Origin of the sequence: Uniformispora flossi (genome assembly GCF_049534875.1) — a bacterium.
GTDB classification, from domain to species: domain Bacteria; phylum Actinomycetota; class Actinomycetes; order Streptomycetales; family Streptomycetaceae; genus Yinghuangia; species Yinghuangia aomiensis.
Map to the genome: position 1 here is coordinate 352,497 of NZ_JBMULZ010000007.1, position 47,013 is coordinate 399,509.

Here is a 47,013-nt window from a genome sequence, read left to right on the forward strand (position 1 = left end):
CGGTTCATTCCTCCGTTTCTGTGGAGGCCGGGTCGAGGAGTGGCTGTGGATTACCCCCTGCTCAATGCGTTCTGGACCATGATGATCTTCTTCCTCTGGATCATGTGGTTCTTCCTGCTGTTCAAGATCCTCACGGACGTGTTCCGCAGCGACGACCTCGGCGGCTGGGGCAAAGCCGGATGGACGGTGCTGGTCATCCTGCTGCCGTTCCTGGGTGTGCTGGTCTACGTCATCGCCCGCGGCCGCGGCATGCACGAGCGCGACGCCGCCTACGCACAGCGGGCCGACGACGCGATGAAGGACTACATCCGCGACGCGGCGGGCAGCGACAACCGCCAGACCGTCACCTGGTCGGCCGACGAACTCTCCAAGCTCGCCGACCTCCGCGCGAACGGCACCCTCAGTGAAGAGGAATTCCAGCAGGCGAAGACCAAGCTGCTCGCCTGATCCGGGGGCCGTTCCGGCGAACCGGGGGTTCACCCCCTCAGCATGTCCGGGAGATCCGCCACGGAGTCGATGACGTGGTCGGGTCTCCCGGATGCGTTCCGGTGCGTCTCCGGCAGGTACTTGCCGGTGCGCACCAGGACACCGGTGAGGCCCACCGCCTGCGCGGCGAGCACATCGGTCTCGATGTCGTCGCCCACCATCACCGCCTCCGCGGGCTGTACCCCGACCGCGTCCAGCGCCGCCGCGAAGAACTCCGGCGCGGGCTTGCCCACCACCTCGGCCCGCACCCCCGACGCCGCCTCCAGCCCGGGCAGGAACGCGCCGACGTCGAGCTGCAGGCCCTCACTGGTCCGCCAGTAGAGGCCCCGCTGCATCGCGACCAGCCGCGCGCCGCCGCGCAGCCAGCCGAAGATCCGGTCCAGCATGGCGTAGTCGAACACCGGGCCCGCGCCGCCGAGCACAACCACCTCGGGGTCGTCGTCCACCAGCGTGACACCGTCCAGGTCCTCCCGGACGTCGCCTTCGCTGACCAGCACGCACCGCGCGCCGGGATACGTGTCGCGCAGGTAGCGGGCGGTGGCGGTGGGCGCGGTGAGGATCTCGTCCGGAGCGACCTCGAAGCCCGCGGCGCGGAGCCGCTCGGCGATCTCGGCGCGGGTGCCGACGGTGGTGTTGGTGACCAGGCGCAGCGCGAACCCGGCCGCGCGCACGCGTTCCAGCGCTTCGGGCGCGCCGGGCACGGGGTGCCAGGAGACCGTCAGGACTCCGTCGATGTCGAAGAGGACCGCGCGGAGGGAGGGCATGGGAGCGACGGTACGGGGCCGGGACGGCGCAACGGCGGGGACGCGCGGGAGCCGTGCTCCGGGAGCGGCGGCAGCCCCCGGGGAGCCGACTCCCCGGGGGCTGCCGCCCTCCCTCCGAACCGCGTGCGGTCAGCTGTGCGCCGCCGCCACCAAGTCGGGGATAAGTTTGGCCGCGTCGGGCGTGCCGAGGCCGGTGACCGGGTCCCAGCCGGTCGTCGCCGGGTAGCCGGGGACGGCCGGGTCGGCGGTGTTGTTGCCCGTGGTGACGTCGTGGAAGTCCGCCGCGTACTTCGCCGGGTCGGCGGCGAGCTTGTACAGCGCCGGGTTGATCGGGCCGAGACCGCCGCCGTTGAGCTGCGCGGCCACGGCGACCAGGCCGGCCCACTCCGGGCAGGCGAGCGAGGTGCCGCCGATGTCGTACCAGCCGGTACTGCACGGCGCGGTGCCGCACATGAGGCCGCTCTGCCCGTCCGGCGGCAGCGACAGGTACACCAGCGCACCCGTCCCGGCACTGGCCTGGAGGCCGATGTCCGGAACGCCGCGCCGCGCGCCGATCGGGGTGCTGCCGGCGGGCAGGCCCGCCTGGTAGTCGGGCCGGTCGAACCACTGGCTGAAGCCGCCGCCGGAGAACGTCCAGCCGACCTCGGCCCGACCGGGGTTCGCCTTGCAGACGGCGGGCGCGTCGGTGCTGTCCACCACGCGGTCGGCGGTGGCATTCGGGTCGGTGCACAGGTACGTGCCGCCGACGCCCGTCACCAGCGGGTCGGACGCCGGCCACCCCACGGACGGGTCCGGCAGCGTCGTGCCGCCCTTCTTCACCGGGGTCTTCTTGCTCCCCGAACTGCCGTCGTCACCCGAAGAGGCGAGCACGGTGACACCGTTCTGTGCGGCCGACTCGAAAGCCTTCCGCAGCGACTTCACCGAATTCGCGCTCCCGAACGCGCCCTCGGCGGTGCCGAACGACTGCGAGATCACCGTGGCGAGGTGATTGTCCACGACGTACTGCTCGGCCGCCATCATCTGCGGCAGCCCCTGCACGCCGAGCGTCTCCGCGGTGGGCGTGGCGACCAGCAGGATGTTCGCGGCGGGTGCCATCGCGTGTGCCATCTCGACGTCGAGGGCGACTTCGAGCGCCCACGCGCTCTTGTCCTCCTGCTTCGTGCCCTTGCTGTTCGGCGGCGGCGCCTTCGTCGCGGGCGAGCCCTGCAGGTGCAGCTCGCCGAAGGTGGGCATGCCCGGCTGACACGCCACGCCTTCCTCGCCGCACATCGGCTGCAGCCCGAAGGCCTGGTCGAAGATGTGCAGGTCGTGCGCCATCGTGTCACTGCCGTACGAATCGATCACGGCGATCGTCTGACCGCGGCCGTCATAGCCGCTGTCGTACAGCGGATCGACGTGGTACGCCGCCCGGATCGCCTGCGGACCGAAACACCGCCGCCCGGCCGCCGCGCACTGCGCCTGCGTGGGCGGGGTATCCCCGGCCGACACCTGCGCGTACTCGGCAACCGCCGGACGCACCACGGGAAACGCGGCAGCACCCGCACCACCGACCGGAGCGAACACGGCACCGGACGCCGCCAGCGCGAGACTTCCCGCACTCGCCACCAGCCATCGGCGCACAGTGAGAGCCATCGACAGTCCTCCCGAACACGTAGGGGACTTACGCGGATCACGAACGGCGGCGAGTGTATTGACGCGCGTATAACGACCTCAACGCACCTGACGAAATCCTGACCGAACCATGAGCGGGGCGGGATCCACGGCGCGTCGCCCTCTGTGCCGCACCGCCCGACCGGCCGGACTCCGGCCTGCGCGACCCAAACGGTCTGTCGTGACGGGGGTCCGCTCAGCCGAGTTGCTCGGCCAAGCCGACGACGATGTTCTCCGGGCCGCGGATGTGGCAGAGGCGGTAGACGTTCTCGTACTGGACGATCTCGCCGACGAGTTCGGCTCCGTCGGCCTGGAGGCGGGTGACCACGTCGTCGATGTCGTCGACGGCGAACATCACGCGGCGGATGCCGAGGGTGTTGGCGGGGGCGTTGTGGGGCTCGGGGGTGATGGCCTTCGGGCGGTGGAACTTCGCCAGTTCGATGCGCCCGGGGGCATCCGGGATGCGCAGCATGGCGACGTCCTGCCGGACGTCCTCGACACCGATCACCCGCTCGGCACCCTGCCAGTCGAGCGGGCCCCTGCCTTCCAGTTCCATCCCGATTCCGACGAAGAACGCGATGACAGCGTCCATGTCGTCGACCACGATGAGCACGTTGTCCATCCGCTGAATCGCCATACCGGTCCTCCCTCGTGCGGCACGGCCACGGTAGCCGGTCGGGGTGACCGCGTGCCGGCGGCGTACCGGGACCAAGGGGTGAAGTCATGGCACAGCAGCAGCGAGCCGACCACGTGGATGTGCTCGTCGTGGGGGCCGGATTCGCGGGGATGTACCAATTGCGGAAGGCGCGTGAACTGGGGCTGCGGGTACGGGTGGTCGAGCGGGGGGACGGCGTCGGGGGGACCTGGTACTGGAACCGGTATCCGGGCGCGCGGTGCGACGCGCCCAGTCTCTTCTACTCGGTGTCGTATCGGCCGGACCTGGATCAGGAGTGGCACTGGTCGGAGCGGTTCGCCGGGCAGGCGGAGATCCTGGCGTACATGCGGGAGGTGGCGCGGCGGGAGGAGATGGCGAGCGACATCTCGTTCGGGACAAGTGTCGTCGGGGCCGAGTGGAGCCCCGAGAACGGGACTTGGACGGTGACCACCGATGCCGGCGAGCGGATTGCCGCCCGGTATGTGGTTCTCGCGACCGGATGTCTGAGCCAGTCGCGGGTGCCCGGGATACCCGGTCTCGAACGCTTCCGCGGCCAGTGGTTCCACACCGGGCGCTGGCCGCACGAGCCCGTGGAACTGGCCGGGCGGCGGGTTGCCGTGGTCGGGACGGGGTCGACCGGGGCGCAGGTCATACCGGCCGTGGCCGAGGTGGCCGCGCAGGTCACGGTGTTCCAGCGGACACCCAAGTTCGTGCTTCCGGCGCGGAATCGGCCGATGAGCGAGGCCGATGCCCGGCCGGTCAAGGACGCGTATCCGGCGCTCCGGGCCGCGGCGCGGCAGCGGGACTACGGGATGCCGACCGTGCCGATCGAGCACCGGTTGGCCGAGATGCCGCCCGTCGAGCGCGAGGCGCTGATGGAGCGGATGTACGAGGACGGCGCCTTGGCGTCGTTCGTGTACTCGTATGCCGACCATCTCGGACTCAAGAACCAGGCCGTCAACGACCTGGTCGCCGACTTCGTGCGGCGGAAGATCCGCGAAGTGGTGCGCGACCCGGGCACGGCCGAGGCGCTGACTCCGTACGGCTACCCCATCGGCATCAACCGGATCATCCTCAGCACCGGCTATTACGAGAGTTTCAACCGGGACAACGTCGTCCTGCACGACGCCCGGACCGATCCGATCGCGGAGCTGACCGAGACCGGGCTGCGGACCGCCGGCGACGCCGAGTACTCCTTCGACGATCTGATCTTCGCCACCGGATACGACGGCATCACCGGGAGTTTCACCGCGATCGACGTCCGCGACGGATCCGGCGGGACGCTGAAGGAGGCCTGGGCGGAAGGGCCGCGCGCCTACCTCGGGCTGCAAGTCGCGGGATTCCCCAACCTGTTCACGATCACCGGTCCGGGCAGCCCGTCGGTGCTCGCCAACGTCATCACGACGATCGAGCAGCACGTGGAGTTCGTGACGGACCTGATCGCACACGCGCACGAGCACGGGGCCGAGGTCGTCGAGGCGGATGCGGCAGCGGAAGAGAAATGGATGGAACACGTCGCGGACGTCGCACAGAACACCCTCTTCCGGCACGCCGCCAAAGCCAACTCCTGGTACGCGGGCGCGAATGTGCCGGGGAAACGCGTCGTCTTCATGCCGTACGCCGGGGGCGTCGGCACCTTCGACGCGATCCTGACCGAGGTGGCCGCCGACGGATACCGGGGATTCCGCCTGTCGGGCGGCGACGGAGGGCGCTCGGCGTCCTAGAGTCGACGCCATGCCGTCCCCGCACCCCGATCCCACGGCCCGCGACATCGCCGCCGCCTACGGTCTCGAACCCCTGCCCGCCGAAGGCGGGCTGTTCCGCCGGATGTGGGCCGGTCCGGCGGATCGGACCGGCCGTCCGGCGGGCAGCGCGATTCTGGTGCTGCTGACCGCCGAGGAGGACGGCTTCTCGGCGATGCACCGGCTGCCCGTCGACGAGGTCTGGCACTTCTACCGAGGTGATCCGGTCGAACTCCTGCTGCTCGCGCCGGACGGCACCGGCCGGATCGAGACGCTCGGCGGCTCCGACCGCCACCCGGTCGTGCAGACCGTCGTCCCGGCCGGGACGTGGATGGGCGCGCGCCCGGCCGCCGCGGGCGCCTGGTCGTTGTGCGGCACCACGATGGCACCCGGCTTCGTCAACGCCGATTACGAGGGCGGCGAGGCCGAAGAACTTGCCGCCCGATACCCGGAGTTCGCCGCCACCATCCGCGCGCTCTGCCGTGCGGGCGCGCCGACGGCCATGCCGGACACCGCGCCCGACACCCGCAAGACGCAGCCGATGGCCGTACCGGATCCCCGGCTGCCCTCTCTCGCCGGCACCGTCGCCCTCGTGACCGGTTCCTCCGGCGGGATCGGCGCGGGCGTCGCGGCCGCGTTCGCCCGGGCGGGTGCGGCCGTGGTCGTGCACGGCCATCGCGACGAGCAGGCCGCCGAGGCGACCGCGCGGCGCATCCGCGACGCGGGCGGCGAGGCGCTCGTCGTCATCGGCGACCTGACCCACGAGCCCACGTGCGTACGGCTGATCGACGAGGCGGCGGCGTGGCGCGGCCGACTCGACGCGGTGGTCAACAGCGCCGGAATCCAGCCCGTCCAGCCGCTGGACGGGATGACGACCGCGGACTGGGACGCCGTCCTGCGCGCCAACGCCACCGCCGCGTTCACCTGCACGCAAGCCGCCGCCCGGGTCATGGCGGCCCAGGACGCCGGCGGGAGCATCACCCACATCGCCTCGATCGAGGGCTCCCACCCCGCCGCCGGACATGCGCACTACAGCTCGGCGAAAGCCGCCCTGATCATGTTCGCCCGCGCCGCGGCCTTGGAGTACGGGCGGCGCGGCATCCGCGTCAACACCGTCTCACCCGGGCTCGTCGACCGTCCCGGCCTCGCCGAGCAGTGGCCCGAGGGCGTCGGCCGCTGGCTCCGCGCCGCCCCGTCGGGACGCCTGGGTACGCCGGAAGACATCGGCGCCGCCTGCGTGTTCCTCGCCTCTGCGGGCGCCTCGTGGCTGACCGGGCACGACTTGGTGGTGGACGGGGGAGTGGGCGCACACCCGACGTGGTGACGCCGGGCCGCTACCCGAACTCGGCCGCGCATTCCCGGCGGAGCGCGTCTTCGGCGGTCTCCCCGTCGTCGGCCTTCGCGGCCCTGGCGGTCTCGTAGACGTCCAGGGTGATGCGGCCGTACGCGGTGTCGGCCCACCCATCGCCCATCATCTGCCGGTAGCGCGCCTCGGCTTGCTCGTGCCTCGTCCCGGTTTCGAACGTGCGTGCACGCAGCATCTCCAGCCCGTCCGCGACCGCGTCGATGCAGCGCAAGACCTGCGTGCCCGCCGACGCGCCCGACGACGCCCGCGGTGCACCGTCCCCCTGAGTGCAGCCCTTGACCCCGACGAACGCCACCGCTGAGACCACCGCACCGATGACGACCACCACACGCGCTCTTCCCGTCGGGACAGCGTCGTGCCTCGCGCCAACGCGAAGTTGCCTACAAGACCGAACCGTTGCCGAACGGTTGTGGTCGCCGCGCCTGCCGTGCCCCCAAGCGCCTACGGGGCCGGGTCCGCCGCCCCGCACGCGAGTCGATCCAGCCGCCAGCCCGGCGCGGAGATCGTGACCACCGCGCGCGGCGACGGGACCGACGTCGCCCCGGGGGACTCCTTGCTGCGCGGGGTCGCCCCGGTGACCGTGCAGACCATCTGCTCGACGGCCGGTTTGGTCGGCTGGGGGACGGCCGTCGGGATGTCGATGCGGATCACCCCGCTGTCCGATGTCACGCGCGCCGCGACCAAGCCGGCGGGAACCGCCGTCACCAAGCCCTTCTGCCGGTCCTCCGGCATCAGCCCCGCCAGCAGCAGGTTCAGGGCCTGCTGCGGACCGCCGTCGCCGGGCGCCGTCCGCGGGACCGGGACAAGACGCCGCTCGCCGATCAGGTAGATCGTGGTGCTTTCCGGCTGCCCCGACGCCGCCGGCGCCAGGATGCCGGTGCCGGGGACGCCCGCGTCCACCGGGCCCGTCGTCGGAAGACCGCAGCCGAAGGTGCAGAGGAGGGCCGCCGCGACGGGGACCACCCATCGGCCGAGGGCGCTCATGCCGGGTCCCGCGGGGCTTCGTGCGGGTGCTGCGGCTGCCGCGGGTGCTGCGGGAGTTCGACGGTGAACTCGGCGCCGCCGTCCGGCCGGTTCGCGGCGTGGATGCGGCCGCCGTGCAGCAGGACGTTCTCCCGGGTGATCGCCATGCCGAGGCCGCTGCCTTCCGAACGGGTGCGCGCGGCGTCGGCCTTGTAGAAGCGTTCGAACACCCGGTCGAGGCGGTCGGCGGCGATGCCGGGACCGCGGTCGTGGACGCGGAGCACGACCCAGGCGCCGTCGGCGCGGCGCTCGGCGTCCACCCGGATGCCGACCGGGGGCGCGCCGTGCCGCAGGGCGTTCTGGACGAGGTTGGCGAGCACCACGTCGAGCCGTCGCGGATCGGCCTCGAGGCGGATGCCGGGCGGGACTTCGAGCCCGACCGTGTCCTGCCAGCCGCGGGTGGCCAGGCATCTGCGGACGGCTTCCGCCATATCGAACTCGTCCAGGTGCAGGGCCGCGGCGCCGGCGTCGAAGCGGGAGATCTCCATCAGGTCGTCCACCAACCGGGTGAGCTTGCCGGTCTCCCCAGAGATGAGGCGCAGCGCGGCCGCGGTGTCCTCGTCCACGTTTCCTGCCGCGGCGTCCTCGTCGAGGAGGTCGGTGACGGCGGCCATGGCGGCGAGCGGGGTGCGGAGTTCGTGGGAGACGTCGGCGGCGAACCCGCGGGCTCGTGCTTCCATCGTCCGGAGCTGGGTCACGTTCTGCTCCAATGCGGCCGCACTGTGGTTGAAGTCCCTTGCCAGGTCCGCGAGTTCGCTGGAGCCTTGGACCTTGAGCCGGGTGTCGAGATGGCCCCGCGCCAGGCGCCGCGTCGCGTGCTGGATCGCCCGGACCGGACGCAGCACGCCCCCGGCCGCGAGAAAGGCCGGGATCAGCGCGAACAGCACGGCCGGGATGGCACCGGCGCGGGCGGCCTTGACCAGCGCGGCCTCGTCCTGCGCCTCGGCACGCATCGGGGCCAGCAAGTACACCTGGACGCCGGACGGCGAAGGATTCTCCGGCGTTGCGAACGTGATCGGGACACCGACCCCCAGCCAGACCTCCCCCTTGTGGGAGAACCGCTGGAACACGGTCGCCGTCCGATTGTCGACGGAGGCGCGCAGGGAAGCCGGGATGTCGATGTCGTCCATCCGCAGCCCGCTCTCGCCCCGGAGGTCGCGGTACACGACGATGACGATCGAGCCGCCGGTGCGGCCCTGTTTGTCGATGCTGTGGGCGGTGGCGTCCAGTGCGGCCTGGTCCGGTGGGAACGGGATCGACGGCGCGGTGGTGTTGACCAGCGTGCGCAGATCGCCGACGATGCGGTCCTGGCTGCGCTGGAGCAGCCCGGCGCGGGCCTCGCGGTAGGTCAAGGCCGCGGTGACCAGCGACGCGAAGGCGGCGACGAGGACGAACGCGACGACGAGGCGGAGGCGCAGCCCGCCGAGGCGGAGGAGGCGTCTGGCGCCGGGGTTCTTCCGTGCGCCGCTCACAGGGGGCCGAACCGGTAGCCGAAGCCGCGCACGGTCTGGATGTACCGCGCCGACCGGGCCTGCTCCTCGATCTTCAACCGCAGCCGTTTGACGCACGCATCGACCAGCCGTCCGTCACCCAGGTACGGATGCCCCCACACGGTCTCCAGCAGCTGCCCTCGGGTGAACACGCGCCCGGGCGCCGAGGACAGTTCGAGCAGCAGCCGCAGTTCGGACGGGGCGAGGGCGATCGGCCGCCCGTCCCGTGTCACGGTGAGCGCGGCCCGGTCGAGGACGAGGTCACCGTGGACTTCGAGGTGCGCGCCGGCCCCGGCGGAGCGCCGTAGGACCGCCTGGATCCGCGCGGCCAGCACGCGGACCTGGGCGGGTTTGACGACGTAGTCGTCGGCACCGGCCTCCAGGCCGAGGACGATGTCGGCGTCGTGGTCGCGCGCGGTGAGCATGATGATCGGCAGCGTCCGGGCGGCGCGTATGCGGCGGCACACCTCGAAGCCGTCGATGCCGGGCAGCATGAGGTCCAGCACCACCAGGTCCGGGGGGAACGCGTCCACCCGGGCCAGGCCGTCCTCGCCGCACGGCGCGACGTCCACCTGGTACCCCTGCCGGCGCAGGCCGAGGGCCAGTCCCTCGGCCACGGCGGGGTCGTCTTCGATCAGCAGCACACGGACCATCGGATCAGTATCGGTCAGGTCGAAGGCGCAAAATCGGGCAAATTCGGTCACGGCTTCGGGTTGTGACAAGACGGTCTCGTAGCGATCCCGACGCGGTCATGCCGTTTCGCGACGGTCGAGCCCATGACCACGATCCGCCGTTTCCGGACCCGTCCCCGACGCAACAGACTTGCCGCCTTCGGTGCCGCGGCGCTGCTCACGGCGGTGGCCGCGTGCTCATCGTCGCCGCCGCAGTCCGCCCCGCCGTCGTCGCCGTTCCCGGCATCGGTCGCGGGCGCGCCGACGGCCGGCGCCGCCACGACCGCGCCGAGGGGCGCCCCGCCCGCGGCGTACGCCTGGCCGGACGGCGGCCAGGCGGCGCTCCTCGTCGACGGCCAGGCCGTCCCCGTGTCGTCGGGCGAGACCAAGCCGACGCCGACGGCGAGCGTGGCGAAGGTGATGACGGCGTACGTCTTCCTCAAGGCGAAGCCTCTCGCCCCCGGTGCCTCCGGCCCCACGTTCACGATCTCCGCCGCGGAGGCCAACCGCTACGGCGAACGCGCCCGCCGCTCCGAAAGCCTCACCCCGGTCAAGGCCGGCGAGGGCTTCACCCAGCGCCGCGCGCTCGAAGCCCTGATGGTGGTGTCCGCGAACAACATCGCCCACGAGATAGCCCGCTGGGTCGACGGCGGCGACGCCGCCTTCGTCGCCCGCATGAACAGCACCGCCCGCGAGCTGGGCATGACCGCCACGACCTACACCGACCCGAGCGGCTTCGACCGGACCACCGTGAGCACCGCCGTCGACCAGGTCAAACTCTTCACGGCCGCGATGCGCGACCCGGCCTTCGCGGAGATCGCCGGGGTCCGCACCTACACCGCCCCCGGCAACCGCACCCAGCCGAACGGCAACACCCTCCTCGGCAAGGACGGCGTCATCGCCGGCAAAACCGGCTTCACCACCCCGGCCGGCGCCAACCTCGTCTTCGCCGCGGAACGCGAGATCAACGGCGTCAAGCGGCGGGTGATCGGGGCGGTGATGGCCCAGCACACGGGCAACACGGCAGCGGCGGCGATCGAGGCGAGCGACGAGCTGATCCGGTCGGTGGGGGAGGGGTGAGGTTGCGCCGCAGCGAGTGGGCGGCGCCGGCGCGGGTGCCGGTTCGCCACACCGCCGCTGTCCCGGACGACGCCGCCTTCACACCCCGCCGAAACCACCGAGGGTGCACTCCGCAATGCGCCCGTCCACCATGCCGACGACCACCCGCCCGCGCCCCACCACCGCCAGCGACAGCGGGTCCGTGATCTGGCCGTCGAGGCGCAGCAGGCCGCGGGACCGTACGGTGCCGTTGCCTGCGTCGAGGGCCACGACTTCGCCCGAGTCGAGGGCGGCGTACACGGCGTCCCCGTCGGTCTCGACCGCAGCAGGGGCGGCGTCCGTGGTGAATACCCACAGCGGTTCGCCTGACGGGTACGCGCGCCGCACCACGTAGCCGCTGCCCAAGCGCGTCTTACGGTCGCGGCGGACCCGGCCGCCGTGGATCAACGCCGGGCCTCCCGCGTCGTCCGTATGGAAGACGGCCGGTCCGCCCGAGACTTGGCCGCCGGGCCCGGGATCCCAGTCCAGGGGGAACAGCCGCCGCACCATTGCCGCGCCGCCCGGCGTCGGCGGGTCGACCGCGACGACCCACCGGTCCACCGTCCCCTGCACCCCCTCCCCCTGCAGGAACAGCAGTTCGGGCGAACGGCGCACCGGAAAGTGGTGCGCGAACAAGCTGTACTCGCCGACCTCCACGCGCACCGCTTCGGCGCCGTCCGGCCCCACCAGCACCGTCAGCGGTTTCTCGGCGGGTACGCGGCAGTCCCGCAGCGCCAGCCACCCGTCCGTGCGCATGACCGCGGCGACCGCGAAGCCCGGGTCCACCGTGCCGAGCACCGCGCCGTCCCGCACCGCGATCAGATCCACCAGGTACGGCTGCGGCTTCCACCCGCTGAACCCCCAGGTCGTCCGCGTGGTGCCGTTGACCCACACCGCCGAACCGTCCGGCGTGCACAGCAGCTCACGGCCGCCCTCCGCCTTGGCGACGGCCCACCGCAGCGTCCCATCCGGGTCCCAGCGCTCGACCTGGGCGCCGGGGTGCGTGGCCAGCAGCCCGCCGTCGGGCAGCGGCTCCACCGCCCACACCGGTCCGCGCGGGTCCCCGGCCGTCTCGATCTCGGCGTGCAGGCGCGCCACTTCGCGGGCGCTTTCGACGGGCGGCTCCAAAGGCATGAACTGCGGGGGAGCATAGGGGAGGCCGTCGACCGCGACCGACCGGCCGACGACCTGCGTCCAGTCCTCCCGCACCAGCAACTCGCGTACTTCGGAAGGGTCTTCCTCTGTCAGATCCTCGTCCTCGGACGTGGCCATCCGGACGTCGAGCGTCCGCACGTCGAGCCAGCGCAGGCCGGACACGTCGCGCTCGCCGTCGAATACCGAGACCGCCCGGCCGGAGCCGAGGTCGGCGAGGAGCAGTTCGCCCTCGAAGTACCAGCCCCCGGTGCCGATAGCGAGCAGCGGCAGCTCGGGGTGGAAGGCCAGGGCCTGCACCCGGTGTCGGGTGCGCAGCAGGTGGCGGAGCCCGTCGCGCGTGTAGATCCCGACCCGGTGTGCGGCGCGTCCGTCCGACACGTCCCGCCCGGGCCACTGCATGCCGCCCAGATACCCGGCGGCCGCGAGCACCCCCGAGCGGTCGTCGCGCGCGGCGAGGAACGGCCGGCCGATCTCCGCGTACGGCCTACTGCCCAGCACGCGGTGGACGACGAGCGGGTCGAGCGGTGCGGACGGCATACGGGGCGACTCCCGGGATCGATCGGTCTCCGCCCCACCGTTTCAGACCCGAATCGGCGAGCCGCGCTCCGACCCTGGCAAACCACGCCCCACGACACCGCACACCCTCACCCCAGCGGAATACCCACCCCCGCCCGCGGGCACAGGAGCCCCTCTACCGAACAACACGTCCGGCACAGGACAACAAATTCCAGAACAGGGCAACACATCCGGCACCGGGCAACACACCCGGCGAAACGGTCGGTCGGCGAGTGAGGGAGCGCATGGCGGCGGAAGAGGATCGTGTGGAAGCGGTGGAGCACGGCATCACCCGGCAGCTGCGGGACGCCATCACCCTCCGCGCCGCGCTCATCATGGCCGGCGTGCTCCTGCTCCAGCTCGGGTTCGCGCTGTCGTACATGGGCGCCTTCCACAACCCCAAGCCCCACAACGTCCCGATCACCGTGGTCGCGCCGCCGGCCGTGGCGCAGCAGCTTGTCGGACGGCTCAACGCCCTTCCGGGTGATCCCGTCCACGCCGTGGCCGTCGCCGATCCCGCCGATGCCCGCCAACGGTTGCTGAACCGCGACACCGACGCCGCGTTCCTCCTGAACCCGACCGGCCAGGTCGACACCCTGATGATCGCCTCGGCGGGCGGGCCCGCCGCCGCATCGGCCGCGACCCGGGTCGTGCAGGCGCTGGAGCAGGCGGAGAACCGGCAGGTCCGGATCGACGACATCCGGCCGCCCGCGCCCGGCGACAACGGCGGCCTGTCGTCGTTCTACCTGGTGCTGAGCTGGACCATCGGCGGCTACCTCGCCGCGTCCGCGCTCAACATGGCGGCGGGCTCGAAGAAGCCGACGCTGCCCCGCACCGCGGTCCGGGTGACGTCGATGCTGCCGTACGCGTTCATCTCCGGCATCGGCGGCGCGATCATCGTCGGCCCCGTCCTGGACTGCCTCCCGGGCGCGTTCTGGGACCTCGTCGGGATCGGAACGCTGGTGGTCCTCGCGTCCGGCGTGACGGCCGTCGCGCTGCAGTCCGTGGCCGGGACGATCGGGCTCGGCATCACCATCCTCGTCTTCACGATCCTCGGCAATCCCAGCTCCGGCGGCGTCTATCCGGCATCTCTCCTCCCGCCGTTTTGGCGCGCGATCGGCCAAGCGCTCCCGCCCGGAGCGGGCACGACCGTGGTCCGCAACACCGTCTATTTCGACGGCGCCGCCACGACGGGCGCGCTGTGGGTGCTCGGGGCCTGGGCGTTCGGCGGCCTGCTCGTGGCGATCGTGGCCGCGGTGGTGCGCGACCGGCGGAAGCCCGCCGCGGCACCGCAGGCCCCCGTGACCGTCTGACGCCTGCCCGGGGACGGGCCGCGCGGGTGTGGGACGGTGGGCCCGGACCGAAGCACGCGCGGGCAAGGGGGCGGCATGACCACGTCGGGTATCGAACTCCTGCTGCACAGCGCGGATCCAAAGATCGCCGCGCAGGTCCGCCGACGGGTGACCGATACTCGCGACGCCGCCGCACCGCCCACCGCCGAACCCCGGGTCGACTGGCCCGTCGTGGCCGCCAAGCACCTCGCCGACCCGCTCTCCGCTCCCGAATGCGCCGCGCTGGTCGCCCGCCGCGACTGCCCTCGCGAGGCCGCGCTCGTGCTGGTCGCCGCCCTCGCACCGGGGCGGCGCACCCACGCGACCGACGCCCTGGAAGCAGCGCTGCGCCGCGGCATCCTGACCCCGCGCGACGTGCTGTGGGAGGCGAGGCCGGGCTGGTCGGCGATGCGCACCGTCGAGCAGTACGCGAGCGTGCGGGACGGTGAACTGCTCGCGCCCGTCGACCGGCTCCTCGACGAGTCGGCCGCGCTGCTGCCCGGCAACGGCGGCTCGCCACGTGACGCGGAACTCTCCGAAGACGACGCCGTCGCCGCCTGGCTGTGGCTGATCACGCATGCCCCGACCTACTCCGGCACGTTCCCGGAGCTGTGCGCGCGGGCGGTCGAGGAGGGCCTGACCCGCGATCCCGGCAAGCCCCTGGCGCTCCCGGAACGTGCGCTTCCCCGAGTGCAGGGCCTGACCCAGGAGCCGTGGCGGGCCCACACCCCCGCCGGCATGCTCGGCCGCGCACAGCCGGGGATCGTCGACCGGGTCGTCGCGTTCCTGCCGGTGTATGCGATCAGCGGGATCATCGAACACCGCCGCCTGCCGCCGCACGTCGCGATTCCGGTGATCCGGCACCGGCCCGACCTGGCCGGACCGGTGGCCGGGCGGATCCGCCGCACCCCGGAAGCCGTCGCCGAGATCCTCGCGCTGAACCTGCCGCACGTGCACGGCGGACTGCTGTACTACGCCCCGGACATCGCCGGAGCGCACCGCGTCCACCTCGCGACCCGCATCAACGCCCCGGACCGTATCCGGCTCGCGTCCTTCGACCGGCAGCGCATGCGCCACCTGACGGAGGCCGAGGACCCCGCGGACCCGGCGGCCCTCAGGTGCGCCTTGGCGGTGTACGGGCACCACCCCGACCTGATCCGCGAAGCCCTGCGCCTTTACCAGGAACGCCTCGGCACCGCCGGCATCCTGCGCGGGTTGCTCAGCCTGTGGCAGTGCCGCGGCCGCACCGCGCTCCTCGACCCACGCGTGTCGCGGCTCTTGACGGGGGAATGCGCGGACATCGCCCAAGCGGCCCTCCGAAGCCCGCTCGGCTACCGCCGCCTCCGCGCCGCGCTCGCCGAACACGAAGAGCCGCTCGCGCTGACAGCCGCAATCCGCCGCAACCCGCACCAGGCCTACCGGCCGTTCCCGGCGTCCTTCTGGCCGGTCCTGATCGACGAACACGCCCGCGACCCGCTCCCCAAAGCCGCCGCCCGCATCCTCGCCCTCAACCCCGACGCCCCGGCCGCCTTCACCCTCGGCGTCTGTACCGCCGACCCCGACGCCGCCCCGATCCTGGCCCACCGCTCCGGCGCCCACGCCCAAGCGGCGCTGCGGCACCACCCGCTCCCGCCACCGGAACCGTTCCGCCGCCCTGACCGCGGCGACCCCGATGTCCCCTGGTATGTGCGGGAGTTGACGCACAAGACGATCACCCTGAGCGAGTTCGCCGACCTGGCCTTCCCCGCCCAACGCCTCCTGCAGGCGATCGACGCCTTTGCCCCCTACTTCCCCGACGGGGCAGCGGAAGCCCGCGACCACCTCGCGGCCCGAGCCGACACCAGCCTGGGCGCCGACCCGGAAGCGTGGGTGATCGCCGCCCGTATCCTCCCGGACTTCCCCGGCACCTTCCCGGAACTGGTCACCACGGCCGCGGCGGCGGCCTACCACGCCTGACGCGTCCGGCGGCTAAAGGCCCTTGTCCCCGGACTCGGCGGGGCCGCCGGGCGGGTCCGCCGCCTCCCCGCGCGGCCCCGGCAGAGCCGCATCGCCGATGTCGTCGCTGTCGTCGCCGTCCGCAGGCTCGTCCAGGCTTCCGCGCACCGCGGCCAACTTGGCGGCCAGCGAAGCCGATCTGGCACGCAACGCCTTGCCGCGTTCGGTCTTGGCACCGGCGTGCGGGGAGGCGGCTTGGGTGACGGGGATGCCGTGTGCCGCCGCCGTGGCGACGAGGCCTTCGCCGACCTCCGGCAGGTTCGTCATCACCGCCGCGGCGAACAAGCCGCCGGTGAGGGTCTTGGTGCGCCCGAGTGCGCCCTTGACGACGATCTCGCAGGGGAGCAGCCGGTCCTGCCGGTCGGCCTGCTCGCTCGCCGCCAGCACCAGGGTCAGCAGGCCCTCGGCAGCCATCGCCACCAGCCGCTTGCGGCCCGGGATCGGCGGGAACAAGCCGCGGATGCGGTCGACTTCGTAGTCGATCATGGCGTCCGGCAGCAGGTCGGCGGCGCTGTGCACGCGCACCTCCACAACCTTGTCCCACGACACGTCCGCATCGTCGAAGCCCACCGAGTCCGGGCCGATCGCGATCTTGCCGAACCCGTCGAGCCCGCCGAGCAGCTTGGCGGCGGCACCGGGCACCCGGGGGTGGCTTGCCACGATCGTGCCGAACGACAGCTCCCACGGCTCGGCGACCGGCAGCCCCGGGCGCGGCTGCGCGTCCAGGGCTTTGCGCACCCACCCGTCCTCGGTCCCGCTCCCCAACGTCGCCCGCTTCGCCGCCGCCAGCCCGGAGACCGCCTGGCGCCCCGCCCCGCGAGCCGCGTCCCGTATACCCATTGCCCTACCCCGAACTTCGATGCGCGCGGGCCCTGGCCGGACCCGGAACCCTGCCGATGAACCTCCGTAACCTACCGCCGGTCCGCGTCAGCCGCGCGGGCGGTTGATGCCTCCCACAACTTAATAACCCAACGCATCGCAACTCTGGTGCAGAGACCGGCGAGCTATTACGTTGTCGCCAGCAACATACTCGGACTGGCCCGCCCAGAAGGGAAGTTGCACCATGCGTACGAGAACCCTCGCCCTGGCACTGCCCCTTGGCCTCGTCGCGGCATTCGGTGTCGCCGCCTGCTCCGACGACGGCGGCGACAAGCCCAAGGTCGGCGTGATCCTCCCGGACAGCAAGTCCTCGGCGCGGTGGGAGACCGCCGACCGCAAGTACCTGAGCGAGGCCTTCAAGGCCGCCGGCGTCGACTACGACATCCAGAACGCCCAGGACGACAAGGCGCAGTTCCAGACCATCGCCGACCAGATGATCACCAACGGCGTCAACGTCCTCATCATCGTCAACCTGGACAGCGGTACCGGAAAGGCCGTGCTGGACAAGGCCAAAGCGCAGGGCGTGGCGACCATCGACTACGACCGCCTGACCCTCGGCGGCAGCGCGCAGTACTACGTCAGCTTCGACAACGTGAAGGTCGGCACGCTCCTCGGCCAGGGCGTCGTCAAGTGCCTCACCGACGCCAAGGCCGCCAAGCCGGTGATCTCGTACCTCAACGGCTCCCCGACGGACAACAATGCGACGCTCCTCAAGCAGGGCTACGACGGCGTGCTCAAGCCGAAGTTCGACGCGGGGGAGTACGTCAAGGGCCCCGACGAGGCGGTCCCCGGCTGGGACAACCCCACGGCCGGCACCATCTTCGAGCAGATGCTCGTGCAGAAGCCCGACATCGCCGGCGTCGTGGCCGCCAACGACGGACTCGCCAACGCGGCCATCGCCGCGCTGAAGAAGCAGAAACTCAACGGCAAGGTCCCCGTCACCGGACAGGACGCCACCACCGAAGGCCTGCGCAACGTGCTGGCCGGCGACCAGTGCATGACCGTCTACAAGCCGATCAAGCAGGAAGCCGACGCCGTCTCCCGGCTCGCCATCGGACTCGCCAAGGGCGAGAAGCCCACCGCGCCCGGCACCGTGCACGACCCGGAAGGCAACCGCGACGTGCCCTCCGTCCTCCTGGAACCGCAGTCGATCTTCAAGGCGAACGTCAACGACGTCGTCAAGGACGGCTACGCCACCAAACAGGACGTGTGCGCGGGCGATTTGGCCGCCAAGTGCGCGGAAGTCGGTGTCAACTGACGCTCGCACCCGCGAAGATGCACGGACCGCGCGAGGAGGGCCGACCGTCGTGCCGACACCGCAACCGCACCGCCGTGAGGAACCCGGACACCCCGGGGAAACCGCACCGATCCTGCAACTCCGGGGCATCAACAAGAGCTTCGGACCCGTCCACGTGCTGCGCGACGTCGACCTGACCGTCCGCGCGGGCGAAGTCACCGCGCTGGTGGGCGACAACGGCGCCGGCAAGTCCACGCTGGTCAAGTGCATCGCGGGCATCTACCCGACGGATTCCGGCGCTTACCTCTTCGAGGGGCAGCCGGTGAAGGTGGACAGCCCGCGCGCCGCCGGAGCGCTCGGCGTCGAGATCGTCTACCAGGACCTCGCGCTGTGCGACAACCTCGACATCGTCCAGAACATGTTCCTCGGGCGCGAACGCACCCGCGGGCTCGTCCTCGACGAACCCACGATGGAGGAGATGGCGGCCCGGACCCTGGAGAGCCTGTCGGTGCGCACCGTCGCGTCCGTCCGGCAGCGGGTGTCCGGGCTGTCCGGCGGCCAGCGGCAGACCGTCGCCATCGCCAAAGCCGTGCTGTGGAACAGCAAAGTGGTGGTGCTGGACGAGCCCACCGCCGCGCTCGGCGTCGCCCAGACGGCCCAAGTCCTGGACCTGGTAAGGCGCTTGGCCGACAACGGGCTCGCCGTCCTGCTGATCTCGCACAACATGAACGACGTGTTCGCGGTCGCCGATCGCATCGCCGTGCTGTACCTCGGCCGCATGACGGCCGAGGTCAGCACGTCCGACGTGACGCACTCCCAAGTCGTGCAACTCATCACCACCGGGCGCGGCGGGACCCTGACCCGCGACGAGAACGGAGACCCGGCATGACCACCGGAGCGCTGCCCCGCGACGCCGCGGACCCGCCGGCCGCGTCGCCGCCCCCGTCACCGACCGCCGACTACCTCCGCGGCTACCTCGCCAAGCTGCGGGGCGGCGACATGGGCGTCCTCCCCGCCCTGCTCGGCCTGGTCATCCTGGTCACGGTCTTCTCGGTGATGCGCCCGCGGTTCCTCTCCGCGGGCAACTTCGCCAACCTGTTCACCCAGGGCGCCGCCGTCACCGTCATCGCGATGGGCCTGACCTTCGTCCTCGTCCTCGGCGAGATCGACCTGTCCGCGGGCTTCGCCAGCGGCGTGTGCGCCGCCGTCGCCGCGGTGCTCATGGACAGCCACGGCGCGCCCTGGTACCTGGCCACCGCGGCGGCGCTCCTCACCGGCGCCGTCATCGGCATGGTCATCGGCGTGCTGGTGGCCAAACTCGGCATCCCGTCGTTCGTCGTGACGCTCGGCGGGTTTCTCGCCTTCCAAGGCGTCCTGCTGATGATCGTCGAGAACGGCAAGAACGTCCCGGTCCGCGACAAGACGATCCTCGCCGTCGCCAACAACAGCATGCCGCCGTGGCTCGGCATCGTCCTCGCCGCCCTCGCCGTCGGTGCCTGGGGCGCCGCCCAGTTCGCCCGCGACCTCGGCCGCACCCGCCGCGGCCTCGCCGCGCCGCCGCGCGCCGTCACCGCCATGCGGGTCGGCGCCCTGGCGGTGGCCGTGGGCGTCGGGGTGTACGCGCTCAACCTGGAACGCAGCCACAACGCCGCCCAAGTCTCCCTGCGCGGCGTCCCCATCGTCGTACCCGTCATCGTCGTGCTGCTGGCCGCCGGCACGTTCCTGCTGCGGCGCACCGCCTTCGGCCTCAGCCTCTACGCGGTCGGCGGCAACCGCGAAGCCGCCCGGCGCGCGGGCATCGACGTCGACCGCGTCCGGATATCCGCCTTCGTCATCTGCTCCACCCTCGCCGCCGTCGGCGGGATCATCGCCGCATCCCGCGCCAACTCGGTCGACCCGAACACCGGCGGCAGCAACGTCCTGCTGTACGCGGTGGGCGCCGCGGTCATCGGCGGAACCAGCCTGTTCGGCGGCAAGGGCCGGGTCCTCGACGCGGTCGTCGGCGGCGCCGTCGTCGCGGTCATCGACAACGGGATGGGACTCATGGGGTACAGCGCGGGCGTCAAGTATGTTGTCACCGGCTCGGTGCTGCTGCTCGCGGCCGGGGTGGACGCGCTGTCCCGGAAGCGGGCCGAAGCCGTGGGCCTGCGGTAGCCGGCGCCGGGCAGCGGCGACGGCCGACGGCGGGGGAGCACGGCAGGAAGGACAGGACCGCAACCGCATGCGCGCAGCACCGACGCAAGAGGACATCCGCCGCCAGAACCTCGGCGCGCTGCTGCGCCGCGTCCACCTCCTCGGCCCGGTCTCCCGGGCCCAGCTCACCGCCGGCATGGGCCTCAACCGCAGCACCATCGGCGCGCTCACCGCGGACCTCACCGAAGCCGGCCTCGTCCTGGAGGAACTCCCGCGCGACACCGCCGGACGCGGCCGCCCCTCCCTCGTCGTCCGGGCCCGCTCGCAAAGCGTCTACGCGCTGGCGTTCGCGGTCGGCGCGGACCGCCTCCTCGCCGCCCGCGTCGGCCTCGGCGGCGTCGTCCTCGACCGCCGAGAAGTGGAACGCCCCGGGGGCGCCTTCGGCCTCGACGAAAGCGTCGAACGGCTGGCCGACTTCGCCGCGCACCTCACCGCCTCCGCCGAACCGCAGGCGCTCTGCGTCGGCGCCGCCGCCGCGGTCCCCGCCGCGATCGCCCGCGACGACGGCCCGGCACACGCCCCGCCCGGCCCCGAACGCTACGGCGCGCTGCTCGCCGACGCCGCCGGCCGCACCGTCCGGGTCGGCACCACCGGCAACCTCGGCGCCCTCGGCGAACACACCCGCGGCGCCGCCGTCGGCCACGACGACGCGGTCTACCTGCACGGCGACGGCGGCATCAGCGGCGGCATCATCGCCCGCGGCCGCCCGCTGACCGGCGCCGACGGCTTCGCCGCGGAACTCGGCCACATGGTCGTCAACCCGCACGGCCGCCGCTGCTGGTGCGGCTCCACCGGCTGCTGGGAAACCGAGATCGGCGAACCGACGCTCCTCACCCGCGCCGGACACCCCGGTACCCGCGGCCGCGACGCCGTCCACCGCGCCGTCGACGCCGCCGCCCGCGGCGACAAGGACGCCGAGGAAGGCCTCCGCAGCGTCGGCGACTGGCTCGGCATCGGCGTCGCCAACCTGGTGAACATCCTCAACCCCAGAATCGTGATCTTCGGCGGCACCCTCCGCCTGGTGTACCCCGCAGCCGCCGCCCAGGTCCGCAGCCGCATCAACCGCACGACCCTCCCCACACACCGCGAACACCTCCGCCTGCGCACCGCCCTCCTCGCCGACGACGCCCCCCTCCACGGCGCCGCCGAACTGGCCTTCACGGAACTGTTCGAGAACCCTTTGGAGTTCACCCCGGCGTGAGGAGCCGTCGGCTGCACGGTCGCCGGGCTGACTTGATGGGCCCGGTCGACCCGACGGGCCCCGTGGACCCCGTGGACCCGGCGGACACCGCCCGCCGGCGCTGCTCACCCGCACTCGCCGACGACGCCTCGCCGCACGGCGTCGCGGAACTGGCTTTAGCGGAACTGCGCGAAAGCTTTTTGGAGTTCACCCAGCATGAAGGGCAGCCCGCCACACCCGTCGCCGGGCTGACTCGGCGGACACCGGTCTGCCGGCCCTGCTGGCCGACGACGCCCCGCTGCACGGCGCGGAACTCGCGTTCGCGGAACTATGCGAGAAATTGCCGGAGTTCACCTCGGCGTGAGGGCCGTCGGCCGCACCTGTCGACAGGCTGACCCGATGGACCCGATGGACCCGATGGACCCGATGGACCCGATGGACCCGATGGACCCGATGGACCCGATCGGCCCGATCGGCCCGGCGGGCGCCAGCCCGCCGGCTCCGCTCGCCGGCGCCTCGCTGCACGGCTTCGCGGAACTCGCGTTCGCGGAAGTGTTCGAGAGACTCTTTGGAGTTCACCTCGGCGTGAGGGCAGCCGACCGCGTCCGTCGACCGGTGGATCCGGTGGACCGCTTGCGGTCCACCGCACCTCCGATCTGCCGCCCCGCCGGACGGCAACGGCAACGGCATCGGGACCGGGCCCGGCCGTCACCATTCCGGCCGCCGTCCCGCTCACCCACCGCCTGGCTATCCTTGCCCGATCACCCGCCGCACCCCGTCGAGGAGGCCCGCATGCCCGGCGACCAGCCCAAAAGCCTCTCCACCGACCGCCTCCTCCTCCGCCAGTGGCGGCCCTCCGACGCCGAGCCGTTCGCCCGGCTCAACGCCGACCCCGCGGTGATGGAGCACTTCGTGGCCCCGCTGGACCGGGCGGCCAGTGACGCCATGGCCGGGCGCTGCCGTGCGGCGATCGAGCGCGACGGCTGGGGGCTGTGGGCGGCCGAGGTGCGCGCCACAGGGGAGTTCATCGGGTTCATCGGCCTGGCGAAGCCGAACTTCGACGCACCGTTCATGCCCGCGGTCGAGATCGGCTGGCGCCTCGCCCGGTCCGCCTGGGGGAAGGGCTACGCGACCGAAGGGGCCACCGCCGCGGCCGCCTTCGGTTTCGACAACGTGGGACTGTCCGAGATCGTCTCGCTCACCGCGGCGGGGAACCTGCGGTCCCGCGCGGTCATGGAACGCCTCGGCATGACGCACGACCCGCGCGACGACTTCGACCACCCCCGAATCCCCGAAGGCCACCGGCTGCAGCGCCAGGTCCTCTACCGGCTGCGCCGCGGTGCCGGATAGCCGGTCCGCCCCGCCGGGCGCCGCCACCACGGCCTGGCACGGCATGCCCCCGGTCGGGCGCCGAGGACCTCGCGGATGCGCTCCACGGCCGCACGCCCCGAGACCACCGCGCCGTCCATGTAGCCCAGCGACGTCGGGCTGAGGTTGCCGCCCGCGAAGACCACCCGGCCGTGTGGTTCGAGGAACGCCGTGGGCAGCGCCCACTGGCCGGGCTTCGGGGCGAACCGGGCGCCGCGGGCGTACGGGTCGGCGTTCCAGTCGTTGCATGCCACCTCGACGACCCGGGCCTCCGGGAAGACCCGGCGCAGCTGTGTGGTGAGGGCGTCCGGGTCCGCCGGGTCGAGGGTCCCGGCAGACCGAAGCAGATGACCAGCGCGTCCTCCGAGCCCGTGGCCTCGGTGCCGTGCCGATCGCGCCGGTCAGTGCCGCAGGCCACAAAGCGACCCGCTGCGGCAGCACGGCTGCCGGGCCGCGCCCCGCTCCACTACCGCCTGTCCCTGCCGGGCCGAGGAGGTGCACGACGGCATGCTGCCGTACCGGGGTCGCCAGGAACCGAATGCGGCTGAAGACCTCGTCGTGGTGCTGCCATTCCGCCCGGTCACCGCATCCGTCGTCCCGAACAGCACGTTCCATCCGTCCAGCAGCGGGACGCTGACCCGGTCGTCCTTCGTCGGGCTCATCCTCACACATCGAAGGGCCCGGGTCGTCCCCGTCGAGGGGCCGACCCGCCGTCGGCTGCGCCGGGTCGGCGTTGATGCGGGCCCTGGCCGGCCACGACACGATCGTGCGGTGCATGGCGTCGCGGTGGCCGAGTTCGGCGGCGCTGGACAGCGCTTCGAGGAGTTCGGCGGTGAACACGCGGACCTCCTGCTCGTCCGAGTACCGACCCAGGGGAAGACGTTCGGCAGGGCGAGCAGCAGCGACGGGACGCGTCCTGGTGGGTGACCGCAGACTGCCGAGCTCTTTGTCTTGGCGGCCACAGCCTTCGGGTTCCGCGACAGATCACTAAAGGAGACGGACTCCGGCTAGGCCCCGGGTGCACCGTGCTCATCCGGGCTACTGGCAGGGGCTCGTGCGCCCAACTTTGCGTGTCATCCGTGATTGGCGCGATGGCCGTGGTGATCACTCCCGAGCACGATACGGCACGGCCCGCTACAGATACGTCCGTCCTCCCGCCGGCGACTGGCGCGGTCGGGCAGACGTGAGGGCACGCGCCCCCGTGCGCTTCCTGCCTATTGCGCGTGCGTGATTCGGCCGTTTCGCGTCCGGCGCAGGGCCGATGATCACGCCCCCGGGACCACGACGGACCTCGGCCCGGCGGTCGGCCGGACGAGCGTTGCGCCGTGAGCCGCGACACGTACAGGGAGTGGATATGAAGAGTTCGGTCGGACGCGGGGTCTCTCGGCGAGGGTTCCTCGGCGCGGCGGCAGGCGTGGCTGTCGCCGGCTACAGCGCGACCGCGGGACGATGGGTGACGTCCGCGGAGGCGGCCGAGAGCTCGTTCAGCCAGGTCCCGCGGCTGGCCGGTGCGTTGGTGCTGGACGCCGCAACCCGGGCGGCCAACTCGACGGACGCCGGCCACATGACCGCGGGCGTCCCCTACGCCGTGCTCTCCCCGGCGTCCGTGGACGACGTGCGGGCCATGATGCGCTTCTGTGCGGCGAACCGCATCCCGGTGGCGACGAACACCGGGCGCAACAGCGTGTTCGGCCAGACGCTGGTGAGCGGCGGACTGGTCGTCAACGCCAAGTCGCTGAACACCATCCACGCGATCTCCTCCGCAGGCGCGGACGTCGACGCCGGTGTCCAGTGGTACGACCTGATCGGCGCGGCGTTCCGACAAGGCCTTACCCCTGCGTCCATCACCGGATACACCCAGCTCGGCGTGGCAGGCACCCTCTCGATCGGCGGTCTGGGCGCGTCGACCACCAACCGCGCGGTCCCGCAGGCTTCCATGGTCAAGCAGATGCAGGTGGTCACCGGCGCCGGAGACCTCGTCGAGTGCTCCCGCACGCGCAACAGCGATCTGTTCAAGGCGATGTTGGCCGGACAGGGGCAGTGCGGCGTGATCGTCCGGGTCACGATCGACCTGATCCCCGCACCGCGGTACGCCCGCGTCTACCGTTCGGCACCGTACCCCGACGTGGCGAGCTGTCTGAACGACCTTCGCACGCTCGCGGAACGCGGCGGACAGCCCGGCGCGTTCGACTTCGTGGCCAGCGCGAACATTCCCGGCGTGCTCGACCCGCTGCCGATGAGCCTGCTCGGCGCGGTGTTCTACGACGACCCGACCGGCGTCCCGTCCACCGACACCCTGACCCGCGGCTGTTCCCCCACCACGCAGCAGGCCCAGTACATGGACATGGGTTACCTGGACTATGTGTACCTGGTCGACCAGCAGGTGAATGCCTGGCGCACCGCGGCGGACTGGGACGCGCTGGTCAAGCCGTGGTTCAACGTCATGGTTCCGGACAGCCGCATTCTGGAGTTCGCGGAGTCCGTCATCCCGGCGCTGACCGCGGAGGACGTCAGCCCGACCACGTTCCTCATCGTCTGCCCTGCGCTCACCAGTGCTTTCACGGACGACTTCCCGCTCTTCCGGGCGCCCTCCCAAGCCGGCGGGCGGTGGGGCTGGCTGTGCGGCATCCTCACCAACTCGGCCACCCCCCAGCCCGATCCGGACTTCGTTACTCGCATGCTGGCCCGCAACTATGCGTGGTGGCAGCGCGCGACGGCGCTCGGTGGCACCCGTTACGTCGAAGACGCGGTCCCCTTCACCAAGACCGACTGGAAGACCCACTACGGCCCCGTCTACCCCCAATTCGCGGCCTGGAAGCGGCGCTTCGACCCGTACAAGATCATGACCCCGGGTGCTGGCATCTTCTGAGTGGCTTCATGGCGAGGCCGCAAGCGTGCGGGAGTCCGCCGGGGAGTTGCGGGTCGTGGAGGTGTGTGTCGGTGGACCGCGAGTACTACGTGCACGCGATGGCTCTCCGGGCAACCGGGCCTGGTGTCCTGCTGATGGATGACACCGGCAGGCCCCATGGGGGAACCGCTGGGAATATTGGAGTGGGTGGATCCCAGCCTCCCGGCCAACCGGGGTTTCGTGAGGTCGGTCGGACAGCGAACGTCCGCACGCTGTAGGGATACCCGTCGCTCGTGCGCGACAGTGAGCACCACGACCAAGGGGAGCGAGAAGGGGGCGCGGCCGCAGCGGTCGCGCCCCTTCCGCCTCCCTGCTGTCTCGCCTGCCACCAGTCGGCCCTCGCCTCGACGCTGGTCGAGTCGGTCGGCTGTGAGCTCTTGGCGCGGCGGCTCTTCGTGTTGCTGATCCCGGCGCCGCGGCCAGGACCGCACACGGATCGGCGGCACCGCCTTCGCCTTGGCCGTTGACGAGCAGCCCGACGTCAGCATCATGGCTGCCATGGCGACCCCGCGTAACGGCAGGTCACCGCGACCGTGCGACCGGCTCCCCGGACTCCGCCAACGCATAGAGCAGTTCGTACGCCGCCTGCACCACACGGCACGACCGTCCCCGCCGGGTCGCCAACGCGACCAGCGCCGTGCCGGTCGGCGGATGGAACCCGGCGTAGGCCTGCTGTCCGAACGTCGCCCCCGGGTGGAACAGCAGCGGACCGTGCTCCGCCGGATGCCGGATCCACCCGAGCGTCTGGCCGCTGCGCCGCGGCCACCCGTGCTCCAGTTGCAACGCACATGCGCTGCGCAAGGCCTCGGCGAGCGGAGTCGCGTCCGGCGCCAGATGCGCCTCGGCGTACGCGAGCAGATCACCGGGCGTGGCCCGGACCGCCCCGGCGGGCGCGAACGCGCCCATCCCGGTGGACGGGACGACGGTGGTGCCGTCCCCGGCACGCCCCACGGCGTCCCCGGGTACATCCGCGCGCCCCAGGTCGGCCGCGGTCTCCGCGAGCCCGAGCGGCCGCAGCACCCGTTCGTCCAACAGCGCGTCGTAGGGCTTCCCGGCCGCTTCGGCGAGCGCCCGCCCCAGCAGCGCCATCCCGAAGTTCGAATAGTGCCAGCGCCGACCCGGCGCGCTCCGGAGCCGGGCCCCCGCGAACGCCCGCAGCAGCCGTGCGTCGCCGTATCCGGTGTACGGGTTGTGGTGCGGCCGGGTCAGCGCGCCGAGCACCAGATCGCGCGGAATCCGCGGCAGCCCGGACGTGTGGGTCACCAGGTGCCGCAGGCTCATCCCGGGCGCCCGTCGATTCCTCGCCGGCAGGTAGTCGGCGACCGGGTCGTCGAGCCCGATCACCCCGCGAGCCGCCATCTCGCACGCCAGCAGGCAGGTGAACGTCTTCGTCAGCGACCCGAGTTCGTAGCGCTGGCCGGTGCGGGGCACGGTCGGCTCCGGCGCGCTTCCGCCGGACACCACGGTCCGACGGCCGCGCACCGAGACGGCGACCACGACATCGGGGGCGTCGACCGCGCGCAGCATCGCGGCGAGGCGCTCGTCGGGTTCGCTCGGACGGGCCGGGGCCGGGGCCGGGGCGGCGGTCGGTGCGGGTGCGGTGCTCGTCATCAGGCGTCCATCGCCCGCGACGTGGCCATCGCGGACGCGAATGCGGCCACCAGCGTGGGGTGGTGGACCTGGTCGAACACGTCGTCCGCATCGCCCTCCGGCATCCCGCCCTGCACGGGCATCGCCCCGGACCCGTCCTGCGCGGCCGCGTACCGCTCCCACACCGAGGCGTCCAGCACCGGCCGCGGCAGGCAGGTGTCGACGACCAGCAGCTCGCCGAGCAGGTCCCAGTGCCGCAGATCGGCCCAGTCCTCCAGCCACGCCGGCAGGTACAAGGTGAGGTACTCGGCAAGCCGCGGCGGCATCCGGTCCCGGCCCTCGCCCCAGTTGGTGATGTGGAAGACCGTGTGCGTGATGTCGTACCCGATGTGCAGCTGCACCGTCCACGGCTCCGGAAGCCGTCCCAGCCACGTCCGGCCGAGCGCCTCGTCGAAGTCGCCGCTGGGTTCGAGCCCGATCCGGGCTTCCGCGCCGAGCACGGCCAGCCGCCGGGCGGGCTGCATCTCCAGCGCCGCCCAGGTGCGGGTCCGCTGCGACGCGGCGATGGACGCCTCCAGGCCGGGGTGCCGGTAGCCCTCTTCGTGGAACGGCGCGTAGATCTCCAGCGGGATCGGCGAGAACAGTTCGTCGTCCTGCAGCCGGGCGAGCACGTTCCCGCCGTCGAGCAGCTCACGCCACGCGAAGTCGAGGAGCGCTCCGCCGCGGGCGCGCTGCCGCGAGCCGGCCACCCCTTCGCGGAACAGCACGCGCATGTTGACGGCCAGCTCGCCGATCGGCTTGAGCCGGTCGACCAGGTCGACCGGCGTGGTCTGCTCGTCCTCGCGGAGCCGGAAGTACTCGCGGTGCGCGTCGAGCCAGTCCAGCGCGCGTTCGCCCACCTGGTGCAGCAGGGCAGGGGATGCCATCGTCGTCGTGGTCACCGTGCCGCCTCCGTCGCGACGAGCGCCGGTACCGGCGCGGTTCGGGCCAGCGTCGCGGCGAACGCCGCGACCAGCGTGGAGTGGTAGCAAGCAAGGAAGTCCGCGGCCGGGTCGGCGGGACGCGGCTCCGTGCCGGTCTCCGGGAGTCCGCCGTCCGCGTCCTGCGCCGCGGCGAGCCGCCGCCAAGCCGCCGCGATGTCGACGGAACCGGCCGCGTCGACGGCGTCCACACACGCGGCGACCGCGAGCAGTTCCCCCGCCAAGTCCCACGACCGCTCGTCGAGCCAGCAGTCGAGCCACGTGGGCAGCCACAGCCGGAGGTAGCCGGCGGCCTCCGCAGGCAGGCGGTCGCGGTGGCGCCCCCAGTCGGTGACGTGGAAGACGTCGTGCGTGAGGCCGTACGCGCCGCGCCGGTCCAGCGCCCACGGCTCCGGTAGCAGCCCGAGCCACGTGCGGGCGTAGTCGGCGGCGAAGTCGTCCTCCCAGGCCTGGGACGCGCCCCCGCGGGTGCGGTCCTCGGCATTCAGCACACCGAGTGACCGGGTCGGGTCCGAACGCGGTACCCGCCAGCTCAGCGGCCGGGTGAGGGCGTCCACCAGCGCATCGGTATCCGGGTGGCGGAGCCCCGCCCGGGCGAACACGCCGTAGATCTCCACCGGGTAGGTGGCATGCGGCTCCGCACGCAGCAGTTCGGCGAAAACCTCGCCGTCCGCGGTCTGCGCCCATGCGAAAGCGAACAGGCTTTCGGCCCGCGTCCGCAGCTCCCGGCGCGGGTGTACGGACGCGATCAACCCCGCCAGCTCCGCCAGTTCCCCCAGCGGCTTCAACGTCCGATCGACGTCGACACCCGGCTCGGCGATGTCGGCGGGCAACCGGAACCGGTCGCGCCGGGCGTCCAGCCACCCGAGCGCACCGTCGGCCACCCGATCGACCAGGTCCGCGGCGTCCGAGTCCTCCGGGGCGCCCGCCGTCACCGGCCCCGCCCGAAGAACCGCTGCGCCGCCGCCACATGCAGGTCGACGCGCGGGTCCGCGGCGCCGAGGCGGCCGACGAACACCAGCCCGGTGTCCAAGCCGAGCGTCTCCGGGACGTCCGGCAGCCGGGCCAGCCACCGCCCGACGCCCGCGGCCTGCAGCCAGTCGCGGCGCCGGACCGCGCGTACGAAGCCGCGGGACAGGTCGTCGACACGCGGCGCGAGGTTGGCCGCGAGCCCGTCGGCCAGGCCCGGAACGGCGAGCGCGGCAAGTTGCGACACCCGGTGCGCGAGGCGCTGCCACGGGTCGGTGCCGGTCCACGCCATGTCGGCGTCGGGGACCGGCGGCAGGGCGCCGTCGGCAGGGAGGAAGCGGCGCGCGGCCTCGGCCAGTCCGCCGTAACTCCACACGGACACCTCGGACGCATCCGCACCGGGCGGGTAAGCGGCCAGTGCCATGCGCACCGACTGCGCATGGCCGGCATCCGCCGTCGGCGGCGGGTGGCCCAGCGCGTAAGGCGCCAGCACGTCCGCGCCGAGGACGCGTACGGCCGCCGGCGCGAAGGGGTTGTCGGGATGCAGGATGCCGGACACGGCATCGGGGCCGCCCCCGCCCCGAAGGGCGAGGGCGACCCCGGAGGCCGCATCGGCGATCACGGAGCGCAGAGCGTCTGCGTTACCGGCCAACGCGGGTTACTCCTCAGCTGCGGGACGGCTTCTTCGGACGCGGCGTCGGCGGAGCGATGAGGAGCAGCCCCAGCGCCAGAAGCGCGCCGGCGCATTCGCGGGTGTCGTGGTAGATGCCGTCGGGTTCCGGGCTGTCGACGAGGCTCTCGACCTCGATCGCCAGAGCGGCGCTGTCCGTCTTCGTGTGCTGAATGCCCATTGCCGTTCCACTCCTTCAGGTGGGGGGGACATGTCCCACCTTTGAGAACCCCGCGGGGGAGCGCAATCGGACAGTCGGGTGACGGCCGAGAGGCCCAATACGGCGTCCGTATACGGTGTTTGGCCCGGCGCAACGGGGCGGGAAGACGCTGTAGGTGCTTCGCTACACCTGCAGGCGGACCCGACTATCACCCCAAGAGTTACGCCATGTGGGTTACGCCGCGGACGACCACAGCCATGAGACGGCGGCGGAGGGCGGCGCCGAAGGCATGTGGGAGATGGGGAGGAATACCGTGGCCGATTTCGAAGTGTTGTGGCAGATCCTGAGGCCGCCTTCGGCGCATGGCCGCTGGGAGGCGGCGTGGCCGGGGCTTGAGCGGGAACTGGGGTCGACGTGGACTCGGACGAGGACGGGGCATGAGCACGGTGGTGAGGAGTGATCGTCCTCGCGCGTGACTCTTCCGTATTTGCGCGGGCACCAGTGAGATGCAGGGGCCGATTGTCGGCCGCTCACGGTGCAAGGAGTAGGTGTGGCCCAGGAACGCATCCCGTTGTCCGCGCGTCTCGACGACGACGAACGTGCTGTCGTCGAGGTGGTTGCGGACTTCGTGGATCGGCAGGTTCGGCCGGGTGCCCGGGATCTCGAACACGCGAACGCCTACCCGGAGGACCTCATCGAGCAGATGAAGCGCCTGGGTGTGTTCGGGCTGCTCGCTCCCGAGGAGTACGGGGGTGTGGACGTGTCCACGGCGTGCTTCTCGTTGGTGACGGCCGAGTTGGCGCGGGGGTGGATGTCGCTCGCAGGGGCGATGGGCAGCCACTCGGTGGTCACGTATCTCGTCAAGACGTTCGGTACGGAGAAGCAGCGGGACACCTACCTCCCGCGGCTGGCCACCGGAGAGATCCGGGCGGCGATGGCGCTGACCGAGCCGGGCGGCGGGTCGGACCTGCAGGCGATGCGTACTACTGCGGTGCTCGATGGGAACGTGTGGCGGATCTCCGGCAGCAAGACGTGGATCACGTCGGCGCGGCGCGCCGGGGTCATCGCGTTGCTGTGCCGGACGCGGCCCGCGGAGGGCAAGGGCTTTTCCGTGCTGCTTGTGGACGCGGGCTCCGGCTACCAGGTCTCCCGGGACCTGCCCAAGCTCGGGTACAAGGGCGTGGAGAGCTGCGAGCTGCTGTTCGAGGACGTGCGGGTGCCGGCCGATGCGGTCCTGGGCGGGGTGCCGGGGCGCGGGTTCGCGCAGATGATGCGGGGGCTGGAGATCGGACGGGTGCAGGTCGCCTCGCGGGCGGTCGGTGTAGCCCAGGCCGCGTTGGACGATGCGGTGCGCTATGCCCAGGAGCGGCACAGTTTCGGGCAGCCGATTTGGCAGCATCAGTCGGTGGGGAATCTGCTCGCCGACTCCGCGACCAAGCTGCGGGCCGCGCGGCTGCTCACGCTGGATGCGGCGGCGTCGATCGACGCGGGGCGACGGGCCGACATGGAGGCCGGGATGGCGAAGCTGTTCGCCTCCGAGGTGTGCCTGGAGGTCGCCACCAACGCGCTGCGCGTGCACGGCGGGCACGGCTACTCCACCGAATTCGACGTCGAACGCTACTTCCGCGACGCGCCGTTGATGATCGTCGGCGAAGGAACCAACGAGATCCAGCGCGGGGTCATCGCCAAGCAGCTCATCGCCCGCAACCCGGCACCAGGGGCGGGGGACCGATGACCCGCAGGCAAGCCGACACAGGCGGCGGCTACGTGGACTTGTTCGCCGACATCGCGGCGACGTGGCGTCCGGACCCGATCGAGGTCACTGAGACCATCACCGCCGGCCCCGCGCGTGATCTCGCCGCTCTGCTCGGCACCGACCCGCCGGTCGACGTGCTGCCGCCGCTGTGGCATTCCGTCTACCTGCTCGACCGCCCGACCCGCGCGGAACTCGGCGACGACGGCCATCCGCGGGACGGCTACCTGCTGCCGCCGCTGCCGGAACGCCGGCGGATGTTCGGCGGCGGCGTGGCGGAGTTCGTCGCGCCGATCCGGATCGGAGAGACCGTCACGCGCCGGTCGGCGGTTGCCAATGTGCGCGTGAGCGAAGGCCGTTCGGGAGCCTTACTGCTGGTCAGGGTGCAGCACACGTATCTCGTCAACGGTGTCGAACGCGTCTTTGACCACCACGACTTGGTATACCGCGATCCCACTGCGGCGCGACCTGCTTCCGCTTCGGATGTGGAGGATGCCGAAACGCCGAAGAAGGTGTCGTGGCGGATCACTCTCCCCACCGACCCGGTGACGCTGTTCCGGTTCAGCGCCCTCACCGCGAACGCCCATCGCATCCACTACGACCACCCGTATGCCACCGAGGTCGAGGGACACCCCGGTCTCCTCGTGCACGGCCCGCTGCTGGCGCTCGCGATGCTCGAACTCCCGCGTCGGTACGCTCCGCAGGCTTCCGTCTGGACCTACGCCTACCGCTTCCGCCGCCCCTGTCATGCGGGCGCGCCGGTGGAGATCACCGGACGACGCGACGGCGCGGACGTCCTCATGTTCGCCGGACCGTCCACGCACATCAGCGGCTTTGCCTCCCTGACGAGGCCGCAGTAGTGGACAGGTCAGCCGTCGACCAGGTCGCTCCAGAACGCGACGTGCGCCGCGTCGACCGAGTCGGCCGCGGCCGCCCCGAACTCCCGCGCCAGATAGTCCGCCAATGACGTGCCGCGCACCTCGACCGCGCTGCGCCGCACGGCGAGCACCGGCTGATCCCACGCGTCCGCGACGCCGGGCAGGTAGCAGTTGCCGTGGACCGGCACCAGACGCGGGGCCTTGGCGAGGTGCCAGCGGGCCGACTTGAGGACGTGTTTGCGCTGCGCGGGCTTGGCGCCCCAGGCGGCGGGCCAGAAACCGGCGTTCTCGACGTCGAAGACGACGCCCTCGGCCGGCAGGCCGAGCTGCATGCGGAGAGCGGCGGTACCGCCGTCGCGCCAGTCCGGCCAGCCGGGGCCCAGGGGGAGCGCGGCGGTGAGGAACAGGCGGTGTTCGGGGGCGAAGGTGAAACCGTAGGACTCCTCGGCCGCGCGCAACTCGGCGGGGTCCAGGCCGGGACCGTACGCGACACCGCCCGCGTCGAGCAGCTTCCGCAGACTGTCACCCGTGGGGCGGGAGGCGGAGGAATCGGGCGGGGGAGGAACGGTGCCGGTCACAGGGACAGAGCGTACTTCCCGACGGCGGCGGGGGCGGACGGCGCGGAACCCGCGCCGATCCCGTCGGGACCGTCATGTTCGGTTCGGGGGAATCCGGGCAACCTTGACGCGCCACCCGGCGCACTGGCACCCCGAGATCGGAGAAGGCGGCCATGACGAGTCCGAAGCCCGTCCTGTTCATTCACGGCCTGTGGTTGCACGCGTCGTCGTGGGAGCCGTGGATCGAGCTGTTCGAGCGTGCGGGGTACGCGCCGTCGGCGCCGGGCTGGCCCGGCGATCCCGCGACGGTCGCCGAGGCGCGTGCGAACCCGGACAGCATCGCCGACCACGGCATCGACGACGTGGTGGAGCACTTCGCAAGGATCATCCGGGGGCTGGAGGCGCCGCCGATCCTGATCGGGCATTCCTTCGGCGGCATGATCGCGCAGAAGCTCCTCGGGCAGGACCTGGGCGCCGCCGCGGTCGCCATCGACGCCGCGCAGATCAAGGGCGTGCTGCCGGTGCCGCTGTCCGCGCTGCGGGCGACGCTGCCGGTGTTCAAGAACCCGGCGAACCGGCACCGCGCGGTGTCGCTCACCGCCGACCAGTTCCGCTTCGCGTTCGGCAACGCGGTGTCCCCGGACGAGTCCGACGCGCTGTTCGAACGCTGGACGATCCCCGCCCCCGGCAAACCCCTGTTCGAAGCCGCCGCGGCCAACTTCAACCCGCACTCGCCCGCCAAGGTCGCCACCGCCAACGTCGGCCGCGGTCCCCTCCTGCTGATGAGCGGCGGCAAGGACCACACCGTCCCCCAGTCGGTCACCCGCGCCACCCTCAAGCAGTACCGCCACTCCGAAGCCGTCACCGACATCGTCGACTTCCCCGACAAGGGCCACTCGCTGACCATCGACAGCGGTTGGCGCGAGGTCGCGGACACGGCGCTGACGTGGCTTCGGGGGCAGGGTTTGTAGCGTCGGTCCGGTTCGGCCGCGCACACGACAGACCCCGCCCCCGAAGGCCGACCGGGGGGTGACGCCGCCGCGTCACCCCCGAGCCGGTCAGCGTCCCGCGACGCCGGTCAGCAGCCGTTCGCGGGTCGTGTCCGCGGTGGCGAGTTCGATGGCCGTCCAAGCCATCGCGAGGCCGCCGTCGAGGACGGCCTTGTCGGCGCCCGGCGTAGTGCCGTAGCGGGTGAACTCCGGGTTGTGCATGATGGTTTCGCCGCAGTCGTAGCCGATGCTCGGGTGGATGGTCGGCAGGACGTGGGAGACGTTGCCCATGTCCGTCGATCCTCCGCGCATGCCGCTGGGGACACGGTCGAAGCTGCGGCCGAGTGCCTCCGCGGCGCGGCGGTAGGCCTCGCCGAACGCGGCGTCCTGACGGAGGTCGGCGTAGTCGCGGCCGACGTCGGTGAGTTCGAGTTCGGCGCCGGTGGCCAGGGCGCCGGCTTCGAAACAGGCGCGGATGCGGGCCTTGAGCTCGTGCAGGTCGTCGGCGGTTTCCGCGCGGCAGTCGTAGTCGGCGGTGACGCGGCCGGGGATGACGTTGGGGGCTTCGCCGCCGTGTGTGACGACGCCGTGCACGATGCCGCCGGGGATCATCTGCTGCCGGTACGCGCCGATGGCGACCTGGGCGACCGTCATCGCGTCGGCGGCGTTGATGCCCTTGTGGGGCATGGCAGCGGCGTGCGCGGTGCGGCCGGTGTAGGCGACCTTCCAGCTGCTGATGGCGTGGGATGTGAAGCCGAGGCCGTCGATGGGCGCGGCGTGCACCATCATCGCGGCGGCGACGTCGTCGAACGCGCCGCGTTCGAGCATGTAGACCTTGCCCCCGCCGTACTCCTCGGCCGGGGTACCGAGGAGCTTGACGGTGATGCCGAGGTCGTCGGCGACCGGGGCCAGGGCGAGGGCCGCGGCGACGGCGGCGGCGCCGTTCACGTTGTGGCCGCAGGCGTGGCCGATGCCCGGCAGGGCGTCGTACTCGGCGGTGATGCCGACGACCAGCTCACCGGAGCCGTACGTGCCGCTGAAAGCGGTCGGGAGGTCGCAGATCCCGCGGGCCACGTCGAACCCGGCGCCTTCCAGCAGGTCGGCGATCTTCTTCGCCGACTTGTGCTCCTCGAAGGCGAGTTCGGGTTGGGCGTGCAGGCTGTGGCTGAGCGCGAGGACGTCCTCGCGGCGGGATTCGAGGCGGCGGCGGGTGATGTCGCGCGGATCGGAGGTCGTGCTCACAGCAGAAGGCCTTTCGCGTCGTCGGCCGCACCTGCGGCGTGTGCGGGTGCGGCGGGTGCGGCGGCCCCGTGTCCCGGCGCGGGCAGGTCGACGGGGAGCGCCGGGCGCGGCCGGTAGAGGCAGGCGACGACGCCGGCCAGGACGGACACCGCGGCGGCGAGCCACCACGAGTTGGTGAATCCGGCTTCCTTCGGGAACAGCGCCCCGTCGGCCGTGTTGGCGGTCATGATCGCGCCGACGACGGCGGAGCCGACCGAACCGCCGACGGTGATCATCAGCTCGTTGATGCCCGAGCCGACCGCGGTCTCGTCCTCGGCGACGGCCTCGACGGCGATGGTGCGGGTGCCCTGCTGCAGCAGGCCGATGCCGAGGCCGGACACCGCGCCGAACACCAGGTAGGGCACGAGGCTGTCGTGCGCCAGCGCGGTGAGGCCGTAGCCGACGGCCATCAGCAGCGAGCCGGCCACGAGCATGCCGCGGTCGCCGACCACCTTGGCGACCGACGGGGCGGCGATCGCGCCGAGGGCCATGCCGCCGACCGCGGGCAGGGCCGCGAAGCTGATGGCGAGGGCGCCGAGGCCCAGGCCGTAGCCGACCATGTCGTCGGGCAGGCTGCTGAAGATGGCGCCGGGCACGGTCAGGCTGAAGAACACGAACGAGAACAGCAGCGCCACCACCGAGATGACCAGCACCGGGATGCGGGTGAACATGCGGACGTTCACCATCGGCTCGGGGTGCTTCAGCTCGACCGCCACGAACGCCGCCAGCAGGACGAGGCCGCCGAGGCCGTAGCCGAGCGTGCTGCCCGCCGTCCAGCCCCACGCCTCGCCCTGGCTCAGCGCCAGCAGGACGCCGACCAGGCCGGCGCCGATGAACAGGCCGCCCGCCCAGTCGATCCGGCCACCCGGCCGGTCGGTGGTCTCCGGCAGCGCGAACTGGGCGATCAGCACCGCCACCGCGACCGTGGCGACGGGCACCCACAGCGCCGAAGTGGGGTTGTCCGCGTACTCGGCGACCAGGCCGCTGCCCACCAGCCCCAGGCCGCTGCCGACGCCTATCGCGGCGACCATCAGGCTGATGCCCCGGCGGTTCTCCGCTTCGCCGCCGTGGTTGCGCAGGATGCCCACCAGCAGCGGGAACAGTCCGGACAGCGACCCTTGCAGGACCTGTCCGGCGAGCAGCACCTCGAAGCTGCGCGCGAGGGCGACGAGCAGAGAGCCCACGAGGATGATCGCGAGGTTCACGCGCAGGATGCGGCGGTGGCCGTACAGGTCGCCCATGCGCGACAGGATCGGCGCCAAAACGGCGCTGGCCAGCAGGTTCGCGATGCTGACCCAGTTGAGCTGCGCCGCGGTGACGTCGAGGGTCTTCGCGAGGGTGCCGAACAGCGGGGTCAGGAAACTCTGCAGCGAGCCGCTGACGAGTTCGACGCCCATGACCGACGCGAGGATGACGCCCGCGGACGTCGCGCGGCGGACGGGCGCGGACGCCGGGGGTCTGCCCGGTTCCGGGGGCAGCGGCGAAGAGGTTGTCCCGGTCATGTGAACTCCGTGAGGCGAAGAGCACGGCGGCTCGGCCGATGGCGGATGCGGTCGCGCCGCCCCGGACCCCGGGGAGCGACCCGCGTCGCACGAACATGGCCGGAACACGAACGTTGTCCTACGATTCGGATCCTCTGTGCAGGAAAGGAGCAGCGATGCCGTCTGCCACGCAGGAAGTGCACCCGCTCGACGACGCCGACCGGGCCCTGATCGAGGCGCTCCAGGTCAGCCCGCGGGCGAGCTGGGCAGCGGTCGGCGAGGTGCTCGCCCTGGACCCGGTCACCGTGGCCCGGCGCTGGAAGCGGCTTTCCGCGGAGGGCGTGGCGTGGGTGACGGCGTACCCGGCACCGGATGCGTACGGCACCGCCGCCTTGGTCGATATCGCCGTAGCCCCGCGGGACCTCGACGCCGTCGCGGCGGCGATCGCGGCCGACCCGCACGTGTTCACCCTGGAACGCACCACCGGCGCGCACAGCCTCACCGCCATCGTCGGCGCGGTCGACCTGGGCGACCTCACGGCGAACTGCCTCGACCGGATCGAGCGCATCGCGGGCGTGCGGGCGGTGGAGATCCACCTGGCCACGCGGATCTTCCTGGAGGCTTCACGGTGGCGCATGCGCGGGCTGACGCCCGGTCAGGTGACCCGGCTCAAGCGGATCGCGCCGCCGCCCGCCGGGTCCGGCAGCCACGGCAGTCCGGCGGGCGACGACCTCGACGCACGGATCCGGGCCGTGCTCGTCGGCGACGGGCGCGCGGGCGGCGCGGACGTCGCGGCCGCGCTCGGCATCGGCGTCCACACCGCGCGGCGGCGGTTGGACCGGCTCCTCGGGTCCGGTCGGCTGGTCTTCCGCTGCGACGTCGCGCAGGCGTACACCGGGTGGCCGATCTGCGCGACGTTCCGGGCCGCGGTCGCCCCGGCCAAGGTCGTCGCGACCGCGCAGACGCTGTCCACGCTGCCGGAGATACGCATGTGCATGGCCACCACCGGCCCGCACAACCTGCACATCTCGGTGTGGCTTCATGCCGTCGACGACGTCCACCGACTCGAGAACCTGCTCGCCGACCGGCTGCCGGATCTGCGGATCGCCGACCGGGTCGTGGTGCTGCGGCCGTACAAGTCCAGCGGACGGACCCTCGGGCCCACCGGGCGCGCCTTGCCCGCCCCCGGTTCGGCGACCGAGGGCGGGCCGGTTCCCTCCGGGTAGTCCCGTTACCCGCGGCGGGTGCCCGCCGGGCCGGAGCCGTCCAGGACGCGGCCTGGGAGCCGGCCCGTCGGCGTACCGCCGGTCTGCACGCAGACGCCGTCCACGACGGTCGCGCGGTAGCCGCCTTCGGGGCGGCGCAGCCGGGCGCCGCCCGCAGGCAGGTCGTGCACGAACTCATCCTTGTCATAGTGGAGTTCGTCGAGGGCGAAAACGGCGAGGTCGGCGATCGCGCCCGGCGCGACGACACCGCGGTCGGCGAACCCGAAGACCTCGGCCTGCCGCCCGGTCAGTTCGTGGACGGCGTGTTCGAGGGTCATGTCGCCCCGGTCGCGGACATGCCGCGTCAGCAGCAACGTCGTGTCGCCCGACGCGCACAGCATCTGCATGTGCGCGCCCGCATCGGACGAACTCACCAGCACCGCCGGGTCGGCGAGCGTCCGCGCGACACCGTCCACGTCGGCGTTCGAGACGCCCACCGCCACGACCCCCGGACGGCAGTCGTTGGCGGCGACGAAGTCGGCGAACACGTCGGACGGGTGGCCGCCGCGCTCGGCGACCAGCTCCGCGAGGGTACGGCCGAGCCACGGCTCGTTCTCCTTGCCGACCACCTCGACGAACCGCACGGTCTCCAGCCTGCGGTGCGGGAACATCGCCTTCTCCGTGCGGTCCCACTCCTCCCGCGCCGCGGCCCGCCACGCCGGATCCCGCAGCAGCCCGGCCTTCGCCTCACCGGACGCCGCGATGACCTTGTGCCAGCCCTGCGGCATCGACATGAACATCATCGACGAGTCCCAGTTGATGCGGAAGTCAACGGTGCGCGGGGAGAGTTGCGGGTAGAAGCCGATGCCTTCGGCGCGTAGTTCGCGGGCGAGGTCGATCCAGCGCTGCGTGCTCGCGGGGTTGGTGTCGGAGTACAGGAAGCCGGTCCAGGTCAGCGGTATACCGCGGGCGCCGCAGCGCCGCGCGAGGTCTTCGAGGCGCTCGGCCGGGTTGGCGCCGAGGAGTTCGGGGACGAGCTCGACGACGCCGCGGCCGGACCGGGCCAGCACGTCGAACAGCGCGTCGAACTCGTCGTTGTCGGCGGCCCGCGAGGGCACCGGGCGGCCGTGCTGGTCGACGTCGAGGAACGACGAGGACAGACCCCAGGCACCGGCCCGCATGGCCTCGTCCAGCAGCGCGGCCATGCGCGCGTTCTCGTCCGCGGTGGCGGCGCGGGTCCACGCGTCGTCGCCCATCACGGTCAGGCGCAGCGGGCTGTGGCCGACGAGCGCGGCCAGGTTGATGCCGGTGCCGACGGCGTTGACGGTGTCGCGGTAGCCGGCGAAGTCGTGCCAGGTCCACGGCACGTTGTCGTCGAAGAGGTGGCGGGGGACGTCCTCGATGTATGAGAACAGATCGGCGATGCCGGCGCGGCTGGCGTCGGTGACCGGATAGAGCGACAGACTGCAGTTGCCGACGAGCATGGTCGTCACCCCGTGCAGCGGGTCGGGGTCGAGGCCGGGGTCCCAGAAGACCTGCGGGTCGGTGTGCGCGTGCGTGTCGATGAACCCGGGGGCGACCACGGCGCCGCCGGCGTCGATCTCGGTCTCCCCGTCGGGCGCGAGGTCCGGGCCGACCTCGGCGATGCGGCCCCCGCGTACCCGCACGTCGCTCCGGAAGCCCGGCGCCCCGGTTCCGTCGACGACGTGCCCTCCACGAACGATCAGGTCCTTGCTTGGCTGCGCGGGCTGAGACATGGTGCCGTCCTCCGTCGGAGCGGTTTGGTGGTGCGACGGTACGGGGCGGTCCGGCAAATCGGGAGGGCGATGGAGGGGCGTTCTCGCGCGGGTGCGGGTTCGCTGTGACAGAGCCGTTGCGTGCCCGGCTCGGGCCGGGGATGTCCCGGCCCTAGGCTGCACGGCAGTGCAGGCGTGCCGTGACCGGGTGGGGGGAGACCAACCGGCGGGGTGCGCACCCATCGGCTTCCCTGGGGGGATGAACCATGTTCGGCACAGCAATGCGGCGTGCGCTGGTGGCGGCGGTCGCCGTCGGGGTCCTGGGCGGATCGCTGGGGGCGTGCGGCGGCGGAGACGGCGACGGTGACACCGGCGGGACCACGCCGGCCGCCTCGGGCGGCGGGCGGGACACCTCGTCGGGCGAGGTCGAGGCCGGGGTCGTCAAAGGCCGCGTGACCGACTCGGCGGGCAACCCGATCAAGGGCGCCGAGATCGTCGTGGACAACCAGTTCCTCTACGACAGCAACATCGTCCTGACCACCGACGCGCAGGGGAAGTACCGGGCGGAGATGCCGGGAGCGGCCGCCACGTACAACGTGACGGCGAGCTTCAAGAAGACCTACAACAACGCGAAGTACACCTTCCGTCTCGCCCCCGAGAACCCCGAGCTGTTCGCCGGCCGGGACGGCGCCGTACGCGACTTCACCTGGAAGCTGACCGGCGAACAGCCCGACGCCCCCGACACCTTCTACGGCGGCACGGTGCTGTTCAACCTGAGCCCGATCAACCCCGCCGACGACAGCTACGTCGACTCCGCCGGAGTCACCCTCACCCTGACCCCGACCGGCCCCCTCGTCGACGGCACCCCGGGCAAGCCCGTCACCAAGCGCGCGGAGAACACCGGCGACGGCTGGGCCGTCCGCGACATCCCCGTCGGCCCCTACAAAATCACCGCCATCCTGACGACCGGCTCCGGCCGCAAACAACCCCTCGCCATCCGCACCCGCGACGAAGCCGGCCCCTACACCGCCGACGTCACCACCACCTTCAAGCCCTACCTCACCGACCACCAACGCATCGAACTGGAACTGGCGCTCCGCGGCTGAGCACTGCCCTAAGCCAACTGCAGCTCCCCGCCCCAACTCGCACACCGAACCCGCCCGCGCGGCAACACCACCTCGAGGACGACGCGCCCGGTATTCGGCTCGTGCTCTTCCCGCACCCCCCACAACGCAGTCCCCGACGTACTCCGCGAACGGTGTCCCATCGCCGACGGCGGCCACCCTGACCCGCCCCGACGCGCCCATGTCGTAGCCGGCATGGGGCTGCGCCGCCTCGACGATGAGACACCAATTGGACCCGGTCGTGACATGAACGGAGTCGCCACCCTCGTCGATCAACCACACGTCCAGCGGGCCGACGGTCTCGCCCCCGTCGGCGACGAGCCACGCCGCGACGACCTCGACGAGCCGCCGCCCCACCAGGCTCTCCACCCGCAACCCGGCGCCGTGGAGCGCACACTCGCTCGGCCTTTCGTGGTCCATGGCCGCACAGTAGTGCCGGCCGATGAGTTTTCGGGCTGGGGGCGGTCTGTCTCTGGACAGGACCGCTTTCGACAGGAGTGCCGATGTCCACGATTCAGCCGGTGATCACCACGGCCGCGCCCGATGCGGTGATCGGGTTCTACACGGAGATGTTCGGGGCCGAGCAGGTTTATCGGGTGCCGGAGGAGGGGCCGTTGTTCTACCTCGGGCTGCGGATCGGGGACTCCGACCTCGGGGTCGTGGTCAAGGACGAGGCAGGGGGCGAAGGAGCGCCGCGGATTCTGCTCAGTGTCGAGGTCGACGATGTCGCGGAGGCCCTTGGGCGGGTGACGGCGTTGGGAGGTTCGGTGTCCGGCGGGCCGAACGACATGCCGTGGGGGCAGCGGGTCGCGCACATCAAGGACCCCGACGGGAATCCGGTGAACCTCACTCAGCCGATCCCGGTGCCGTAGGGGGCGGAGCGTCGGGGCCGGGGCGTGTCCGCGCCCCGCCTCAGCCGACGGCGACGGGTCGGCGCCCCATGGCTGCGCCGGCCTGGTCGGCGAGGACGACGGCGACTTGGCGGGCGCCGCGGTCCGGGACGGTGGTGCGGGACGCGGTCAGCATGAAGCGGCCGTAGGCGTGGCCGTCGGCGCGGACGAGGAGTTCGATCTCGCCTTTCGGGAGGCCGTGGGCGGCCACGTCCCAGGGCTGGCCGTCGACCGTGACGGTCCCGTCGGGTTCCAGGCGCGGAGGGTGGCCCAGGAACGTCCCGTGCTCGTAGTGGCAGCGGCGCAGGCCCAGCAAGGCCTTGATCTGCGCGGCGACGAGGCGGGCGAGGTCGTCGGCCTGGGCGCCGCCCGCGGCGAGTTCCGCGGTGCTGTGGACGGTCGCCAGGTACGTGGCGTCGGTCAGCGCCAGGACGCGGTGCCGCCGCCCCCACGCCGCCAGTTCGCTCACCGCGGCGCCCACGCCGAGCAGCAGGAGCGCGGTCTGGAGTTGTCCGCCGCCGGTGATGCGGAAGCTGTCGTACGGCGCGGTGAGGAAGAAGTCGAACCACGCCGCCGTGCCGAGCGCGGCGAGCAGCCCGGCGAGCCGGTTGCCGTCCGCGGCCACCGCGACGACGAGTGCGACCAGGATCAGCGCGGCGTCGGTGTGGGGGATGGCGCCCCGGAATTGGGCGAGGATCGCGGCTCCGGCCAACGGCAGGAGGAGCGCACCCGCGAAGGCGAGGCCGTCGCGATGGTTCCGCACGAATGCCTTCATATGACCTTGGTAGCACCGCAAGGCCCGCAGCGGACCGGGAGCGGGCGTCAAGACGGCGTGAAAATCGCGTCCCGGGGCAGAAGGGAAAACGCCCGCGCCCGAGGGACCCCGGGTGACGCGCCGGCCGAGGTAGAGCCGTCTGGCCCTTTCGCCCTTCCCGGCCCGTGCGCGAGGCTCGACAGGGACCCGGGCAAGCCCACCGAAGGCGGAGGTGCCATGACACGCGTACTGGTGGTCAACGCCGGATCGTCGAGTCTGAAGCTGTCGGTGGTCGCCCCGGACGGTACGACCGCGCAGGAAGCGAACATCCACTGCCCGGACGCCATCCCGCCCGGCGCCGTCGCCGGGTTCGTGCGCGGCGCCGGTGCCGTGGACGCGGTCGGCCACCGGGTGGTGCACGGCGGGGGCGACTTCGACGGCCCGGCCCGGATCACCCCCGACGTGGTGCGCCGCATCGCCGCACTGGCGCCGCTCGCGCCGTTGCACCAAGGCCGGGCGCTCCAAGCCGTCGACGCCGTCCGCGAAGCCCTGTCCGGCGTCCCCGCGGTCGCCTGCTTCGACACCGCGTTCCACCGCACGCTCCCGCCCGAGGCATCGACCTACGCCCTCCCGGAACGCTGGCGCACCAAGTGGGGACTGCGGCGCTTCGGCTTCCACGGCCTGTCGCACGCCTACGCCGCCCGGCGCGGCGCCGAACTCGCCGGGCTCGACCCGGCGGCCGCCCGTATCGTCACCTGCCACCTCGGCGCGGGCGCGTCGCTGGCCGCCGTGCGCGGCGGCACGTCCGTCGACACCACGATGGGCTTCACCCCGGCCGAGGGCCTGGTCATGGCGACCCGGCCGGGCGACGTCGACCCGGGCATGCTGGTGTGGCTGCTCAGGCAAGGCGTGTCGGCCGACGAGCTGGACGAGGCGCTGGAGCACGGCTCGGGGCTGGCCGCGCTGGCCGGCCACGGCGGCGACATGCGGGCGATCCGCGACGCGGCCGAGCACGGCGACGAGACCGCCGCCCTCGCCCGGCGGGTGTACGCGTACCGCATCGGCACCCGAACCGCCGCCATGGCCGCGGCACTCCGCGGACTCGACGCCGTGGTCTTCACCGGCGGCGTCGGCGAACACGACGCCCCGATCCGGGCGGCGGCCTGCGCGGGACTGGAGTTCCTCGGCGTGGCCCTCGACGGCGGCGCGAACGACGCCGCACACGCGGACGCGGATGTTTCGGCACCCGGCGCGCCCGTCCACACCGTGGTCGTCACCGCCCGCGAAGACCTCGAAGTCGCCCGCCAAACCCGCGAACTGCTGGCCCGTGACGGTTGACGAACGCGCACGCGAGAAGAGCCGACCTGCACAGACCGACGAACGCCCACCCGAGCCCACCGCCGAAACCCGGCGAACCCCCGCACAACCCCACCGACGTTCCGGAACCCCGGATTCCGCAGGCCGTTCGGCCCTGACTATCGGTCCGCCGAACGGGAACCGTGGTCAGCGACGCACAGCCATTTCGTGCGGCGTCGGCGCCGCGCGGTCTCCGAGGGGGATAGCCATGACCGACCTCGTCCCGGCCACCGGCCCGCAGCCCGGCGGACTCGACACCGTCGACGCCTGGTGGCGCGCGGCGAACTACCTGGCCGTGGGCCAGATCTACCTGATGGACAACCCGCTGCTGACCGAGCCGCTCCGGCCCGAGCACGTCAAACCGCGGCTGCTCGGCCACTGGGGCACGTCGCCCGGCCTCAACCTGGTGTACGCGCACCTCAACCGGGTGATCCGCGAACGCGGCACCACGATCATGCACGTCACCGGCCCCGGCCACGGCGGACCTGCGGCGCTGGCCGGCGCGTGGCTCGACGGCACCTACACCGAGCGCTATCCGGACGTGCCGCAGGACACCGCGGGCATGCGACGGCTGTTCCGGCAGTTCTCGTTCCCCGGCGGCGTGCCCAGCCACATCGCGCCGGTGGTGCCCGGCTCCATCCACGAGGGCGGCGAGCTGGGCTACAGCCTTTCGCACGCGTTCGGCGCCGCGTTCGACAACCCGGACCTCGTGGTCGCCTGCGTGGTCGGCGACGGCGAGGCCGAGACCGGGCCGCTCGCGACGTCGTGGCACGGCACCAAGTTCCTCAGCCCGGTCAGCGACGGCGCCGTGCTGCCCATCCTGCACCTCAACGGCTGGAAGATCGCCAACCCGAGCGTGCTCGCCCGTCTGCCCCGTGAGGAACTCGACGCGCTCCTGACCGGCTGCGGATGGCGCCCGCACTATGTCGAAGGCGACGAGCCGGACGCTGTGCACGCCGCGATGGCCGCCGCCCTCGACACCGTCCTCGACGACATCGCCGCGATCCAGGCGGGCGCCCGCTCCGGCAAAACCGTCGGACGCCCGCGCTGGCCGATGATCGTGCTGCGCACCCCGAAAGGCTGGACGGGACCCCGCGAAGTCGACGGCCTCCCGGTCGAAGGCACCTGGCGATCCCACCAGGTCCCGCTCCCCGCGGTCCGCGAAAACCCGGACCACCTCGCCCAGTTGGACGCCTGGCTGCGCTCCTACCGCCCCGACGAACTGTTCACCGCCGACGGGCAGCCGACCGCCGCCGTCCTGGCGAACGTGCCCGGCGGCGACGCCCGGCTCGGCGCCGTCCCGCACGCCAACGGCGGCACCCTGCTGCGCGCCCTGCCGCTGCCCGACATCCGCGACTACGCCGTCAAGGTCCCCGAGCCCGGGGGCACGATGTCCGAACCGACGCGGGCGCTGGGCGCGTGGCTGCGCGACGTCACCGCGGCAAGCGCCCCCCGCCGCGACTTCCGGGTGTTCGGGCCCGACGAGACCGAGTCGAACCGCCTCGGCGCGGTGTACGAAGCCACCGCGAAGGCCTGGCAAGGCCCCTTCCTGGACGTCGACACCCACCTCGCGGCCGACGGCCGGGTCATGGAGATCCTGTCCGAACACACCTGCCAGGGCTGGCTGGAGGGCTACCTCCTCACCGGCCGCCACGGCGTGTTCTCGACCTACGAGGCGTTCACCCACATCGTCTCGTCGATGTTCAACCAGCACGCCAAATGGCTCCACGAATCCGCCAAGCTGGGCTGGCGGCCGCCGATCGCGTCCCTCAACTACCTGCTGACCTCGCACGTGTGGCGCCAGGACAACAACGGCTTCTCGCACCAGGACCCCGGCTTCGTCGACCACGTCGTCAACAAACGCCCCGAAGTCGTGCGCGTCTACCTGCCGCCGGACGCCAACACCCTCCTCGCCGTCAGCGACCATGTGCTGCGCAGCCGCGGCCTGGTCAACGTCGTCGTCTCCGGCAAGCAGCCGTCACCCGACTGGCTCGACCCGGACGCCGCCGTCCTGCACTGCGCCCGCGGCGCCGGGATCTGGGAGTTCGCCTCCAACGACGCGGGCACGCCGGACGTCGTCCTCGCGTGCGCGGGCGACGTGCCGACCCTGGAGACCCTGGCCGCGGCCGACCTGCTGGGCCGCCACCTGCCGGAACTGCGGGTGCGCGTGGTCAACGTCGTCGACCTGATGCGGCTGCTGCCGCACGAGGAACACCCGCACGGCATGCCGGACGCCGACTACAACGCGTTGTTCGGCACCGACGTGCCGGTGATCTTCGCCTACCACGGCTACCCCTGGCTGATCCACCGCCTCGCCTACCGGCGCGCCAACCACGACCAGCTCCACGTGCGCGGCTACAAGGAGTTCGGCAGCACGACGACGCCGTTCGACATGGTCGTCCTCAACGACATGGACCGCTACCAGCGCGTCGTCGACGTCATCGACCGGGTGCCGTCCCTCGGCCGCAACGCCGCCGCGCTGCGCCAGCAGATGCTGGACATGCGGGCCCGGCACCACGCCTGGATCCGGGTGCACGGCGAAGACCTGCCGGAGGTACGCGACTGGACGTGGCCGACGGGCCATTGAGGCCCGGTCGGCAACCGCGCGCAAACGCGCGAACGCCGGAAGGCCCGGCTGGAGTTCTTCCAGCCGGGCCTTCCGGTTGTCCTGCTCACGCGGCATCAGGTGGCTGTCCCGGCCCCACCCGGAAACGGTCGCCCGCCGCGCTGTCGTCCGATCAGACGTTCACGCCGTGGGCGCGGAGGTAGCTGATCGGGTTGATGTCGGAGCCGTAGGACGGGCCGGTGCGGACCTCGAAGTGGAGGTGCGGGCCGGTGGAGTTGCCGGTGGAGCCGGAGAGGCCGATCTGCTGGCCGGTGGAGACCTTCTGGCC

General features: G+C 72.2%; 41 protein-coding genes and 1 pseudogene. 21 read left to right on the forward strand and 21 right to left on the reverse strand.

Going from position 1 to position 47,013, the window contains the following annotated elements; genetic code table 11:
• The first annotated feature begins 78 nt into the window (after nucleotides 1-78).
• Entirely contained in the window at nucleotides 79-447 is a 369-nt protein-coding gene (locus tag ACPA54_RS18775) for an SHOCT domain-containing protein (RefSeq protein ID WP_423531302.1), read from the forward strand.
• Nucleotides 448-476: 29 nt separating this feature from the next.
• Here the strand turns inward: ACPA54_RS18775 and ACPA54_RS18780 are convergent, their stop codons facing one another.
• From ACPA54_RS18780 to ACPA54_RS18790, 3 genes are all read right to left on the reverse strand, one after another.
• Complete coding sequence (locus ACPA54_RS18780; RefSeq protein WP_423531221.1) at nucleotides 477-1,250, reverse strand: TIGR01458 family HAD-type hydrolase; 774 nt, start codon at nucleotides 1,248-1,250, stop codon at nucleotides 477-479.
• Nucleotides 1,251-1,379: 129 nt separating this feature from the next.
• The gene (locus tag ACPA54_RS18785; RefSeq protein WP_423531222.1) at nucleotides 1,380-2,882 is read right to left on the reverse strand and encodes a S53 family peptidase; all 1,503 of its coding nucleotides are present in this window, start codon (nucleotides 2,880-2,882) and stop codon (nucleotides 1,380-1,382) included.
• A gap of 214 nt (nucleotides 2,883-3,096) precedes the next feature.
• A complete protein-coding gene (locus tag ACPA54_RS18790) occupies nucleotides 3,097-3,537 on the reverse strand; it encodes a VOC family protein (protein WP_423531224.1) in 441 nt (146 codons plus the stop codon).
• Between the two features lie 86 nt (nucleotides 3,538-3,623).
• Here ACPA54_RS18790 and ACPA54_RS18795 point away from each other — a divergent pair, with 86 nt between their 5' ends.
• From ACPA54_RS18795 to ACPA54_RS18805, 3 genes and pseudogenes are all read left to right on the forward strand, one after another.
• The gene (locus ACPA54_RS18795) at nucleotides 3,624-5,279 is read left to right on the forward strand and encodes a flavin-containing monooxygenase (RefSeq protein ID WP_423531226.1); all 1,656 of its coding nucleotides are present in this window, start codon (nucleotides 3,624-3,626) and stop codon (nucleotides 5,277-5,279) included.
• A 10-nt stretch (nucleotides 5,280-5,289) separates the two neighbouring features.
• A pseudogene (locus ACPA54_RS18800) lies at nucleotides 5,290-5,781 on the forward strand (cupin domain-containing protein); the annotation flags it as partial.
• Between the two features lie 57 nt (nucleotides 5,782-5,838).
• Entirely contained in the window at nucleotides 5,839-6,621 is a 783-nt protein-coding gene (locus ACPA54_RS18805; protein WP_423531304.1) for an SDR family NAD(P)-dependent oxidoreductase, read from the forward strand.
• 10 nt (nucleotides 6,622-6,631) lie between these two features.
• Here ACPA54_RS18805 and ACPA54_RS18810 read toward each other — a convergent pair whose 3' ends face one another.
• The 4 genes from ACPA54_RS18810 to ACPA54_RS18825 form a co-directional block, all read right to left on the reverse strand.
• Nucleotides 6,632-6,991, reverse strand: coding sequence for a hypothetical protein (locus tag ACPA54_RS18810; RefSeq protein ID WP_423531228.1), 360 nt, complete (start codon nucleotides 6,989-6,991; stop codon nucleotides 6,632-6,634).
• A 113-nt stretch (nucleotides 6,992-7,104) separates the two neighbouring features.
• Entirely contained in the window at nucleotides 7,105-7,647 is a 543-nt protein-coding gene (locus ACPA54_RS18815; protein ID WP_423531230.1) for a GerMN domain-containing protein, read from the reverse strand.
• Nucleotides 7,644-9,158, reverse strand: a complete 1,515-nt coding sequence (locus tag ACPA54_RS18820; protein ID WP_423531231.1) for a sensor histidine kinase — start codon at nucleotides 9,156-9,158, stop codon at nucleotides 7,644-7,646. The genes ACPA54_RS18815 and ACPA54_RS18820 overlap by 4 nt, the downstream gene beginning before the upstream one ends.
• The gene (locus ACPA54_RS18825) at nucleotides 9,155-9,829 is read right to left on the reverse strand and encodes a response regulator (protein WP_345677779.1); all 675 of its coding nucleotides are present in this window, start codon (nucleotides 9,827-9,829) and stop codon (nucleotides 9,155-9,157) included. Before ACPA54_RS18825 ends, ACPA54_RS18820 begins: the two co-directional genes overlap by 4 nt.
• A 123-nt stretch (nucleotides 9,830-9,952) precedes the next feature.
• Between ACPA54_RS18825 and ACPA54_RS18830 the strand changes: the two genes are divergently transcribed.
• Nucleotides 9,953-10,927 (forward strand): D-alanyl-D-alanine carboxypeptidase family protein, encoded by a 975-nt coding sequence (locus ACPA54_RS18830; protein ID WP_423531233.1) that lies wholly within the window; start codon nucleotides 9,953-9,955, stop codon nucleotides 10,925-10,927.
• A gap of 78 nt (nucleotides 10,928-11,005) precedes the next feature.
• Here the strand turns inward: ACPA54_RS18830 and ACPA54_RS18835 are convergent, their stop codons facing one another.
• Nucleotides 11,006-12,637 (reverse strand): hypothetical protein, encoded by a 1,632-nt coding sequence (locus ACPA54_RS18835; protein WP_423531235.1) that lies wholly within the window; start codon nucleotides 12,635-12,637, stop codon nucleotides 11,006-11,008.
• A gap of 263 nt (nucleotides 12,638-12,900) precedes the next feature.
• Here ACPA54_RS18835 and ACPA54_RS18840 point away from each other — a divergent pair, with 263 nt between their 5' ends.
• Together ACPA54_RS18840 and ACPA54_RS18845 are read left to right on the forward strand one after the other, a co-directional pair.
• The gene (locus tag ACPA54_RS18840; protein ID WP_423531237.1) at nucleotides 12,901-13,968 is read left to right on the forward strand and encodes a DUF3533 domain-containing protein; all 1,068 of its coding nucleotides are present in this window, start codon (nucleotides 12,901-12,903) and stop codon (nucleotides 13,966-13,968) included.
• Between the two features lie 75 nt (nucleotides 13,969-14,043).
• Nucleotides 14,044-15,942, forward strand: a complete 1,899-nt coding sequence (locus tag ACPA54_RS18845; protein ID WP_423531239.1) for a hypothetical protein — start codon at nucleotides 14,044-14,046, stop codon at nucleotides 15,940-15,942.
• Nucleotides 15,943-15,954: 12 nt separating this feature from the next.
• Here ACPA54_RS18845 and ACPA54_RS18850 read toward each other — a convergent pair whose 3' ends face one another.
• Nucleotides 15,955-16,821: a hypothetical protein gene (locus tag ACPA54_RS18850; RefSeq protein ID WP_423531241.1), complete on the reverse strand. Its 867-nt coding sequence runs from the start codon at nucleotides 16,819-16,821 to the stop codon at nucleotides 15,955-15,957.
• A gap of 223 nt (nucleotides 16,822-17,044) precedes the next feature.
• Between ACPA54_RS18850 and ACPA54_RS18855 the strand changes: the two genes are divergently transcribed.
• The 5 genes from ACPA54_RS18855 to ACPA54_RS18875 all read left to right on the forward strand — a co-directional run bounded on the left by ACPA54_RS18855 (nucleotide 17,045) and on the right by ACPA54_RS18875 (nucleotide 22,820).
• Complete coding sequence (locus tag ACPA54_RS18855; RefSeq protein WP_423531243.1) at nucleotides 17,045-18,118, forward strand: sugar ABC transporter substrate-binding protein; 1,074 nt, start codon at nucleotides 17,045-17,047, stop codon at nucleotides 18,116-18,118.
• A gap of 49 nt (nucleotides 18,119-18,167) precedes the next feature.
• The gene (locus ACPA54_RS18860; RefSeq protein ID WP_423531245.1) at nucleotides 18,168-18,986 is read left to right on the forward strand and encodes an ATP-binding cassette domain-containing protein; all 819 of its coding nucleotides are present in this window, start codon (nucleotides 18,168-18,170) and stop codon (nucleotides 18,984-18,986) included.
• On the forward strand, nucleotides 18,983-20,251 hold the full coding sequence (locus ACPA54_RS18865) for a sugar ABC transporter permease (protein ID WP_423531247.1): 1,269 nt from the start codon (nucleotides 18,983-18,985) through the stop codon (nucleotides 20,249-20,251). The genes ACPA54_RS18860 and ACPA54_RS18865 overlap by 4 nt, the downstream gene beginning before the upstream one ends.
• A 67-nt stretch (nucleotides 20,252-20,318) precedes the next feature.
• Nucleotides 20,319-21,491, forward strand: coding sequence for an ROK family protein (locus tag ACPA54_RS18870; RefSeq protein ID WP_423531248.1), 1,173 nt, complete (start codon nucleotides 20,319-20,321; stop codon nucleotides 21,489-21,491).
• A gap of 771 nt (nucleotides 21,492-22,262) precedes the next feature.
• Nucleotides 22,263-22,820, forward strand: a complete 558-nt coding sequence (locus ACPA54_RS18875; RefSeq protein ID WP_423531250.1) for a GNAT family N-acetyltransferase — start codon at nucleotides 22,263-22,265, stop codon at nucleotides 22,818-22,820.
• On the opposite strand, the gene ACPA54_RS18880 is transcribed toward ACPA54_RS18875, so the two are convergent.
• Complete coding sequence (locus ACPA54_RS18880; RefSeq protein ID WP_423531306.1) at nucleotides 22,793-23,185, reverse strand: FAD-dependent oxidoreductase; 393 nt, start codon at nucleotides 23,183-23,185, stop codon at nucleotides 22,793-22,795. The genes ACPA54_RS18875 and ACPA54_RS18880 overlap by 28 nt on opposite strands.
• 1,007 nt (nucleotides 23,186-24,192) lie before the next feature.
• Here ACPA54_RS18880 and ACPA54_RS18885 point away from each other — a divergent pair.
• A complete protein-coding gene (locus ACPA54_RS18885; protein WP_423531252.1) occupies nucleotides 24,193-25,707 on the forward strand; it encodes an FAD-binding protein in 1,515 nt (504 codons plus the stop codon).
• A gap of 561 nt (nucleotides 25,708-26,268) precedes the next feature.
• Here the strand turns inward: ACPA54_RS18885 and ACPA54_RS18890 are convergent.
• The 5 genes from ACPA54_RS18890 to ACPA54_RS18910 are packed head-to-tail and all read right to left on the reverse strand — an operon-like array spanning nucleotide 26,269 to nucleotide 30,136.
• Nucleotides 26,269-27,357 (reverse strand): serine hydrolase domain-containing protein, encoded by a 1,089-nt coding sequence (locus ACPA54_RS18890; RefSeq protein WP_423531253.1) that lies wholly within the window; start codon nucleotides 27,355-27,357, stop codon nucleotides 26,269-26,271.
• The gene (locus ACPA54_RS18895) at nucleotides 27,357-28,262 is read right to left on the reverse strand and encodes a DUF6895 family protein (protein WP_423531308.1); all 906 of its coding nucleotides are present in this window, start codon (nucleotides 28,260-28,262) and stop codon (nucleotides 27,357-27,359) included. The genes ACPA54_RS18890 and ACPA54_RS18895 overlap by 1 nt, the downstream gene beginning before the upstream one ends.
• Before the next feature lie 11 nt (nucleotides 28,263-28,273).
• Nucleotides 28,274-29,251, reverse strand: a complete 978-nt coding sequence (locus tag ACPA54_RS18900) for a DUF6895 family protein (protein WP_423531255.1) — start codon at nucleotides 29,249-29,251, stop codon at nucleotides 28,274-28,276.
• Nucleotides 29,248-29,937: a serine/threonine-protein kinase gene (locus ACPA54_RS18905; protein WP_423531257.1), complete on the reverse strand. Its 690-nt coding sequence runs from the start codon at nucleotides 29,935-29,937 to the stop codon at nucleotides 29,248-29,250. The genes ACPA54_RS18900 and ACPA54_RS18905 overlap by 4 nt, the downstream gene beginning before the upstream one ends.
• 13 nt (nucleotides 29,938-29,950) lie before the next feature.
• The gene (locus ACPA54_RS18910) at nucleotides 29,951-30,136 is read right to left on the reverse strand and encodes a hypothetical protein (protein WP_345677757.1); all 186 of its coding nucleotides are present in this window, start codon (nucleotides 30,134-30,136) and stop codon (nucleotides 29,951-29,953) included.
• A gap of 529 nt (nucleotides 30,137-30,665) precedes the next feature.
• On the opposite strand from ACPA54_RS18910, the gene ACPA54_RS18915 reads away from it, so the two are divergent.
• Together ACPA54_RS18915 and ACPA54_RS18920 are read left to right on the forward strand one after the other, a co-directional pair.
• The gene (locus tag ACPA54_RS18915) at nucleotides 30,666-31,850 is read left to right on the forward strand and encodes an acyl-CoA dehydrogenase family protein (RefSeq protein WP_423531259.1); all 1,185 of its coding nucleotides are present in this window, start codon (nucleotides 30,666-30,668) and stop codon (nucleotides 31,848-31,850) included.
• Nucleotides 31,847-32,728 (forward strand): HTD2 family dehydratase, encoded by an 882-nt coding sequence (locus ACPA54_RS18920; RefSeq protein WP_423531261.1) that lies wholly within the window; start codon nucleotides 31,847-31,849, stop codon nucleotides 32,726-32,728. The genes ACPA54_RS18915 and ACPA54_RS18920 overlap by 4 nt, the downstream gene beginning before the upstream one ends.
• Before the next feature lie 8 nt (nucleotides 32,729-32,736).
• On the opposite strand, the gene ACPA54_RS18925 is transcribed toward ACPA54_RS18920, so the two are convergent.
• Nucleotides 32,737-33,324 carry a hypothetical protein gene (locus tag ACPA54_RS18925; protein WP_423531263.1) on the reverse strand — a complete coding sequence of 196 codons (588 nt, stop codon included), beginning with the start codon at nucleotides 33,322-33,324 and terminating at the stop codon, nucleotides 32,737-32,739.
• A gap of 152 nt (nucleotides 33,325-33,476) precedes the next feature.
• On the opposite strand from ACPA54_RS18925, the gene ACPA54_RS18930 reads away from it, so the two are divergent.
• Nucleotides 33,477-34,274, forward strand: coding sequence for an alpha/beta hydrolase (locus ACPA54_RS18930; RefSeq protein WP_423531265.1), 798 nt, complete (start codon nucleotides 33,477-33,479; stop codon nucleotides 34,272-34,274).
• Between the two features lie 87 nt (nucleotides 34,275-34,361).
• On the opposite strand, the gene ACPA54_RS18935 is transcribed toward ACPA54_RS18930, so the two are convergent.
• Together ACPA54_RS18935 and ACPA54_RS18940 are read right to left on the reverse strand one after the other, a co-directional pair.
• Nucleotides 34,362-35,534 carry a M20 family metallopeptidase gene (locus tag ACPA54_RS18935; protein ID WP_423531267.1) on the reverse strand — a complete coding sequence of 391 codons (1,173 nt, stop codon included), beginning with the start codon at nucleotides 35,532-35,534 and terminating at the stop codon, nucleotides 34,362-34,364.
• On the reverse strand, nucleotides 35,531-37,075 hold the full coding sequence (locus ACPA54_RS18940) for an MFS transporter (protein ID WP_423531269.1): 1,545 nt from the start codon (nucleotides 37,073-37,075) through the stop codon (nucleotides 35,531-35,533). The genes ACPA54_RS18935 and ACPA54_RS18940 overlap by 4 nt, the downstream gene beginning before the upstream one ends.
• Nucleotides 37,076-37,230: 155 nt before the next feature.
• Here ACPA54_RS18940 and ACPA54_RS18945 point away from each other — a divergent pair, with 155 nt between their 5' ends.
• On the forward strand, nucleotides 37,231-38,280 hold the full coding sequence (locus ACPA54_RS18945; RefSeq protein WP_423531271.1) for an Lrp/AsnC family transcriptional regulator: 1,050 nt from the start codon (nucleotides 37,231-37,233) through the stop codon (nucleotides 38,278-38,280).
• A gap of 5 nt (nucleotides 38,281-38,285) precedes the next feature.
• On the opposite strand, the gene ACPA54_RS18950 is transcribed toward ACPA54_RS18945, so the two are convergent.
• Nucleotides 38,286-40,016 carry an N-acyl-D-amino-acid deacylase family protein gene (locus tag ACPA54_RS18950; protein ID WP_423531272.1) on the reverse strand — a complete coding sequence of 577 codons (1,731 nt, stop codon included), beginning with the start codon at nucleotides 40,014-40,016 and terminating at the stop codon, nucleotides 38,286-38,288.
• A gap of 245 nt (nucleotides 40,017-40,261) precedes the next feature.
• Between ACPA54_RS18950 and ACPA54_RS18955 the strand changes: the two genes are divergently transcribed.
• A complete protein-coding gene (locus ACPA54_RS18955; RefSeq protein ID WP_423531274.1) occupies nucleotides 40,262-41,101 on the forward strand; it encodes a carboxypeptidase regulatory-like domain-containing protein in 840 nt (279 codons plus the stop codon).
• Nucleotides 41,102-41,622: 521 nt separating this feature from the next.
• Nucleotides 41,623-41,991, forward strand: a complete 369-nt coding sequence (locus tag ACPA54_RS18960) for a VOC family protein (protein ID WP_423531276.1) — start codon at nucleotides 41,623-41,625, stop codon at nucleotides 41,989-41,991.
• A 40-nt stretch (nucleotides 41,992-42,031) separates the two neighbouring features.
• Here the strand turns inward: ACPA54_RS18960 and ACPA54_RS18965 are convergent, their stop codons facing one another.
• On the reverse strand, nucleotides 42,032-42,784 hold the full coding sequence (locus ACPA54_RS18965) for a DUF4118 domain-containing protein (RefSeq protein ID WP_423531278.1): 753 nt from the start codon (nucleotides 42,782-42,784) through the stop codon (nucleotides 42,032-42,034).
• A gap of 216 nt (nucleotides 42,785-43,000) precedes the next feature.
• Here ACPA54_RS18965 and ACPA54_RS18970 point away from each other — a divergent pair, with 216 nt between their 5' ends.
• Entirely contained in the window at nucleotides 43,001-44,101 is a 1,101-nt protein-coding gene (locus tag ACPA54_RS18970) for an acetate/propionate family kinase (RefSeq protein WP_423531280.1), read from the forward strand.
• 226 nt (nucleotides 44,102-44,327) lie between these two features.
• Nucleotides 44,328-46,706 (forward strand): phosphoketolase family protein, encoded by a 2,379-nt coding sequence (locus tag ACPA54_RS18975; RefSeq protein WP_423531282.1) that lies wholly within the window; start codon nucleotides 44,328-44,330, stop codon nucleotides 46,704-46,706.
• Between the two features lie 151 nt (nucleotides 46,707-46,857).
• On the opposite strand, the gene ACPA54_RS18980 is transcribed toward ACPA54_RS18975, so the two are convergent.
• A partial coding sequence (locus ACPA54_RS18980) for a M23 family metallopeptidase (RefSeq protein ID WP_423531309.1) occupies nucleotides 46,858-47,013 on the reverse strand: 156 nt, incomplete at its 5' end.

Excerpts from the sequence above, each read along its gene's own strand:
- ACPA54_RS18790 (WP_423531224.1), bottom strand. The coding sequence starts at position 3,537 with ATGGCGATTCAGCGGATGGACAACGTGCTCATCGTGGTCGACGACATG.
- ACPA54_RS18795 (WP_423531226.1), top strand. The coding sequence starts at position 3,624 with ATGGCACAGCAGCAGCGAGCCGACCACGTGGATGTGCTCGTCGTGGGG.
- ACPA54_RS18780 (WP_423531221.1), bottom strand. The coding sequence starts at position 1,250 with ATGCCCTCCCTCCGCGCGGTCCTCTTCGACATCGACGGAGTCCTGACG.
- ACPA54_RS18975 (WP_423531282.1), top strand. The coding sequence starts at position 44,328 with ATGACCGACCTCGTCCCGGCCACCGGCCCGCAGCCCGGCGGACTCGAC.
- ACPA54_RS18830 (WP_423531233.1), top strand. The coding sequence starts at position 9,953 with ATGACCACGATCCGCCGTTTCCGGACCCGTCCCCGACGCAACAGACTT.
- ACPA54_RS18825 (WP_345677779.1), bottom strand. The coding sequence starts at position 9,829 with ATGGTCCGTGTGCTGCTGATCGAAGACGACCCCGCCGTGGCCGAGGGA.
- ACPA54_RS18955 (WP_423531274.1), top strand. The coding sequence starts at position 40,262 with ATGTTCGGCACAGCAATGCGGCGTGCGCTGGTGGCGGCGGTCGCCGTC.
- ACPA54_RS18845 (WP_423531239.1), top strand. The coding sequence starts at position 14,044 with ATGACCACGTCGGGTATCGAACTCCTGCTGCACAGCGCGGATCCAAAG.
- ACPA54_RS18970 (WP_423531280.1), top strand. The coding sequence starts at position 43,001 with ATGACACGCGTACTGGTGGTCAACGCCGGATCGTCGAGTCTGAAGCTG.
- ACPA54_RS18890 (WP_423531253.1), bottom strand. The coding sequence starts at position 27,357 with ATGACGAGCACCGCACCCGCACCGACCGCCGCCCCGGCCCCGGCCCCG.
- ACPA54_RS18840 (WP_423531237.1), top strand. The coding sequence starts at position 12,901 with ATGGCGGCGGAAGAGGATCGTGTGGAAGCGGTGGAGCACGGCATCACC.
- ACPA54_RS18775 (WP_423531302.1), top strand. The coding sequence starts at position 79 with ATGATGATCTTCTTCCTCTGGATCATGTGGTTCTTCCTGCTGTTCAAG.
- ACPA54_RS18910 (WP_345677757.1), bottom strand. The coding sequence starts at position 30,136 with ATGGGCATTCAGCACACGAAGACGGACAGCGCCGCTCTGGCGATCGAG.
- ACPA54_RS18945 (WP_423531271.1), top strand. The coding sequence starts at position 37,231 with ATGCCGTCTGCCACGCAGGAAGTGCACCCGCTCGACGACGCCGACCGG.
- ACPA54_RS18895 (WP_423531308.1), bottom strand. The coding sequence starts at position 28,262 with ATGGCATCCCCTGCCCTGCTGCACCAGGTGGGCGAACGCGCGCTGGAC.
- ACPA54_RS18815 (WP_423531230.1), bottom strand. The coding sequence starts at position 7,647 with ATGAGCGCCCTCGGCCGATGGGTGGTCCCCGTCGCGGCGGCCCTCCTC.
- ACPA54_RS18950 (WP_423531272.1), bottom strand. The coding sequence starts at position 40,016 with ATGTCTCAGCCCGCGCAGCCAAGCAAGGACCTGATCGTTCGTGGAGGG.
- ACPA54_RS18940 (WP_423531269.1), bottom strand. The coding sequence starts at position 37,075 with ATGACCGGGACAACCTCTTCGCCGCTGCCCCCGGAACCGGGCAGACCC.
- ACPA54_RS18885 (WP_423531252.1), top strand. The coding sequence starts at position 24,193 with ATGAAGAGTTCGGTCGGACGCGGGGTCTCTCGGCGAGGGTTCCTCGGC.
- ACPA54_RS18865 (WP_423531247.1), top strand. The coding sequence starts at position 18,983 with ATGACCACCGGAGCGCTGCCCCGCGACGCCGCGGACCCGCCGGCCGCG.
- ACPA54_RS18855 (WP_423531243.1), top strand. The coding sequence starts at position 17,045 with ATGCGTACGAGAACCCTCGCCCTGGCACTGCCCCTTGGCCTCGTCGCG.
- ACPA54_RS18930 (WP_423531265.1), top strand. The coding sequence starts at position 33,477 with ATGACGAGTCCGAAGCCCGTCCTGTTCATTCACGGCCTGTGGTTGCAC.
- ACPA54_RS18785 (WP_423531222.1), bottom strand. The coding sequence starts at position 2,882 with ATGGCTCTCACTGTGCGCCGATGGCTGGTGGCGAGTGCGGGAAGTCTC.
- ACPA54_RS18850 (WP_423531241.1), bottom strand. The coding sequence starts at position 16,821 with ATGGGTATACGGGACGCGGCTCGCGGGGCGGGGCGCCAGGCGGTCTCC.
- ACPA54_RS18965 (WP_423531278.1), bottom strand. The coding sequence starts at position 42,784 with ATGAAGGCATTCGTGCGGAACCATCGCGACGGCCTCGCCTTCGCGGGT.
- ACPA54_RS18960 (WP_423531276.1), top strand. The coding sequence starts at position 41,623 with ATGTCCACGATTCAGCCGGTGATCACCACGGCCGCGCCCGATGCGGTG.
- ACPA54_RS18920 (WP_423531261.1), top strand. The coding sequence starts at position 31,847 with ATGACCCGCAGGCAAGCCGACACAGGCGGCGGCTACGTGGACTTGTTC.
- ACPA54_RS18835 (WP_423531235.1), bottom strand. The coding sequence starts at position 12,637 with ATGCCGTCCGCACCGCTCGACCCGCTCGTCGTCCACCGCGTGCTGGGC.
- ACPA54_RS18870 (WP_423531248.1), top strand. The coding sequence starts at position 20,319 with ATGCGCGCAGCACCGACGCAAGAGGACATCCGCCGCCAGAACCTCGGC.
- ACPA54_RS18875 (WP_423531250.1), top strand. The coding sequence starts at position 22,263 with ATGCCCGGCGACCAGCCCAAAAGCCTCTCCACCGACCGCCTCCTCCTC.
- ACPA54_RS18805 (WP_423531304.1), top strand. The coding sequence starts at position 5,839 with ATGGCCGTACCGGATCCCCGGCTGCCCTCTCTCGCCGGCACCGTCGCC.